Origin of the sequence: Virgibacillus sp. Bac332, assembly GCF_003667785.1 — a bacterium.
GTDB classification, from domain to species: Bacteria; Bacillota; Bacilli; order Bacillales; family Amphibacillaceae; genus Virgibacillus; species Virgibacillus salarius.
Window position 1 is genome coordinate 1,211,104 of the sequence record NZ_CP033046.1, and the last position, 57,671, is coordinate 1,268,774.

A 57,671-nucleotide genomic window follows, 5' to 3' on the forward strand; every position below is an offset into this window, starting at 1 on the left:
GCTTTTTTTCTGGCATTAATTCCAGATAATAATTTTGTGTGGTTTGTATATTTATATGTCCTAATCGTTTTGAGACATATGCAATATCTATGTCTTGAGCAAACAAAAATGATGCGTGCGTATCTCTCAAACCGTGAAACGTTGTTTTATTAATGTCAAGTTTCTCTAATAGGTCAGTCAACTGTTCAGATTGTTTAAATCCTCCAAAACTAAAAATATAACCATTCTCTTTAACAGGAATCCTACGAATCAGCTCATACACTTCTTTATTTATAGAAACATCACGTTTTGCATTTTGTGTCTTTAAGGAAGTATCGTCAGAAGTAGGACTGATTGAATGTCTAACTTCTATTCCGTACTCATACAGACTCTCAGGGCGAATTGCTAGTAGCTCTCCCCGTCGCATACCTGTTTCTAATGCTAGTAATACAAGTACGTTGAATTCATCTTCTGGATGCTGTAAAACGTAATTGCGAAGCTTTCTAAAATCTGTAATAGATAAAGCTTTGTTTCGTTTAGGTGGGTTTTCTCCACGTGTTTTTACTAAACGAGCAAAATCGTTTGTAATATAACCACGAGCGTATGCATCACGTAAAGATGTTTTGATTTTAAGAAGCACTTCATGTGTTGTTTTTCGTGAATGTGTTTTCGCATATTCGTCAATTTTCTTTTGAACAACAATATCGTTTAAATCTTTTAACTGGATATCCTGAAATAAATTTCTAATAATGCCAGAAGTACGAACATAATTTTGAAATGTTGTTTCTTTAACATCATTAACCTTTACAAGGTAAATCCAATTCTCGAAGAAATCTGCAAATGTTGTTGTTCTGTGAGCAAGTTCTTTTCCTTCTCCTTTCGCTAATTCCATTTCTAAAGCCCAAAGATTTGCTTCTTTCTTTGTTGGAAAGGTTTGCGAAATCCTTTTATGTTGACCATGTTTGTATAAAGAAACCTGTGCTCGATATGACTTTCCTCTTTTTACTATACTAGCCATACTATCATCCCTCTCATAAAAATAGCTGATAGATGCTAGTTGAATACAATTATATTGTATTTCTAAACTAGCATCTTATCAACTGTCGGCATTTTTAAACGGAGTGCTTTTCGATAAAGTGTACTAAAGATTTCATTGTGTATCGTTCATGCTTGCCGATCATGAAACGCTCTAGCTCATCGTGTGGTCGGATGTATTTATCAAAGGATTTTGGATCAATACCTAAGAAGTCTGAAGCTTGTTCTCTTGTTAATAGATATGGATAATCCTTTGTAGCCATGTTGGTGCTCATATGGCATCTTCTCCTTTTTATTCATATTCGTTTAATGCATTCAATGCACTTTCGGCACTAACTTTAATATTTGCTAAAATAGATTCGGGTGTATAGTTGTGTTTTTGATAATCCGAATCACTGGTTTTTTTGTTGATTGTGCTTTCACCCTGTAAAAATGAGTCAACAATTTCAATCACATTCTTTATGTTTTCTCTTACTTTTGGCTTATTCATGTAAATATCATCCTTCCCAAGGTTTACCTTCTAACAGATAAAGTGCCTTGTATTTATTCACCCAAGATATATGGTCATCATTGGGTTCGAACTCTTCATAGAAATGTTTATAGAAATAATCTATTAATTCCCGTGCTGTGCCATTGCCCCATATCTGCTCAGCTTTCCACAATGTTGGAAGAAGACCAGACCCCTTAATTAAATGGTCTATCGATTGCTCTAATAAGTTGTTTCGTGGTGAAGGTGACTCAAAGTGGAAGTCTTTCTGATCCAACAAATCGAGCATTAATTTTGTGAGTTTATGTGGTCGATTCGAGTTCGTGTAAAAGAACATGTATCGATCAATGATAGAACTCACTATTAAATTTTTGAGTTGCTCATCCGTACTACATTGCTTTATTGCTTCTGTTAGCTGGTGCGCATAATCACCAGAATACTCTGCTTCAACACGTGTCCAGTCATCTACTTCTTTAGCTACATGGCGCATGTGCTTCATGACAATTGTTCCTCTTTCTTATCATAAATGCGTAAATGCACTTTTGTATTTCTGCTTTTTGCCCCGATATACAATGTTTGAGCTTGAAAGTTTTTGGACACATCGGACACTTTCGAGTTGTTTCTTTTGTATGGTTTTTCTTTATTGTCATCAATAACCTTTTGCAGATAACTTTTACTAGTACTTGCCATAGCGCAATTCAGTCCTTTTCTCTTCAATTGAACGTTTTAATTTAGCGATATCAATGCCTTCATTAAAAAAGTCGCAGCACATATCAATTCGTGAAAGTCTAAAAGAATACTCATCAGCATCAATCAACTTAAAAAAGGTGTGTAAATGAATTGGTTCGTTAAATTCTTCTTCATATCGCTTCCGATATTCATGCCATGCGTAAGCGCTGAATTTGACTATGACACCCATTTTCGTGAATGCTTCATGGTAGGCAATGCAAAAGTAAAATGGTGCATTGATGAATGAATAGCCCACGGTATAACCTTCAGGCAGCTTAACGTCTGCTTCATCAAAGTCGTCGAATAGCTTATGCATTTTTGATTTAACCAAGAATATGCCTATTAAGCTTTTTGCTACCCAGTCACGCCATTCGTCAAAGTCAAATACGCCTGTTGCTTGTAATACTAGTGTGAATTGGTCTATATCTAGTTTAATCATGTGCTATTCACTCCATTTCGTTCGGAAAACTTTAGGGAAAGTTTTTCAAGTGTAAAAGCCTGATCTGACGGTGTTAATTGCTATTTTTGCTTCCTACCGGAGCTGGCGTGATTACCAAAACGCCAGCTCTCCTAAAGGTGTAAAGCACGGAGCGGTACCTTCCCCGCCTAGGCGGCGGGTCCCCTTCCGCTCTCTGTGCCGTCTCTCCTTAAGGAAAAGCTAGGTGCTTTCATTCAAAAAGCTACAGTAAGGAACCGTCAACAAGCGTGGATTGTCTGCACTTGCAAGCCCTGGATAACTGTAAATTCCTTGACCAGCAGTAAACTCGACTGGTGGTATATCCACACCAGATGAAAATAAAGTTCTATAGGTTTGCTCATCGCTATCACCTAAAGCAATCTTTAAGACGAGCTGTTCTCTAATCGCTGTTGGCATTGTTTGAGCATTCATTTGTTGTGTCGCTACCCATAAAATACAGCCTAGTTGACGACCCATGAATGCAATATCAGACAGTATGCTGTCGACTTCATCGCGTTCCTTTTTCGCCAAGGTCTTCCATGACTCTCTTAATGCCCCAAACTCATCTATAAGCAGGATTAAAGCGGGAAAACCTGCATCCTTATACGTCTTGTTGCGGTTTGATCTGAAATAGTCTTGTAATTCCTCTTGCCGTTCTTCCATACGCTCATGAAATTGTTTAATCAATCCAATCGCATTTTTCTTGTCGGCAGTTCGTTCACCACCAACGGAGTGTTTTGCCATTTGGTATACGTCTGTTCGCTTCGGATCAATAATGAATAACTCGTGATTCGTCTTTTTCGATAATACTTGTTCAACTAGCATTTGAATAAAAAACGATTTGCCACTACCTGTTTGGCCAACTAATCCCATATGATGAAACGGTACAGTTGCACGCTCATCTAAGCGTAAGGCATAATTGTCTGCTGTCTCGGTTGACCATTCAATCAAATCATTTGCTGATTTAATCTCAAGTTGCTTTTGAGAATTCACATCATAAATCTCAAAGACATAGCAATTACGATCTCTAGATAAATATTGACGTTCACATACATATCCATTTAACGCTGAATCAATTCTCATGTCTTCTAATCTCTTGTCGAATTTAATGGAGTTTTGAATAAACACTTTTCCTGATTTTCTAGCTCGGTTATCATCAAATACAATTTTGATGTTTGGTAATCTAACTAAACGATTATCAAATTCACGTTCATCTTCAAATCTTGCATCTTTGATATGCCTTCTCAATCGTTTTATCATCGAATAGTAATGCACGGAAAAAAGTGGTCCAAACCATAGTTTATTGCGAAATGACCAACCAACGAATAAGCCAATTACCATCAAACCAATAGGAACCAAGAAGATATGTGACTCAACATGTGGAAGCTGTAATATCGTTATTTGTTCTGCAATCAATGGATACAGTTTGTAAAAGAAAAACCATAAAACAAGAAACAATCCGATGATTAGAAACGAAATAAACCCACGTTGCATTCGGTATGTTTTCTTCATGTAATTCACATCCTAATATTGTGATTCCGCCCCTTTTCAGGGGCGGTCACATGCATTAAAGTGTTTGATGATAGAAAGGGGACTGATTGCCCCCACTCGTCCTTTATTTTGGTTGAGTAATATCTACGTCATCTGCTTTGACCGAAAGTTCGCTCATGTACGTTCCATACACAGCAGCTGTCGGATTCACAAACATAATTTTACTGAACTTTTTATATTCCTTTGGTGGTTGAGGAACTTTCACTACAACCTGTTCCCCTGCATTAAGATCAGGTGCTACATCTGCCCCTGTGTATTCTGTTCGGTCAGTTGCAATAACTGTTTTGTACTTAGTTCCAATGACTTTAGGATTTTTTCCGTCAGCATCGTATTCTTTCCAGTCCTCGTGTGACATCACTCGTACGTCCTTGTCTTTGAAAAAGGCCGCACAGTCAAACCGATTAAACTCTCGTAGTTTCTTCATTTGAAGAACTCATCCTTTCTCTGTTAAAATTATTTGGGGTTAAACAGTGCACTGGTTTGTCCCTTGATTAAACAATAACATGTTTATAACTTGTTTTGTTTGTTTTAATAGGTTTTAGGGGTGGTTTTTGCTGTTTTTTAAATACACAGATTCTCTGTTAAAATTTTCAGTTTGTGTTATAATGAGAAAAACGATGACGAGGTGAGCAAACTTATGAGCAGTCAGGATAAAGTAGAGATTCACGAAATTCTTGATATGTTTAATGAAGCAGTAGGTTACAATGGTTTGGATAATACAGGTAAAATAACCAAAATTAGGGATGATGTTATTACACGGTATGTATTTTATAACTGGGTTGATGAATACAACAAAACACATACAAGACCAATTAAAAGTCAGAAAGTTGATCAACGTACTAACGTATGGTTTAGAAATGACATTGAAAAGCTAATTAAAACTACAAAAGTACAAGAAAAACTAAAAAGGGCATATTTAAAAGAAACTACCGATTTATATGGTGAAATTGGAATGTATGGATTACCTAATAGAAGGGTATCGAAGAAGTATAAAGAAAAAATGGATGAAAGAAACAATGAGGGATTTGTTCAAGCAATTAAGAGCAGAATGGAACAATTGATAGATGAGATTATTGAGAATCATTTCACTTTGTTATGTGATAGCAATCAAATCAATGTAAAGACCTACATAAACAAAAAAGAAGTTATAAAAGAATTTATTGACTTGGAAAAAGTCGAAGAAGAAGCTTTTAAAATGGAAGATAATTATTATGGAATACCTGAATATGATAGTACAGGTGATATAGTCGCTGTGCATCATCTAGATAAAAGACCAAATACCAGTTACTTTTTAAAAGAAGACAATAAAACAATATAAATCTTTTAATTGGTGTTATATGAATTTGTTTCTTTCTTTTCAGCTCCCCTAATTTTAATCTCCTAATGCGTCCATAAAGCAAGAACGCATTATCGATTATATAAAGGGTCTTCGTTCTTCGGATGTTATGAGTCAGCCAAGTAGGATAAGGGTGCGTAAGAAAGCAATTAACGCTTTTAACGCACCCTAATTCATTGGGCCTCCTCAAAACATATACGAATCACTCGATAGCTTTGCTACTTACGCCACTTGACATTAATCGATGCGAAGATTCTCTAAATGGTGACCAAAAAGGTCAAAAAAATAATTGAGGGGTTGATCTAGATGGAAACCATTTTAGAAGTAGTTCGCATTGAACAAATTATCAGAGAGGCTGAAGAAGGTGTTGATTATATCGTTCGTAGCCCAGAAGACGGAGCAAAGATAGCATCTCGCTTTATTGGTCGTGATGATCGTGAAGTGTTTTTTGTTATGTGTTTAAATACAAAAAATAATGTTGTTGCAGTTCACCGTTGTCATGTTGGTTCGTTAAATTCATCGATTGTACATCCGCGCGAGGTGTTTAAATCAGCAATACTTAATAACGCAGCTAGTATCATTGTTGCACATCAGCATCCAAGCGGAGATATAAAGCCATCGATGGAAGACGTTAATGTTACAAAGAGATTAGTAGAAGCTGGAAAGTTACTAGGCATCGAAGTGCTTGATCACTTAGTAGTAAATAGTGATAACAGTTTTACTAGCCTGAAAGAAAGAGGCTATATTTAAAAAGGGAGAAACAATTCCCTTTTTTTCTTCAAGATAGATTTGGGTTATCATTAAATTAATGTGAGTTTTGTCGTATAATTAAATACATAGAGAAGATATTTGATTTGGCAATATACTCATGTACGATATGGCAGAGCAAAACATACATTTTTCTATACCAGTTATTACATATGTGGAAGATTTATGTCAAAGCAAAGGAGAATAACAATGAATTACTTGAATGAAAATAGCTTTATATCATTAGTGAAAGAAATTGATGCTGAATATAGAACACAGAGAGATAGGGGTACTTTATTTGAATTATTGATAAAAAACTATTTAGTGAATGAACCAATGTACGAACGTTTATTTGATGATGTTTGGATGTTGAGTGAAGTACCTTCAGAATATAATATTCCTAAAGCTGACACTGGCGTTGATTTAGTTGCTAAAAAAGCAAAAACAAATGAATTAGTAGCTATACAGTGTAAATATTATTCTAAAGATACAAAAATCCGTAAAGAACATATTGATTCATTTTTAAATGAGGTTGGAAAGAGTTACTATTCTGAAGGATTAATCGTAACAACGACAGATCAATGGACTAAAAATGCAGATGAAGCTTTGAGTAATAGAGATAAGACTATCATGAGAATATCTTTGTCCCAATTAAAAGAAAGTAGAATAGATTGGACAGAATTTAGCTTTACTAAACCTGATGAAATAATTCTTCAAGATAAGAAAGTTCCAAGACCACATCAAATTCCAGCAATAGAATCTGTTATCGAAGGATTTAAAAATTCGGATCGTGGAAAACTGATTATGGCTCCAGGAACTGGAAAAACATTTACATCGATGGCGATTGCAGAAGAAATGGCTAGAAAATCAAATGATACTTTTAAAGTTTTATATCTAGTTCCTAGCATTCAATTACTGTCACAAACTTTAAGAAGTTGGAATGCAGATATTGATTTTAATATGGATTCAATTGCAGTTTGTTCTGATAGGAAGGTAACTAAAGAGCGGATTGGAACTGAAATTGAAGATATCGCAACCGCTGATATTGGTTTTCCAGCCACTACAAACACTGATAAATTACTGGAGTATCAGCAAACAATAGAAACAAGAGGGATTCAGCCAGAGTTTATTTCTGTATTTTCTACATATCAATCGATAGATGTTATTATTGAATCGCAAAAAAAAGGTTTTTATGAATTTGATTTAATTGTTTGTGATGAAGCTCATCGAACAACTGGTGCAACTGAACTAAATCAAGAAGAGTCAGCATTTACGAAAGTGCATAGCAATGACAATATTAAAGCGAAAAAACGTCTTTACCAAACAGCTACACCTAGAGTATATGGAGAAGATGCGAAAAGAAAAGCAGAAGAAAAGTCTATTGTAGTTGCGGATATGAATGACCCAGAAACTTATGGAGAAGAATTATATCGTATTGGTTTTGGTGATGCAATTAGAAAAGGAATCTTAACGGATTATAAAGTAATGGTTTTAGCAGTGGATGAAGATGTAATTGCACGTCGTTTCCAAGATATGTTTTCAAAAACTGAATCAGGTTTACAGTTCGATGATGTTACGAAAATTATCGGTTGCTGGAATGGACTTGTAAAACGAGATGGTAATACGAACAAAACATTAGGTCAACCAATGAAAAGAGCCATAGCATTTACTGGTACAATCAAGGACTCAAAAAAGATAACAGATATGTTCTCAACTGTGGTAGATGAATATTTATATAAGGATGATGACAATTTTAATAATCAGTTTAACATTGAAATTCAGCATGCTGATGGAACAATGAACGCCATAGAGAAAAATGAAAAAATTGATTGGTTAAAGAGTGAAGTTCGTGAAAATACTTGTCGTGTATTATCTAATGCTCGTTTTTTAACAGAGGGTGTAGACGTACCAGATCTTGATGCAGTTATGTTTTTAAAACCCAGAAAGTCTAAAATAGATATTGCACAAGCTGTAGGTAGGGTAATGAGAAAAGTAGAAGGAAAAGATTATGGATATATAATACTTCCTATTGGTGTACCAGCAGGTGCTGAAGCTCATTCTATTTTAGATAATAATGAGAAATATGAAGTAGTTTGGGAAATTTTAAACGCTTTACGTTCGATTGATGAGCGTTTTGATGCAACAATTAATAAACTGGCTTTAAATAAAAATAAACCAGAACAGCTTGAAATAATTGGCGTTGGTAATCCACCAGAGGATTTAGAACATGAATCAGGAAGTGACCAGCTAACAGGAGATGAGATTTTATTTTCTGAAAACCTAACTGATTTAGAACGTGCTATTTATGGAAAGATTGTCCAAAAAGTAGGTAATGTTCGGTATTGGGAGCAATGGTCAGAAGATGTAGCAGAGATAGCTCAAAAACATATAATGCGTATTAATATTATGTTAGAAGATAAAAATAGTGATAGATATCGAGAGTTTAAAAAGTTCATGAAGAGTATTCGTCATAACATTAACAACTCAATAAGTGAACAACAAGCAATTGAAATGTTATCACAGCATTTAATTACAAAACCTGTTTTTGAAGCACTTTTTGAAAAGGATAGTTTTGTAAATAAAAATCCTGTTTCCCAAGCAATGGAATCTATTCTGAATATATTAAATAAACAAGGATTATTAAAAGAACAAGAAAAATTAGAAGACTTTTATGAGAGTGTACGTGTTCGGGCAGAGGGAATAGATAATTTAAAAGCTAAACAGGATATAATCATTCAACTTTATGAAAAGTTTTTTGAAGTTGGTTTTAAATCAACTACAGATAGATTAGGGATTGTATTTACACCAACAAAATTGGTTGATTTCATTATCTATTCGGTTGAAGATGTTTTAAGGAAGCATTTTGGGAAGTCGATTAGTAATGAGGATGTCCATGTTCTTGACCCATTTACAGGTACAGGAACTTTCATCGTTCGGTTGTTACAAAGTGGTCTAATCAAAAAGGAAGATTTATTGAGAAAGTACACTAAAGAACTCCATGCAAATGAGATTATCCTATTAAGTTATTATATTGCTGCAATAAACATAGAAGAGACTTTTCATGCAATATACGAAGGTGACTATATTCCGTTTGAAGGAATTATTTTAACGGATACATTTGAAAGTGTTGAAAAACAAACTTCCTTTGAAGATGAATTTTTCGGGGATAATGATAAAAGATTGAAGCGACAGATTGAGTCGCCCATAAAAGTTATTATTGGTAACCCACCTTATTCAATCGGGCAAACTAGCGCAAATGATAATAATAAAAACGTAGATTATCTACTTTTAAATCAAAAGATTGATGAAACTTATGCGAGGCATACTTCTGGCTTAAATAAAAAATCCTTATTTGATACCTATATAAAAGCATTTAGATGGGCTACTGATAGAATTGGTGATACTGGTGTGATTGCTTTTATTACTCCGAATTCTATTATAGATAAGCCGAGCCATGAAGGATTTAGAAAAGTAATACATGATGAATTTAATCATATATACTCAATAAATTTAAAAGGAGCAGTTCGTGGAAAAATTGGTGAGGAAGCTAAGTTAGAAGGTCAGAGTGTCTTCAATATTTTAACAGGGATTTCAATAACAATCTTAGTAAGGGATTCTTCTGAAAACCATAATATTTTTTATTATGACATTGGAAACTATTTAAATAGGAAAGATAAGTTGAATAAATTAAATGTTTTGAAGTCTATCAGAAATATAGAGTTTGATAAAATAACACCAGATCAAAATAATGATTGGATCAATCAGAGAGATGAACAATATTCTAAATTCCATGAAATGGATGGGGAGGTATTCACTTCAAAAGCAATTGGTGTTACTACTAATAGGGATGCATGGGTATATAATTATTCAAGAGAAAAAGTTGAATATACATCTAAAACAATGATTCATAATTATAATTCAGAAGTAAAACGATTGAGTATTGTTAAAGATTTAAAGAAAAAAGAAGAGATGATTAATACTGCTGATGATTTTGTTAAATGGTCTCGTGGTCTGAAAAAGAAGTTAGTGCAAAATCAATTAATAGAATATAATTCAAAAACAATTGTTAGTAGCTCATACCGACCATTCACCAAAAAATGGTTATATTACGATAAAAATATTGTGGAATATCCTGGTATATATCATTCTATTTTCGGAGAAGAAAACAAAGTTATTTATGTATCTGGAGGAGGGGCTAGACGAGACTTTTCTGTTCTTATGGTAGATTCAATACCAAATCTACACTTAATGGAAAATGGAAGAGGATATGTTTTGTATAACAATGATGGGAACGTTCTATTTTCTGATAATAGCAATATCAATGAAGATTTTTGTGAAAGAATTCAACTGAATTCAGAAGACGTGTTTTATTATGTGTATGGTCTACTGCATTCTAAAGAATTCAGGAGAAAGTATAATAATGATCTTAGAAAAGCGTCGCCACGCATACCTATACTAAAAAAGAAAGAAGATTTTATTAAAGTGGGTCGAGCTTTAGCGAATCTGCATCTTAACTATGAAGAAATACCAGTGTTTGATGATGTTTCTATAACGAAAAATGAAAATCCTTCATATCGTGTGACGAAAATGAAACATCCTAAAAGGAATCAACGTAATATTATAATTTTTAATGAAGATATTACAATTTCTAATATACCAGATAAAGCGTATGAATATATGGTGAATGGGCGCGCTGCCATTGAATGGATAATGGACCAATATCAAGTCAAAATTGATAAAAAATCAGGGATTACCGACGATCCTAACTTATATTCAGATGATGAAAAATATATTTTCAACTTACTATTAAGAGTGATTAATGTATCAATTCAAACAGTAGATTTAGTGCATAGCTTACCACCAATAGAAGTAATTGAATAAATATTATCCCTGTCATATTGTGACAGGGGTTTATTATTAGAATGGATGTGATAAATATGGAAGGCGGGATTGATTTAATCAATATATCAGATTGGCTTCAGATATTATCAATTATAGCTACTACAGTTATATCGGTTGTTTCCGTCATCATTGCAAGTAAATCCTTACGACTTACAAGAAAATCAATTGAAGATGCAAATAAACCCTATATCGGTTGCTATGTGGAAATGATAGAAGTAGGACATTTTCAAAAATATTTTGTCATAAAGAATTTTGGGAAAACACCTGCAACAATAATAGATATTAAATTTGATAAAGAAATTAAAGGATTAGGAAGACATGGAAAGATAGATTCAATTAAAAATGCACTAATTGCACCAAATCAAAAATTTATTACGGCGGTAAAAGTGGAAGAAAAAGATAACTTTACTGTAATTGTCATTTATAAAGACATGAGTAATCAAATAGTTGAACAATCCTTTAATCTAAATTTAGGTTTTTCATCAGATTTATTGTATATAGATTCGAATAATACAGCATTATCAAAAGATACGAATGCACTAAAAAATACGTTACATCAATTTATGAAAAGAGGATTATGATTCTATATTGAAAAAATGGATAAAGGAAAATTAATTGTATTCAGCTAGCATCTACGTAGTGTGGTGCAAATTGGTGCAAGTAATGTCAATTTCAATCCTTTTTCATACACTTTTATCCATATACCATTTCCCAAAACGTTGATATAAAAGGGTTTCCATGGATTAGGTATACTTAGATTTCATCTAGATATTTCTCAAAACGTTAAAATATCAACGTTTCAAAGACTCTTATCCAACTTGGATAAGGGTCTTTTTTATAATCATTTTCAGCTTGTGACTATATTTTGACTATATTTATTCAGATTCCATGAATGGTTCCATTTTTTATTAAGGTAATTACTATTATGATTATAAAATGAATTTAATGGAAAATTTACAAAAAAATGAAGGAAGATGTGAATATTTGTAGAAATAGTTAAATGTAGTTAAAGGAGGTGAGATATGTTGAAAAAGATTCTTGCACTAATAATTTTTCCCGTCATGATTATTTTAGCTTCTCAGACCTTCCCCTCAGAACCAATCGCAGCTGAAACTACTGGAAATGAAAGTCCTAAAAATGAAATTAATGCAGTAAAGTATTTCGGCCCATTTCCTTTTACAACAAGAGATGGTAAATGGGACGGTCAATTTTCTGTTCCTTCGCTAGGCGATGTTACAATTAGACTTTCGGGGGAGGATTTATATTGGGAGACAGGGCGAGTGCGGATATGTAATAGGGACTCTGGTAGATGTACTCTATGGGGTCCCCTTTCAGTAGGTACCCAACCTTCCAGAACATTTACTGACGTTTTACCAGGTGCATATTATGTAGATGTAAATTACGCGATGAGAGCATTATCTGGTACAAGCACAATTGAAGTAAGATATTAGATAAATAGGTGATTTAGAGCTGATATAAGACGTTAGGTAATATTCGGCTCCTATCGTCTTATATGCAGCCCTGAAAATATATTTGTTCGTGATGGATGAATTAGTAAAGTTAGTGATACGTTTGATTCAGGTAATGATGACAATCCAATTTTATTGAGTGAATTAAGTACAGAAAGAAGGCTAATTGTACCTTCTTAACCGTTTTTTATTTAATTTTACTTGTGATAAATCGTTCAATTCTCTTGTAGAGTGATGTTTGTTTCTATGGGTTAAATCCTCTAATTTTCTAACTGCAGCGCTAAATTCATTGTCGGAGATTTGTTTTGTAGCTAAAAGAGTACATAACATTGCATATGCAATTGGAGTTGTATCAACTATAACCTCTACATCCACATCTGAATTACCGCTATATCCAATTGTAGATAGACTTTCATTATTGAAGTCTATTGAGCGACCATTTTTTAATGAATTTTGCAAATTTATTCCCCACTTTCATAGAAAAAGAGTGGGATAAATTATATTACCCCACTAGTACTTATTAATAGTATTTCTTACGTTTCCTGTCATCGTCGTCTTCATCATCGGAAATAACATTAACATAAGAGTTGCCACTTTTAGTGATCTTCGCAATGTTGAAATTGCGGTTTTTGTTTTTTAAGTCATTGTCGTTATCATTATCGTTATCAACATGAATATCACTGTCGAAATCTACATCGGCTTTAGCTTTTGCATCTGCATCTGCTTTTGCGGTAGAGAAAAACTCTTGATTACCATCTTTATCAAATTTTCTCTTTGGCCTCCACATACAATTTCCCTCCTTTATTTTCGATTTAATATAATATATTCAATGTTACCCTTAATTGAGTTGGCAGTTATCTTAAGTCATTTGCTTGTTTTATTTTTAAATAAAAATAACCACTAACAATATCATAAATTGAGCCCTCCATATGAAATGAAGGGCCAGGAAATAACATGTGGAAAGACCCTTTGTGACTGCTAAACTAAAGTAGACAGTTTCCGCTAGATTAGAAGAAACACTTATTTACCCAAATATACCAGTAAAATATATAGCTCTCCCATTGTATGATATTTAAGATTATACACACATCAATGGAGGGCGCAGAAAAGGTGGATAAGTGGGAAATGTATATGGAGATTCAACAGTTAATTAAGCAAGGATTTAGTAAATCGAAGGTGGCGGAAAAGTTGGGGGTATCAAGATCAACGGTGTATCGCAACCTGCAGAAGTCTCCTTCGGAGATGGCTGAATGGGTAGAAAGTATAAAAACGAGAGAGAAAAAGTTAGATCCTTACAAAGCGTTAATTTTATCCTGGCTGAGAGAACATCCTGATATGTCAGCAGCACAAGTGCAAGATTGGTTACAGGAAAGGTATGAATCACTGGAGATTGGCGAGAGCACGGTTCGTGCCTACGTTAGAGAATTACGTACTGAATATAGAATAGAGAAAGAGACTCTACCGCGGAATTATGAAGCTATTCCTGACCAGCCAATGGGAGAACAAATGCAGGTTGATTTTGGTCATACAAAACAAAGAACACCTGACAATCAAGAGGTGAAGCTGAGCTTTATCGCATTTGTTTTGTCTAACTCGAGATACAAATATAAAAAATGGTTAGACAGACCTTTCACTACCCAGGATGTGATGGAAGCACATGAAGATGCATTTCGGTGGTATGGCGGAATCCCAAGAGAAATCGTTTATGATCAGGATAATTTAATCGTGGTCAGTGAAAATGGCGGGGATCTTATCTTAACGAAAGAGTTTCAACATTATAAGGAAACCAGGCGTTTAAACCTTAGGGTTTGTAGAAAAGCTGACCCAGAAAGTAAAGGGAAAATTGAAAATGTGGTTGGCTTTATCAAGCATAACTTTGCGAGACATAGAGTGTTTCACAACATTGATTCCTGGAATGAACAGGGTTGGCAGTGGCTAAACCGAACAGGGAACTATAAAATCCATAACACAACAAAAAAAAGACCGGTCGAAGTGTTCTCCTTGGAAAAGCAACACTTAAGACCAGTCGCAGAAAAATTAACTATCAAAAACAATTATGAAAATAGTATAACAAGAAGCGTCCATAAGGACAATACAATTCGTTATTTGTCGAATCGGTATTCTCTTCCACTAGGAACATTCCATAAATATGATACCGTCGGTATCAAGGAAACGGAAGACAAACAACTATTCATCTATATTACCGATACAGGAGAATTGATTGCAAAACACACTATTCCTGAAGGAAAAGGCCAATTAGTGAAGGATAGAAGCCATTCGCGCGATCGGACAAAAGGCATCCATTCATTTATGGATACGGTTGCGAAACGGTTTGAAGAGGTAGATTCCGCATACGACTATCTCAATATCATCCGGCAAAACTACCCTCGGTATATTAGAGATCAGCTGCAGATTATTTCAAAGCAGACAAAGGAGAACAATGGGGCAATCTTATCAGCAGCACTAAAAGAATGTGTGAAAAGAAATCTTTATAGTGCGACAGATTTTAGCGATATCGTTTCATACATCAAACGACAACGCCAAGCTGATGATACAATAACCGATAACGCCCGGGCTGTATCATCAATAAATAAGATTTCAGGCTGGCTCATGGATACGGAAGCCCAAAAGAGAACAGTAAATGCCTATACTGAAATATTGGAGGGTGAGTCTAATTGAGTCAGCTGAATCAATTACAAGATTTGATGAAAACCCTCCGCCTAACCGAAACAGCTATCCATCTTCCTACACTCATAAGAGAAGCTGAGCAAAAGGACGCATCCTTTACTCAGTTTCTCCTGGATGTGGCAACCTATGAACAAAAGCGCAGAGAAGAAAAGCTATTAGAGAAACGGTTTAAATGGGCGACGTTCCCGTTTTTCAGCACTCTGGAAGAATACGATTTAAAAGAACAGAAATCATTAAGTTCAAAGAAACTAAATCAGTTGAAGGACTTAACGTGGATGGAGCAGCTATATAATATTATTTTCCTTGGGCCGCCAGGCGTCGGCAAAACCCACCTATCGATTGGGCTGGGCATGGAGGCTCTCAACCAAGGATATAAAGTGATTTTTACTACGATGGGTGATCTCATTCATGTATTAAAGACTGAAGAAATCACAAGGAAATCGAAAACGAGAATGAAGAGAATACGAGAAGCAGATCTAGTTATCATTGACGATTTAATGTTTATGGCAATGGACAAACAGGAAGCCAATATGTTTTTTCATTTGATCAATGATCTGTACAATCAAACATCGATTATATTAACGTCCAATAAAGGTCCTAAAGAATGGGGTGAATTATTAGGAGATCAGGCAATTACAACCGCGATTCTAGATCGTATATTGCATCGAGTGGAAATTATTCATTTAAATGAAGACAGTTGGCGAATGAAGCATCGAAAAACCATATTTGGGCAGTAAAGTGTTTCAAATTAATAAGCAGAAATTGTGTCATTTTACTTGACGGTCACACCCTTAACAGGTCTATAATAAAGTATTCAATTAGCCGTAAATTGTGTAGGCTACTTTATTAAATCAATCATGATAGCAATTAATCAAGATATAAATTTAAAGCTACAAATAGAAAGTACTATTTATGTATGGATTGATTAAAAAAGCCCCTCATAAGAGGAGCTTTTTAGGTTGTGTTGGTGTGACACTGTGGGTAACTACATTATATAGTGCGCAATAACTAAGGATCAGCATTTATATAGCTGGTTCCTATTTCAAAAAGTTAGATTTTAAATCTAACTTTTTAGGGGTACCTCACCTTTAATTTACTAGTAAATATCCTCTGAGAATTCTACCTCCATTACAATATATCTTCTCTCTCGGCTTTGTAGATCATCCAGTATGCACCCACAGCTCCAATCACTGCCAGCGTCATTTCGACAGCAGGAGTTACAGTATATGTAGGCCCGTTGTTCATGGAAATGGAGGTAAACTCGATAATGAAAACAGAAACAATTGTCGTCGTTGGTGATTTCCGAAGCATTCCCAAAACAAGTGGAATCCAGCTACTCATCGTCTTTAAAACGGCATGAATAAGAATTTCCATCATTTGATTGGATATGATTGGGGAAGTAAGAGGTTCCTTGACGAAATCATATTTGACGTTTAACCCGATTAAGACAAGATTAATGAACAGATTGGAGATGATAATAATAACAAAGGTAACAAGCGAGATTAATGCCAGCTTGGATATAAGCAGCTTCTGTCTCCTAATTGGATAGGTGAATAGCACTGAAGTTGTCTTATTCACGTACTCACCGACAATTATTCGAGCCATTAGTATTGCAGCAAATATTACGAACGTAAAATTCACCATGGAACGAGTTAAATCAAATGCAACGTTGTAGGTTGGGTGTATGTAGGTGTTTTCCACTGACCACTGTAACATCATCATCCAGACCAAAACCGTCATCACCAAGTTTGACACTATAACACACAAGAAATATCCATTCAGTTTGAATTTTTTTAATTCCAACTTTATTAGCGAAATCATGTATCCCCACTGCCTTGCAGAAGATTTAAAAAATAGTCTTCCAGCGTTTGATTCTTGCGTCTGATTTCTCCAATGTCAACTCCATTCAGAATTAGCGTTCGTACAATTTCAGGTTGAGGTAAACTTAAATCATAGATACGAATTGTCGATTCATTTATCAATTTAAAATTGCACATTTCTAGCTTATTAGACAATATGCTAACTGCTTTCACGACATCCTTTGTCACCAATTCAATATACTCCGTCCAGTCTCTTTGGATGTTCTCCATTGCCACTTCTCGGATAAGCTTGCCTTCACGAATGACACCAATCGTATTTGCGATTAGCTCTAACTCCCGAAGTAAGTGGCTAGTTAGAAACACCGTCATTCCATATTCTTTACTCAATGCGGAAATCAGGTTTCGCATGTTCTTCAATCCAACCGGATCAAGACCATTGATTGGCTCATCCAAAAGTAACAGCTCCGGTCGGGTCGATATTGCCCGGGCTAATCCAAGGCGTTGCTTCATGCCAAGTGAATAGCTTTTTACAGTTTTGGATCCTTCAACGGTTAAGCCGACCAATGCAAGTGCTTCATCGATAGACCGGTGATCGTGATAACCCATGTATGCACAGTGTAGCTCCAGATTTTCCCGAGCAGTTAGCTTTTCATAAAATATTGGATAATCAATCAAGCTACCTATTCGCTTCTTAGATTTGCAGTCACCAGTTATAAGTCTCTCTCCGAAAAGTTCAATCACTCCTTCAGTTGGCTTCCATAAGCCCGTAAGCAGCTTCATGACCGATGTTTTGCCAGCTCCATTCAGACCTAAGAGTCCGTAGATTTCTCCTTTCTTAATGTGAAGGTTCACATCGGACAAGATGTTGTTCCCACTCAGGTTCTTGCTAAGTCTACTCGTGCTAACGACGTATGTCATGGTTAGTCCTCTCCTTTTAACGATTTTAATCGAATTGTAAATGTCGTTCGCACGAATGGATGACTCTTGAGCGTTATTTCGCCATGTAAATGTTCGACAAGACGTTTCGTTATTGTTAAGCCCAGTCCGCTTCCTTGATAGAGTCGGTTCCTGGAATCTTCGAGCGTGTACATGCGCTCAAATACTTTGTCGCTGTGTGATTCACCAATTCCTTTGCCACGATCCCACACATCTATATAGACATGGGAATCATCGCCGCGCAATGTTAGGCCGACGGTTAGACCCTCTTTTCCATACCGAACAGCATTAGAAATGAGGTTTTGCAATATACGATCCAAAGCTTCCTCGTTGCCCAATGCGTACATTGGTTGATCTGGTATATCAATGATGGCTTCCAATCCAGCAGATTCAATATCATTATAATGAAAAAGTAGATTATTTTTGCAAATTTCATTTATATTTACATAGGTTAGTGGCAAAGCTTTGTCCCCGGATTCCAAGCGGGCCAAGTCGAAGAACTTATTAATCAGTTGCAAGATCTCCGAAGTTTTGGTCTGCACTTTCAGAAGAGTCTGTTTCCTTGCTTCCTTCGTCATCTCCTTGTCGCACACGATTGTCTCAATTAAACCAATCACGACTGTGAGTGGCGTTTTTAAATCATGTGAAATATTGGCCAGCATTTTACGGATTCCAGCTTCCTTCTTTGCATGCTTGAGGAACTCCTCGTTTTTCTTCTCAAGCAGTCGGTTCAGTTCGACTAGAAGTTTTTTTAATGCTGGATCATTCGTGAACAGAAGTACTTTTTCGGTTTGATTTTTCTCTATAATTGTCCGAAGCTTGTCACGGATGTAAAAGAGATGGGCGTCTCGCCCCCTAGCTAACCGGTATTGTGAAATGTTGAACATAATTAGAGCTAAGATAATGCCAATTAGAATACCAGTCATTCAAAATTCCCCTAGCTTATATCCGATACCCCACAGCGTCTTAATATATTGAGGTTTCGAGGAACGATCCTCGATTTTGTCTCGTAGACGGCTGATTTGTACGTTAATACTATTCTCGTCGCTGTAGTATTCTTCGTTCCATACTGCACGATAAATATGTTCTTTTGTGAATACTTTATTCGGATTGCTGGCGAGTAAATATAAAATTTGAAATTCTTTGGATGTTAACATAATGTCCTGGCCATTCTTAGTGACAGTGAAGTCGTCTACATTAATTGTTAATTCTCCAACCTTCAATACTCGTGACACAGATTTTTTTTCGACAACAGTGGGTGAATATTTTGTCGTACGACGGATCATCGCCTTTACTCTGGCCGTAAGCTCGATTAACGAGAAAGGTTTAACGATATAATCGTCTGCTCCGAATTCGAGACCTACTACTTTGTCCACATCATCATCTTTGGCCGATATAATTAGAACCGGGGTGGTGTTATATACTCTGACTAGCTTCAAAAACTCCAACCCGTCTAGCTTTGGGAGCATTAGATCGAGCAGAACCAAATCATATTGTTGACTCATGACAGCCTGTATCCCTTGCTCACCATCGTATGTACATACAACATCGAATCCTTCCTTACGTAGATAATTTGCAACCATGTCACTGATAGAGTTATCGTCTTCTACTAACAATATTTGTGTTTTCATACCCGAATTGTATCAAAAGTCAAAAAAATAGTAAATGAAAGGGAATTCTCCGTATCGGTCATTAAATCACTTATTTACTTTGAAAATGAACCTCCGGATATTTAGCCCCTAATTGTTCTAACACATTATCATCCGTTCCTCTCAAATACTGATCGAAGAATGCAAGCGTGAATTCATTAACTAGAAGATGAATTTGCTTAGTATCTTCACCTTTTGCACGCATCAGTGGGCTGTACAAGTTAAGATCAGTAAAGCTAGTATGGTTTGAATTCGGAATGACCAAAGACAATGCACCACTTGCGACAACTTTTTCATACCTTGACATAAGGTCGTAAAAGTCTTTCTCAAGCGCTTCACGATTTCTTCCTGTCTGTTTTAAAATCTCTTCCGGAGTAATTTCATCCAGATCTGCCTCGAATCGATCCACATCTAGTGAGGACGCGGAGTACATCAAGAAAAGTGGCTTTTGAACACTCTTCTCAGGAACTGGTCCTCCAAACAGTGATCCGTCCATATTTATGGCAGCTTTTACGCGATCATCTTGCAATAGCATTCGATACGCCGTGGCACCTCCATAGGAATGCCCGAACATGCCAATTTTCTCGAGATCAAGCCTTCCCTTGAATTGATCGTCCTCTCCGCCCTTATCCAACTCTTCAAGCTGATCAAGTACGAAAGTAACATCTTCTGACCAAATGGACATCCTCTCATCGAACTCAGCAAGAGTGTTCTATTCATCTTTAGTCGAGTATTTCATTGTTCTACCATCTGGAAAAACCGTTGCTCCCGCATTATAAGTATGATCAATGCCAACGACAATATATCCACGACTTGCTAGTTCTTCAATTTGAAATGTATTCTGATTACGGTTGCCGGCATTACCGTGCGAGAAAATTAGCACAGGATAACGTTCCTGCCTATCAGACAAAATACCCTCAGAAAACGAATGCACACGGACAAGACCTAAATGGCTCATCATAAAATCAGGTAGCCCCATTAGTTGCGCCATTCCCTCCTCTTTTTCCGGCACATCTCTCATATATTGATTAGTCCTCTTCTCGCTCTCTTCGTTTGCTGGATACCAAACTTGTACCATCAACTCGCGCTTAGCTTCCGGATCTATCCCAAACGTTTCTTTGCGTTTTTTGTCCGTCCAATGATAGGATACTGTTCCTACCGAGTGATTTCCTGTTGGTTTCTCAAATGAGAATACAGGCATGACAATAGGTGGAATGATTGTGATTGCTAGATAAACAGTGAGTAGTACAGTTTGAATAGTCAATACATACCACTTTCTGGGTTTTATATTCTTTCGTTTGACATACAGATACGCCGTTAACAAAACAGGTGTTAAATAAGCCGGAATCATTCGCCAGCTTACGCCCTCTGCAACCATCTGTACAATTACCATAAAATATCCCACGGCCAAAGGCCAAAGAGATACTATGTTTGTGGAGGCTTTTTTCCTCCTTATAAACACCCAATACAATAATCCAAAATTAACAACGACAAGTATTATCTCTAAAAATCTCATATTATTATTACTCCTTTCTGATTTAAATCTTGCAACTGATTCAATTTCTATTGTAAAAGTAATACATGTCGTTTTTCTTTCTTCATTCTTACATATTTCTTTCATACGATAAATTTACCCCGATAATTTGGTACTCACCAACAACCTCAAATCTTGCTTTCTTTGCGGGGTACCGCCATATATCACCATCTGGGATGGGAGCGTATTAATTTTCTTGGAGAATATAGGTTTGATGCTAATAGATTACTAGCTAATTCTCTTAGACCCTTAAATAAAACTTAAACCAATAACAAGCCAAATTCCTTAACGTACAAGAATTTGGCTTTCATAATGTCGAAATTTGCTAAGCGTATAAAATTTTCGAAATGACGGTACCTTTTTATTGTAATTTTAGACCGATCGGTCTAAAATGAAAGTAAGCTAAATTATATTACTGGAGTGAGATGAAGATGAAACGCGTATTAGTAGCTGGGGCAACAGGTTACCTAGGGCGATATGTTGTAAAGGAACTTAAACAGGCGGGATATTATGTAAAGGTATTGGTCCGATCACCAGCAAAGTTAAAGCAAGAGGGGGCTTTCTCTTCCCCAGTTATCTATGAATTCATTGATGATATTGCTGTGGGGGATGTTTCCAAGGCAGAAACCATTCAAGGTATTTGCGCAGATATTGATTACGTTTTTTCCTCAGTAGGTATTACAAGACAAAAAGGTCATTTAACGTTCATGGATGTAGATTATCAGGGGAATCTGCATTTGCTGAAAGAAGCAGAGCACAGTAAGGTACAACGGTTTATGTATATAAATGCGCACGCGACTGAAAATTGTCCTTCTGCATTAATTAAAGCAAAACAGCTATTTGTAGACAAATTAAACAGAAGCTATGTTCCACATATCATCATCAATCCAACGGGTTATTTTTCTGATATGACGGAGCTTTTCACTATGGCCCAAAAAGGAAGGGTATTCTTGTTTGGCAAAGGAGAAAATAAAATGAATCCCATACATGGGGCTGATCTTGCGGAATATTGTGTAGCATCCTTTTCTAAAGAAGAAATATCACTCGATGTAGGAGGTCCTCATGTTTATACATATCGTCAAATGGCTGAACTATCTATAATGGCCGCTAACCCAAACAGTAAAATTACAAGCGTTCCACTGTGGCTTGTGAAAAGTATCTTCCCATTTCTAAGAATTAGTAATAAAAGACAATATGAATTATTGCAGTTTTTCTTTTATGTAATGACACACGATGTTATTGCTGATACCTATGGAAATACTGATTTACAAACTTATTTTGAAAATATGAACGTATAAGGAGAGCAACAATGTCTCATAAAACAAAACAGAGTCTTATCCAAGCTACCATTGATTTGATTATGGAGAATGGACTGGAAAGGCTTACGATTAACAAAGTAATAAAAAAGGCGGAAAGTAGTAAAGGCTCATTTTATTACTATTTTTCTAACATAGACGATTTAATGAAGGAAACATTTTTATATGCCTTAGAACATAGTTTAATTGATTTTTCTTACAATCCAGATAAACCTTTTAAAGAAAATATCCTTTCGTTTGGGCGCTATTTAATTAAAATGTCTACGGAAAAATCACCTGAACATGCGATTATGTTTTTGTGGATCTCCAAATCCTATCAAGATGAAAGCTATCGAAGACAATTTCAGGAGATGCGCAAACAAATTATCGAAGAAAATTCTGTTTCTAAGGATTTTCAGAAGGTATTTCAAGTGGATGTAGAATGGTTATACTTTATTGATGTTGTTATTATAGGGTTTCTTGTTCATTGCCTCCTTCATGATGATGAAGACATACTACTTTCCATCTGGAAACAGCTAACCAATCCTATCGTCTATGCTTCTAGAGTTTAAGTATGAACAATTGTCATCATCGAACAACGCTTCTCAAAGACCCTTAATCAAGTCTAGGTGGGGTCTTTTTAAAGTCACTTTTGAGAACCATAGCCTTACGTTTATTATACGTCAGCAAGTAGTAGTGAGTTTTGTGTAAGTATAGTAAATTAAAAGCCCTCACATTTGTGGGGCTACATTTTTACGCTCATCCAATTTCCAGCAGATTTTCAACTCAATTTACCTTTTACCACAACCCTTTTATCACCAGATAATGTACATGTCAATAGGGTTATCTCAGCTCCGTTATTCTCCAATACTTCCACTGCATCTTCTTCGACGGTCTTAATTTCTGTTACTTTGTAAGAATAACGATCATTGTCTGTTGTTAAAATGATTTCAGCACCTTTTTTGACATCTGGAAGGTTACGGAAATGTCGGTCTCCGCGATACCCCCGATGGCCAGCTATTGATATATTATCTGTATTTGGATCTTGATCTTCAACAATCTGAGTTAAACTAATTGCTAAGTTCTCTTCCGTGGTTGATGGTAATACAAACTCCTTTAAATGGATCGACGGAATTTCTAATTCATAAATACTTTTTAATTCTTCTTTCGAAAAGTTTATGTCAGGCGCCGTTTCATTATTTAATCCATCTGTTTTCAATAAATCCATTGCTTGTACAAGTTCTGCATTTTGTTTTGAAGTATACCAATCATAAGATAATGGCACGGCAATGAGTATAGCTCCTAAAACAAGTAATCCTAGCCCCATCCATAGTCTGCCTTTTTTCATCATGATTCGCCTCATTTCACTTCAACCTAAAGGAATAATGTTACAAAGAGGCCGAATCATCTAAGAGAAAAATGAACAACTAGAAAGGATGGCTCGTGCAACGAAGCTTCTCCATCCGTCACTTTCCGTTGGCGACTGGTGAGCTTCTTCGTGCTGAGGTACCTAACCGATGCCTTTTCTTTTAGATAGGGAAGGCTTCGGCAGCAATACATCGCACGTAGAAAAAAATCGCTCTTCTTTTTCAAGGAGGAGATAGAGTCGTACATTGTTCCACTCTAGAATGTTCGTGTATCTCAGCCTCTTTGTAATTTACTTATTTACTATTCTATTAAAGTTCCGCTTCTCATTCGTCTGATATGCGTATACAAAAGGAAACTACCTGATCCAAGAAATATCATACCGATTATAGCTAGATATCGTAACCATTCTTCCCCAGTTTGTGGTAGCTTATCTCCGAAATCTTGGCTAGGTGGCGTCGGTGGTGTATCTCCTTTTTCCATAGGGGTGTTTTCTACAATCACTTCTTTGTTTTTATCTCCTAATTCAATGGTGATATGAATTGGCTTATCTAATTGCACATAACCAGTAGGAGCTTTGATTTCCACTAATTGATAGTCTCCTGGTGTTAATCCCTTTACGATCACGATGCCATTTTCATTTGTTGTTATCGTTGTAATTCGTTCACCCTCACCGTCTAACACGTCAAAGACTGCACCTTCTAAAGTTGTGTCTGTGATCGCATCAACTTTGGTGATTTGTATGTCCGTTTTTAATAAATTGTTGCTAAATTCCAAGTATAGAGGCTCTTGTTGGTCAAAGACGATTTCAAATTCAATAGGAGTTTTATCCAACTGATAACCAAAAGGAGCTTTTGTTTCAATAAACGCATAATTTCCTGGCTTCAGATCATCTACAACTAAGACGCCGTTTTTATCCGTAGTAAGTTCCGTTTTTAGCACTTCGCCTTTTGCATCCACCAACGAGAATACAGCTCCTTCGAGCGTATCTCCCGTTTCACCGACTTTCGTAAGTTCGACTGAACCAGTACGTAGGGGATTCTCAAAATTGACTTTTGCTATTCCTTGTCCCAATCCAATATCAAATGGAATCGGTGTGGTATCTAATTCATACCCTGGGAGTGTTTCTGTTTCTACAAGCTGATAAGAGCCTGGAATTAAATTGTCAATGATAAGTTTACCTTTTTCATCTGTAACAAGGTTTTCTTGTAGTGTTGTTCCGTCGGCATCCTGCAATTCAAACACGACACCTTCTAACAGTTTTCCATCTTCTCCTTCTTTGGTTAACTCTAATGTACTTGGAATATAACTGTTTTCCGCCTCTAGTTCCAGCGTTTCTAGTTGATTGAATGCAATTTCAAATTCGATTGGGGTGTCATCTAACTGATAGCCAAATGGAGCTTCTGTTTCAATAAATGCATAATTTCCTGGTTTTAGGTTCTCAACCGTTAAGATACCCTCTTCATTCGTAGTCAATCCTGTTTTAAGCTCTTCGTCCTTTTCATTCACTAACGTGAAGACAGCACCTTCTAGAGTATCGCCCTCTTCACCAATTTTTGTTAACTCTACAGTCCCTGTACTTAATGGGTTTTCAAAGCTTACCTGCTTTGCTTCTGATTGACCAATTTCAATTTCAAATGGAATTGGTGTAGCATCTATGTCGTATCCTGGAATGGTTGCTGTTTCTACTAGCTGATAGTTACCTGGTTTCAAATGGTCAATCACTAATTTGCCATTCTCATCAGTAAGGAGCTTCTCTTGTAAAGTCCTCCCATCGGCATCCTGTAGTTCAAATTCTACGCCTTCTAGTAGTTCGCCATCTTCTCCTTCTTTAGTTAGTTCGACTGAACCGAGAGCATATGCATTTTCTTTACTTACTTCAATTTGGGCTTGCTGTGCTAATTCGATATCAAACGGAATAGGTGTATCATCTAATTGATATCCTTCTGGAGCTAGAGTTTCTACAAATTTATAGCTTCCTGGCAATAAGTCTTCAACAACAATAATTCCATCTTCATTTGTGGTTAAACCTGTTTCAATTTCTTGTCCATCCTCATTGAATAAAGAGAATTCTGCCCCTTGTAAATGTTCTCCTCCTTCTCCAAGCTTTGTTAATTGAACAGAATTATCTAGATCCATGTATACACCAACACGCGCTGGTTCTACCGGCTGACCTTGATCAGTAGCAATTGCGAATGAGTTCCAAGCAGCCCGTTCTGTTGGGTTAATGGTTTTGTCTAATACACCTTGATCTACTTCCGAAGCGTTAGGAGCTTCCATTGAAAAGTTAATAGTGATATTTTCACCCTCAATCCATTCAACCCCATCTTTCAGTTCTAACTTAAAGGAATGAATAGAGGACCAATCGTCAACCTCCGTTGCCAAAGTCCAATTAGGCTCTTCAGCCGAATCTGGGTTCGATAATTTCTCTGTAGATTCTGGGTAGTTCGTATTTCTGATTAAATCATCACGCTCTGGTGTCATAGCAGAACTATAATAAACATCTACTTTATCGACCCACGAAGCAGGAAGTTGAATTGCTTCCGTTAATTCTGGAGTAAATTGGCTCCCGCGATCAATGTTATCAGTTATCCCTAAATCATTAATAGATGGCATAACATCTATGAGTGTCATACTTGAGATGTCTTTTCCTGAAGTATTGGTTAATGTTAATTGGTAATCAATAGAACCACCTGGGACAGTGCTTCCAAAGTGAGTAAAATCTTCATCTAGTTGCCCCTTAACCAATTTCTCTGTTTGGATATTATACTGTCCACTAATATAATATTCATTGCCAGACTTTAAACGAGGTTGATCTGAATTACCATTCTCATTAAGGTCCTCTACATCCGTTTGTAAAACCGTATCCGTTAACCCAGGGCTTTCAACTGACGGTACGGTTAGTTCCTGATCTCCAGAAAAGCCGTAAACACTAAAAGAGAGTGTATTTGGTGCGCTTTCATCTATTTGAACATTAATTTCTGCGTATAACGAACTACCTGGTCGAAGCAGGCGGTCATTCCAATTAAATTTTACAAGTTGTCTACCACTATCATTATAGTTGTTGCTTATTACGGTATAGTCACCACCTGCTGCAGAAGTAGTATCTATGGATGACCTGCCGTCAGCATCTGTAAATTCCACTTCAGGATTATTAGCAATGTTTATTCCTGGTGGCAATAGTACTACAGTTTCTAATGGTTCATTCATAGCTAAAGTTGAACTGTCTTCAGTGTTTAAATTTACCCGCATTCGATTATCTCCAGGAGCCACATATGAGCCTAGCTGATCTATTAGCTTAACCCCAACAGTAGCTATCGGAGGCTGATCGGTTGGTTTTGGAGCAATCTGTGCAGATCTCGGACCTGCTAGAGGATCAGAATTATATTGGTTACTGAATGCATTACCATCTCCATCTACTCCATAAACATCCCATTCGTTGGTTACAGATCCTGTATAGCCAGGTTTGACTTCAAAAAAGTAATTAGGTCTGCCTACATTTAACATACCACTTGGAGCATAAGTAAAATCTAGAATAATATCGCTAACTTCATCATTTTCACTGATTCCTAAGTCCGCTCTATTATAAACAGTATCTAAATCAGCATTTTCAACTAGTAATTCCCGTTCACCGTTTACAACTGCTTCAATATTGAAAATAGGATCATTCTTTAAAGGCACTCCATTTGGATAGTCTGCATTCGGCCTATAAATAAATCCCCTAGGTGTTTCTATTTCTTTAAAAATTAGATTTGAATCTATATGATAACTAGTAGTATATTCTTCAAAATCACCTTGGGCACTTTCTGGTAAAGGAGCAATTCCGTGAGAAAAGCCTAGAAGAGCATCATCATAAACAATTGGATTAGGGTCCCTGTTGCTATTTGGAGCTATGTTTCCTTCACCGTCTAATGGACCAACATGTACCGGAACATACCAATTTCCTTCAATATCGCCATTTGCGGTATCAGAATCAACAATGGTTATACTATCATTCGTATTAACGTTACTCTCGTTATCACCAATAAATAAAGTATTAATAGCTACATTATTAGTAAGCGTTTGATTTACAGTGTTATTTCCTACAGAGAGAACCATCTCCATATTGGCATTAAATAATGAATTTTTAGCAGTTTCCTGGTCATCAAATGAAGGAGCATCGAAAGTCCAAATCAGTTGATTTCCATTTTGCTCAGGTTCAGGGCCGTTGATTGTTGAGTCATAAGATAACCCATCAGGTAATGTATCTATAACCGTTATTTGAGAATTTTCGTCAATATAAAGCTGTCCAGTACTGTTTTTAGGAATGTCTACATTTATTTCCCATACAGTTTGGGAGTTCGGGGTAGGTAAGTTTCTTTCATTACCTTGAACGTCCGTAAATCGCTTCGTGATATTTATAGGATTGGACGCATCTACTACAACTAAGGCATTATCATCAACTTTCTTTTGTTCGTCCGCTTCAAAAGAAGCACTTATCTCCAGTTCAGTCCCATCGGGAGTAAAACCATTGCTAGTTTGTAATTTAATAATCTTTTCATAAGTCTGGCCTGTTTTTAGCGTATCAAATTCGTAGACCAATCGATTGTTTTCAGAATCATAGATTGGTTGGACACCGGCAATTTCTAATTCTGATAGTTCTTGGTTAAATGTAATTGTTTCTAAAGTTGGCAAGTCAATAAAAATAGTAGCATTTGTGTATTCAGTTATTGATCCCGTAGTTTTAAAGACAAGTTTATATGCCGCATCATTTCCCGAAAGTACATTAGCATTTCGTGGAGAAATATCGATATCTACATTTAGATTGCCTGAAAAGGGGGAAATGGCTGGTTGCTCACTATTAACCTTTGATTCTGATTTGCTCTTATCAGAGGAGTCAGTTTTTGCTTCCTTTTGAACTAGATTCTGTTCCTCAGCAGTATTCTCTTTTTCTGCTTTTTCTTTTTCAGTATTCCCGCTTTCAGTATTCTGCGTTTTCTCCTCTTCTATCGGCTCGACCTTTTCTTCATCACTTGGACTTGCATTTTTCTGTTCTTTATCGTTTGAAGGTAATTGGAACGTAAAATCCTTCGTTGCTATTAATTTTTTTTCCTTAAATCCTTCAATTTTAATAAGGTTTTCGCCCTCTGTTAAATCTTTAAGTGCAAACCGTATTTCTTTGGTGTTTTCTAAAGAATTTATGTTTAAGCTATGTGATTCTTTATTGTTGGTGATTGTAGCTTGGTCGTTTCCGACAAAATAATCACTATAATTCGAGTTCTTCGGATACGTAACGTTTAATTCATCTATTTCTTCACTTATTACTACTTTGAAAATGGAGTTTTCGGTTGTCCCCTCTTTTTCAAGAGATACTGCTATATCCTCTCCAGCCCCAACACTACCAGCAGCCATAGCAATTGATTGACTAAATTGTGTGAATATCATAGAAAGAATAACCACTATGGAAAACATTTTTTTCATCCTGAATCCTCCAATCATAAATTTTATTACAAATATTTCACCAAGCGTAACACAGTTTTACAGATATTTGTTTAATATTTCAATCATTTTACAATGTTATAAAAATTAGTGTCGAATTTACTAATACTTTGTAACTATTTGTTATGATAAAGAGTATGAAAAATGTAATCTTATGGCATGAATACGGATGAGTTTTTGAATTTGTGAAATGGTCTCTTTGTTTTGTGTAGTAGCAGTTCATAGATACCAAATGTTGTTCGTTTTCCGTTAGGTATTCTTCAAGATATTTGTCTTTGAGCTCTAGCCGCTTAAGCACTCAGCTTTTCATCGTTGATTTCCATTGATACAATGAACCTACATATTTTATAGATGCCATCCATTAATAGATGGCAGATGCACTAAGTAAATTACGCAATATAATACTGTAGGAGGTTTTTTATATGAAGCAGAAACAGCTTATTTTAAATGAAAGACCAAATGGGCTACCAGATGAACGCACTTTCCAATTTGAAGACGTAGAAGTAGGCAACCCAGAAGCGGGTGAGCTTTTATTAAAAACATTATTTGTTTCTGTTGATCCGTATATGAGGGGGAGAATGTCAGATGGTCCGTCATATATTGAACCATTTGAGGTAGGTAAGCCATTAAATGGTGGCGTCGTTTCTCAAGTAATTGAATCAAAAAGCGATCAGTTTGACAAAGGAGATATTGTAACTGGACATTTGGTATTTCAAGAATACCATGTAGTTAGTGATAACCATGTACGGAAGGTTCAAACGTTTGGTCTGCGTCCAAGTGTTGCTCTAGGGCCACTGGGAATGCCTGGATTAACAGCCTATTTTGGTATGATGCATATTGGTGAGCCAAAAGCAGGTGAGACCGTAGTAGTTTCTGGTGCAGCAGGGGCTGTTGGGCAAATTGCCGGGCAACTTGCTAAAAGAGCGGGTGCTAAAGTCGTCGGTATTGTTGGTTCTAAGGAAAAAGCGAGGTATATTACTGAAATACTTGGCTTTGACGATGTGGTTGAATACAAAGAAGGAAATGTGGCTAAGCAATTAGCAGAAGCTTGCCCCGATGGCATTGATGTGTATTATGAAAATGTTGGAGGAGAGATTTCTGATGCTGTTTGGCCATTACTAAATACATTTGCGCGTGTACCGGTATGTGGTGCAATTTCTTCTTATAACTTGGAAGAAGGAGAGTATGATATAGGTTTACGTGTACAGCAGTACCTTATAAAATCAAGAGCGAAGCTACAAGGGTTTATTGTTGGTGATTTTCAAGCGGATTATAAAGAGGCATATGAGGTACTCGGTAAAGCTATTGCTAATGGTGAATTAAAATTTGAGGAAACAATTGTTGATGGATTTTATGCTATTCCAGATGCTTTTCTAGGCTTGTTTTCTGGAGAAAACATTGGCAAGCAGCTTGTAAAGGTTGCAGATAGTGAGTAGAGAAGCATATAAAAGAGGACTGTTTGTGGTTTTCCTTCTGTTAAATAGACAATCTAAAAATATTAAGCCAATGTGATTAGCTTATTCCCTTGTCTATTAATTGAATTGGCGGTGTACTTTCTTAAGTTCACCGCCATAAATGCAAACCTTAGCTCATTTTCCTAGCTCTCACAGACATACAAGTGAAGCTTAAATTATCGCTAAAAAATTCGAAGGTGGGCCTACATTAAAACCACTTTCATCGTGGATGATAAGCAGAACAACCTGTTTCTCGTAAGCATCAAGTAAACACTTCAACACTTCATTCATCTGGAATACGCTCTAAGCTTTATGAATAGTGAAAGCTGTATTTTCATCTTAATAAAGTTTTTGATTTCTACATATAGTGACAGAATCATTTGGTTCATGTCGATTTTGTTTTGCTGTGGTTACTTTACCTTGTTTAGAAGGTATCCATTTTGCGTACAGAGATAGAGAAGGCACTCACCAGTTGATTGGTGAATGCCTTTTTTATAAGTTAAGAAAGTATAAAATCAGTGCAATGACTGCGTTAAGCCAAGTAGTTATTTTGAAATGTTTGATGTATATTGGCAATGCTCCGACGAATTACTTCGCTTTCCGCGGGCACGGCCTCAACTAACTTTGCAAAGAAGAACACGTTGCAAAGTGGATTTTCGGCTCGCGCTAATCCCGCAGGAGTCTACGTAATTAGTCTCCGCTATGAGAAGGTGCAACAATTCTTGTCATAAGTAATAGGTTGACTTTTTTTACAATGGGTAAAGTGAAAATCGCTATCCGTGAGTATAAAAGCAGCTGTGTTACTTCATGCTAGCGTTGTAGAGCCTGGTAATAGCGAAGGCCGGCCACTTCAACTCCTGTGGGAAATGTTTGACCTGAAGATCCACTTTTTTGAGCGGGTTTTGCTAAAAAAGTTAGCTGAAGGACAAACCCCACGGAAAGGGAAGTGGGCAGCCGGAGTGGTGGTCAAGCAGTAGCTATTATTCCATAATAGCTACTAGAGGAAGCGTAAATCTGAGCATTTAGTGATAAGGACTGAGCGAATTTTGCTCCGTTTTTCTTATCTACTAGGTTCTGTCGCTATTCCATTGCACTTTAAAAGATTAAGGACAATAAAAATGTCCAAATACAAACGAATGCGAGCAATGCAAAGCTGTATTTAAGAGTCATTTTCATGAGTGTGGCCTCGTTTCCTGTTTCACCTACGGCTGCTGCTGCAATCGCAATGGATTGTGGCGAAACGAGTTTAGCCATGACTCCTCCGGCTGTGTTCGCAGCAACCAGTAGAGATGGGTTAGTACCTAGGATATTTCCCGCTGTTGCCTGGATTGGTGCGAATAGGGTGTTGTTGTTTACAACAGAGCCTGTCATAAATACACCGATCCATCCAAGAATTGGTGACAATAACGGAAATACTTGTCCCGTTTTAGCCACTGTTTCACCAAGCGCCGTTGTCATTCCTGCATAGGTCATGAGTTTGGCAATTCCTAGTATGGCACAGATCATGACGATAGGAATACTAAATTCAACCACGGTTTTTCCCAGAAGCTTGCAGCTTTTTTTGAAGTGGATGGCTTTCGTAGTGATCACCGTCGTCAAGGCAGATAATAAGATTGCTGTCCCTGTGGCCCCGAGCAAATCGACAGTTATTGGTATGGTTGAACCTGGTATAAGTCCCTTCACAACTGAAAATTCTAGTATACCCCCCTCTGCAAATAGTCCTTGAAATACAGGGAGGCTCCAAATCATGATAAAAAAGGTCAACAGATAAAAGGGGGACCATGCTTTTACCACTTCTCCAATGGAATAGGTTTCTCTCTTATTTTTATAATCATCAAGCAAAAAGATGTTCTTCGGCTGCCACTTCTTCAAGAACAGTGCTAATACCCCCATCGTTAAGAGAGAAGGAATAATATCCGCAAGTTCTGGACCGATGGTGATCGTGATGACTGCCTGTGACACAGTATAGGTCGCTGCCGTCACTAAAATAGCAGGGAATATTTCCTTGATTCCCTTCCATCCATCCATGAGCCAAATAAGTAAGAATGGAATCGTAAAGTTAATGATTGGTAGGGTAAGGGCTGTCATCACGGAAACCTTCATGGATGTCACATTCTCCAGTGCAAATGTATCAATAATTCCAACAGGAATTCCAATGGCACCGAAAGCACCGGAAGCACCGTTTGCAATTAGACACAGCATGGCTGCCTGCAAAGGTTTAAATCCCAGGGAAACCAAGAGCACAGCACAGATGGCAATTGGTACACCGAAGCCTGCAGCACCTTCCAGGAAGGCATTAAAGCAGAACCCAATTAATAAAAGCTGTAGACGTTGATCATGTGAAATCCCAGCTATACTTCCTCGTAAAACATCAAATTTTCCGGATATAACGGCAATTTTATATAACCATACGGCCATTATAATGATATAGCCAATCGGCCATATTCCGATTATGGTACCTTGTACGACACTGCCCACCGATTCCTCAATAGGAAGCTTAAAGACAAACAGTGCGATTATGAACGTTACACCAAGATTCAATATAGCTGCATGTATGCCCTTCATTTTAAAAATAGTCAAGCTCAAGAGAAATAACAAAACGGGAATGGCTGCAACCATCGCTGTGATTCCTAAATGACCGAACGGATTAACACTTTCAACTAACATACAAATGACTCCCTTTTAGTAAGAATGATTGGATGATGAGCTTGCCCTATTACCCTATCTTCTGTTGAAAGTCTTGCAATAGTTGTACAGAGATCGCAAATTTTTCTTGTTCTCTTTCATCCAGCGAGATTTCAATCACATTTCTAACCCCTTTTCGGTCAACAACCGCTGGAACGCCGATATATACATCATTGACACCATACTCTCCTTCGAGTAGCGTACCAACTGGTAAAACCACCTGCTCATTCCGCAGGATCGCCTTCGTGATCCTCGCTAATGCCATTGCAATTCCGTAATAGGTCGCACCTTTCATTTCAATAATTTGATAAGCAGCATCCTTAACCTGTTGGGTGATCACTTCTTTTCTTTCATGGGATATCTTGGTAGTGATTTGTGTGCCTGAAATATTAGCAGAGCTCCAAACCGGAAGCTGTGAATCACCATGTTCACCGATAATATACCCATGAACACTTATAGGAGCGATCCCAAATTCTCTTCCTAACAGGCTTCGAAATCTTGCTGTATCCAAGACCGTTCCTGAACCTATGACCCTCTCTTTTGAAAGGCCTGAGAATTTCCATGTAGCATAAGCCAGTATATCAACCGGATTCGTTGCTACGATGAAAATACCATCAAAACCGGATTTCATAATCTCATCCACTATTGACTTGAAGATATTTACATTTTTTTGCACCAGCTCTAGTCTTGTCTCTCCGGGATTCTGTGCTGAGCCAGCACAAATAACCACAATCGCCGCATCTTTACAATCTTTAAAAGTCCCATACCGGATCGTCATGGGACTAGGTGCATATACAATCCCATGATCCAAATCCATTACATCTCCCTGAGCCTTTTTCTTATTTATATCCACTAGTATGATATCGTCACTCAATCCCTGATTTATCAATGAATACGCGTAACTGGACCCAACCGCTCCTGTACCTATTAGCACCACTTTACTACTTAAAATTCCACTCATATTCATTACCTCCCGACATTTTCATTTGTGTATTATCCCCAGCATAGATTCATGAATACATTTGTGATTTTTTCACAATATGATGTATGTTAATTCATTGGTGTAATATATAGTGAAGAGTTACATACTGCTTTTTTGTGATTTAGTTAATTCTCATCTCTATCCTTTAATAGCGTCATAAAACAGCTAACTTTTGTTTTTCTCATAAAAAAAGATACAATAGCTCTGAAAGGAGTTTATGTATGCGTACGAACTATGAATTATCAGACAAAATGACAGAACTATTGAATAGCTATAACAGGAATAGCAACGCATTTCAGGAATTAATTGGTGAGGGTGGTTATATGCCGCCGAATCAAGAATTATTAATAGATGCCATCTCAGCGCTCAGCATGGGGAAAAACATTCTGTTAAAGGGTCCAACTGGTGCTGGAAAAACCAAATTTGCTGAAACACTTTCTATGCTATTTCAACAACCGATGTTTAGTGTCAATTGCTCCGTTGATTTAGACGCTGAAAGCCTGTTAGGCTTTAAAACACTTGCAAATAAAGATGATCAGCAGGTTATCGAATTTGTTTCAGGACCTGTCATTAATGCGATGCAGCATGGCACATTTTTATATATTGATGAAATTAACATGGCAAAACCGGAAACATTGCCTTTAATAAACGGAGTCTTGGATTATCGTCGAACGATAACGAATCCATTTACAAATGAACTGGTGTCTGCCAATAAAGGGTTTAATGTAATTGCTGCCATTAATGAAGGGTATGTTGGTACCGTTCCGCTCAATGAGGCATTAAAAAACCGTTTTGTTGTGATTGAAATACCTTATATCGAAGGTGAGCAACTAAAGCAACTGATTCAAGAGAATACGCAACTTAATGATGAGCATACCATTGACTTATTTGTTACGTTGTCAGCTGACCTCATTCAAGCCGTAGTTCAAGGGAAAATAGCTGAAGATGCAGCGTCTATTCGTGCTTTACTAGATGCATGTGACTTAAGTGTCCTTATTCCTGCGGAACGAGCGATTCAACGAGCCATTGTTGATAAACTGGAAGAAGATAGGGAGAGGGAGTTTGTCTTGAATCTGGCGGCAACCTTATTCTAGTTAGGAGATTATACGATGTATCGTTTTCATGATTCTAAAGTAGATACTAATTTATTTCGGCAATTGCAGGATCTGACTACGGTTTTATCCAGTAATCCCGAGCTATTATTCGAGTATAGTTTTGGTTCTTATATTGATTTATTAGATGGGAAGGTAACCGCAAGCAGAACCTGGGATACTACCAGTCCGAATGTAAAAGTGGCTGGCTTGAAATCGGATGTTTTTTTACGAACAATTGGATCGTTTCGTTATTCTGATATACAGGCTATGAAGGAATTTTTACACACCGTAAATGAATCTTCGTTGCCAAAATTCGCTTCTCAACTATTTGCATTATTTGAAGATATTCGATTAGAGGAGAAAATAAAGCAAGAACGCCCGGGGACAAAGCATGTATTTACTGTTCGGAAAAATTACTATAAACATAAATTTGAAAATGAACGTGCTGCACATGTTACAAGGGGCCTAGCATTAGATGAATTATTTTGCTTGATTTATTTAACTTTACAATCGAATAGCCCAGACCCTAATTTTCCGAGAGCTTCACAATCACAGCTTGAGCAATTAAATAAGGTCAAGCCACTTATTTATTCTGTATATGAAGCTAGAAGTACACAAGCTGTTTCAGGGATTGTCGAGCAAATTGTTTCCCGTCTTCATGAAGGATACGTAGATACAATTCATGATTATTTTGTATTTCCCATTCATCATATTGATAAATATACTAAAAACACATTATTTGATGAGTTAACAAGGACGGATGAGCTTGCAAATGAGGATAGCGAAGAATTGGACGAAGAGAAAAATGAATATATGGATGAACAGTTTTCCACCTGGCATCGGGAAAATGAGAATAGTGATCGACAGCAGACCTTTCTGCAATTTGAATTAGAAGTTGGTACTAAAACGAATATAATGGGCAATGGTGCCAGAGAAACAGAAGATGGTGATCAAGCAATGGGAACGATTCAAGGGTCATCAGGACAAACTAAAAATAAGGATTACTCAGATTTAGACACTTTGGATAAACAAGAAATAAAGCCAGGAAGCGGCAGAGATGCAATATATGGGGAAGCAAATAAGAATGCGGTAAAATGTGTCAAACAATCAAGCCCTCCTTCCCAAGCGGATATTAATGTATATCTTGATTTTGTGAAAGATATTGAAAACTATAAGCGCAAGCTATCGACGATTATAACAAAAACACTGGAACATAAGAAGAATGCAGCAAGAAAGGATTTAATGATTGGCAGATTGTCTAAAAAATTATTGCCGATGGTGCTTGATGAGAAGCCACGAATATTCTATAAGAAGAATCAAGAATCGAAGGAATTAGATGCCGCTTTTACATTGCTAGTAGATTGTTCTGCCTCGATGCATGGAAAGATGGAAGAAACAAAGCGAGGAATTGTACTATTTCATGAAGTGCTTAAATCCTTTCAAATCCCACATTCTATCATGGGATTCTGGGAAGATGCTATGGAGGTAACGGATCATTACCAGCCTAATTATCTTCATATCATTCACTCCTTTTCCGATTCCTTATACCAAAATAATGGACCAAAAATTATGCAGCTCGAGCCTCAAGAAGATAATCGTGATGGATTTAGTATTCGAGTAGCAGCAGAGCAATTAGAGGCCCGCCGTGAAAAACATAAATTTTTACTAGTATTCTCTGATGGGGAACCAGCAGCAGCTAATTATAATCAAAATGGCATTGTCGATACAAATCTTGCAGTTCTGGAGGCGCGAAAAAAAGGAATGGAAGTCATTGGTACTTTTCTCGCTGATGGTGAAGTAGATGAGTTGGCAGATAAGCTAATGCAGAATATTTATGGTAAGCATCGTATTCTCGTTCCAAGCGTTTCCGAACTTCCTGATCACTTTGCACCACTTCTGAAAAAATTATTATTAAAAGTAATATAAAAAAACAGATCCATTTTGTTATGAAAGCACCCTTAAATAGAACTTAGTTTTGTAGGCAAGCTTCTAGGTTAACTTATTAATTTATCTCCTGTATAGTATCACAGGGGTATGAGCTAAAGGCTTTTGAACCAATCGGACATGTACTGGCAGTCGATCCCCCAATATTGATAAGTGGGAGGGTTACTACCGGTTATATGTGAGATAAACGTGTATGATGTTTACAAATTGAAGAAAGTGAAGTGGGAACATGGACCTCCATATACGTGAGGTATCGACTGAAAACTGGCAAACGATTGCTTGTCTTTCGGTAAAGAAAAATCAGCAGGACTACATTGAGAGTAATGCGCTCTCCATTGTTCAATCGATGTTTGAATCGGAATGGCAATCTGTAGGATTATATGATGGAGAAATAGCAATTGGCTATGCTATGTATGGTCAAGTAAAACGAGAAGGTGACGTTTGGCTAGATCGTTTTATGATCGATGCGAAGTACCAGGGACTTGGTTATGCATCAAAGATTTTGCCAATCCTTCTCAAGCATATTGAAGAACTATATGATACAGAAATGATTTATCTAAGTGTCACACGAGATAATACAAAGGCGCAGGCCTTATATGAGCGGTTGGGTTTCCGGTTTAATGGAGAAGAGGATCATTCAGGTATTGTCTCTGGATTGGTAATGGTACGAGATACAAGTACCATTTAATAACTATTGATGGAGAAGCGGCTTATCAACGTCGCTTCTTTTATTATAGTCTATAAAGAATGAACCTCTTATTGACATTTGGGTAGAGTTAGCACAAAATAATTGCATACAATTATACAAAATCACAAGTGGTGGATAGGAAGGGTGTGAAGTAAAATGCGTCTTGGAACGAAGGATTATGTATATGAGGAGATAAAAAACAAAATTATTTGTGGGCAAATGGAGCCTAATCAGGACGTTATTGAGGAAAGTCTTGCTAAGGAATTAGAAGTTAGCAGAACACCTCTACGTGCCGCATTACAACAATTGGAATTTGAAGAATTATTGGTAAGAAAACAGAATGGCAGATTAAAGGTTGCGCCACTTTCTATCACAGAGGCAAGGGAAATTTTTGAGATTCGCAGTATATTAGAAGGTAAAATCGCTAGAGATGCGACAAAACATGCTACAGAAAAAGATATTTACCATTTAAAGAATATAACGCTACTGATAAATAAGGCTAAAAAGCAGGGATTGGAAGATGATCATATTCAATACGGTATGGAGTTCCATTCTTACTTATATGAGCTAAGTGGAAATAAAACGGCAAAGAAAATTCTACTTACACTAAATAATCATATAAATCGTTATCGAAGGTTAGGCCTAATACAAACAACAGATTCAACGGAAAATCAGCTAGATGATCATGCTTTAATATTAGACCATATGATAAAAGGCGATGCGCATCAAGCGGAACTTATTTCACAGCAGCATGTTATGAAAAGTCTAGATACTGCTATTAAAAAGATGGAGGAGTTATATTAACTTATGCTTCCATCTAAAAATAATTGTATACAATTATACAAAACGTAAGATAGTGAAAGGAGAGAGAATATGGATTGGAAGCGAGATACGAAACTAATTCATGAGAACTTAAAGCCAGATGCTAAGACAGGGATGATCACACAATGTATTACACCTGCTGTAGCTTATGCTTTTCCAGATGCAGAAACAGCTTCAGATGTAGTTTCAGGAGAACGGGAAGGAATCTATTATGGGCGGTATGGTAATCCAACTGTACAGACCTTGGAAAAGAAAGTAGCGGCTTTAGAAGGTGGGGAAGCCTGTTTAGGCTTAGCTAGTGGAATGGCGGCAATTTCCACAGCATTATTAACCTTTTTAAAAAATGGTGATCATGTAATAGTAACAAAGGATGTTTATGGAGGTACGTTTAGTTTCTTACACTCTCTTGCCCCACGCTTTGGAATTGATGTTAGTTTTGTAGATTGTACGAAGCTATCTTCTATAAAGCGTGCTTTAAGGGATAATACGAAAGCTGTTTATATTGAAACTCCGTCGAATCCGAGACTCACAGTGCTTGATATAAAAGCAATTGCTAATTTATGTAAGCGTTATAATATTCCTTTAATTATTGATAATACATTTATGAGCCCGTATCTACAGAATCCGTTACAATTAGGTGCCGATGTTGTCATTCATAGTGCAACGAAGTATATGAACGGACACGGAGATGTATTAGCTGGTTTGATTATTAGTAATGCATCCACTATTCAATTCATGCGAAAGAGAATTGCAGGTGATCTTGGTCAACAATTAAATGCTTGGGATGGATTCCTGATAATTCGAGGAATAAAAACAATGGCGTTACGTATGAATAAGCACTGTGAAAATGCTCAAAAAATAGCGGAGTATTTAGAAACGCATGAAATGATTGATACAGTTCACTATCCAGGTCTATCTTCGCACCCTCAACATCAATTAGCAATTCAACAAATGCGTGGGATGGGAGGAATTGTATCATTTGAAGTAAAAGGAGGGTGCCCAGCAGGAAAAATGTTTATAAACCATCTTAAATTAGCTATGATATCTTTTAGCTTGGGCGACCCGGAAACATTGGTTCAGCATCCTGCTTCGATGACACATGCGTCAATTCCACCTGAAGAACGTTTGAAGTACGGGATTACAGATGGTCTAATCCGCCTATCAGCAGGTTTAGAAGACAGTGAAGACATTATTCATGATATACGACAAGCATTGAATAGAGTACAATCAAGTATAAAAATAGTAAATTAATGAAGGTATATGCGCTTGCTCCTTATGTAAGGACGAGCGCATTTTTTCGCCAAAGCTTATTTTGCTATCTCTTTTGGCCATTCTATCATTGATTATAAGCGTAGCATTTTGACTTCATATGTTGTAGGATCTTGTCAATTTTTACAAAAACAATAGATTTTTATCCGATTCTACGATAAAATTAAGGCAATATTTGTAATTCTGATAATTGAAATATAGAAGAGGGATGTAGCAGATGACTTATTATAGCAACATGGGTAAATTTCTGTTTTCCATAGAAGATCATTTATTTCGAGTAAAGAAAGCAGAGAAAATAAAAAATCTGTGGAAAATGAATTTCTTACTTCTTTTATGTACTGTCATCTTATACGGTTGGATGGCCTACGTAGGCATAGGAACAAATCTTCTTTCGTCAGGAGCTATGGAGCTAAAGCCATTAATCTATGAGCAACAAAAATTTTGGTTTCTGGTAGGAAGGGTAGCCTTTGCAGTTTTATTTACAGCGTTAGTGTTGTTTATACCTTCATTGATTTTCTATGTTATTACAGGAGTACCTTATCGGAAACTATTAATCATGCAACAGGTTGTCTTATTGGTAGTTTTAATTGAAAGACTAATATGGATTCCGTTAGCAGTTTTTAATGGGCTAGATTGGTATGTATCTCCTTTATCTCTAGGGATTATTGCATCATACCTTTTCGACAATACGCTGTTTATTTATTTTTTCGGAGCCATTTCATTATTTCAGCTCTGGATCATTTATTTTCAAGTCAAATACATAGGTTATTTATCAGATATAAAGAAAAAGTGGCTTTGGCTTATTGTAATAGGGTTACATATGTGTTATTGGATTCTTGCTGCATTGATAGCATATACTGATCGATACATCTTGAATGGGTGGTTTGGATAATGCAAAAGGCTAAAAAACGTTTTCTGCAAGTCGCTATTGTATTATTTATTGGTGTTAATTTTGTATTGGTTTATATCGATGATGAAAAAAAAGTAGATCGAATTGCTTATATCTCTGACTGGTCTCAGGTTAATCAGATGGATATGGAAGAAAAGTTGCATACTTCTGGGGTGTTAGCTGCTACGGAAGCGAACCACGTGTACTTTGATCCTCAAACAGGAAGCTTTAATGAATTCCTGGTAAAAGAGGGGAGCCAAGTTAGTGCGGGAGATGCACTTTTTTCTTATACGGTAGACAATTATTATGAAGCGGAATCGAATCTCATTCAAGAAGCAGATCAGGTAGAGGGTGAAATTGCTGCTATTCAACAGGCGATTACACAAATGAGAGCTTATCAGATTCCGCAAACAAATACAGAAGCATCCCCATCATTAGAAATAACATCGGAGGAAATGCGTGTAGAGTTTCCACAAGATCCGATCCAAGCCAATTTGGTTAAAGAGCAATATATTGTAGAAAAGGAAAAAGAATTGGCACAAAAAAATGCTGCGTTAACAAGTATTAACAATCAATTACAAGAGCTTCAAACGACGGGTGATACGATTACGGTGGAAAGTCCATATGAAGGTAGAGTTGCATCGGTATCTTCCTCATTGCAAGATCCAATTATAACGATTGAAAGTGCATCTCTACATGCTGAGGGGGAGTTGACGGAACAAGAGCGTACGCTTGTACAAGCAGGCTTACCCGTTGAGATTAGCATTTCCGAGAAAGATATAAGTCTGGAAGGTACTATTAATCATGTAAGTGATGCTCCAAAAGGGAATGTGACTGTAAAAGATGATAGTATCTACCCTTTTGCTGCAACGTTTGAATTAGATGAGGAAGAGGCAAATATGGAAGGTGCGAAGGAAGAGAAAGAAGAAACAGTAGAAAACCCGGAAGCTGTCGGTTCGTCTGATACAATGGATCAGACGGAAGAAAAGACAACAGATGGTACGGAAGCATCTACCAAAGATAATGAGAATCAGGAAGCGTCGATTGAACAAGCATTATTACCTGGCTATCATGCAGATGTAACAATTATTACGAAATCATCGGAACAGGCAACAGTCTTATATGAAGATATGATCGCTCAAGGTAATGTATGGAAAATGACAAAAGAGGGAAATTTATTGAAGCAGAAAGTAGATACGGGAATTCTTATGAATTCTATGTTAGAGATAACTTCTGGCGTGACTGTTGGAGATGCAGTTGCAGCGGATCCAGAAAGTCAATTTCGGCAGCAGGCAACATTTATAACGCCAATTAAGTGGGACCATAGTTGGAAGCGTATCATTTCTCCTCGCGATACTGCTTGGTACGAGCCCTTTTTGATAGGCTTCTTATCGCGATAGAGGAGTTGTCCTAAAAGACAACTCTCATCCTAAACCAGCCCCCGGAAGGTGGTTCAACTCCTAGGGAGTAAATACGACTCGGTGCGAGGCTTAATGCAGCCGTTCTTCTCGCTGGAGTTTCTCGCGTAATCCAGTTGCTACATCTGTACGAACCTTTTTGGCTGCTTTTTTACATTGATGATGTGAGAATCTTCTCATCATCTGACTGTTGTTGCTTCTGATGGCATATAACATTAATAATGGCACCACTTATTAGAATCATTCCAGTTAGGAAAAACCAAATTAATAAAATGATGATGCCACCAAGACTACCATATGTAGCAGAATAATTCCCAAAATTACTGACATATACGGAAAAGCCTAACGAGATAACCTGCCAAAGAAAGCTAGCTGTTATGGTTCCGGGAATAATATGTTTAAAAGGGAGTCGTTTATTCGGAGCAACACGATATAGAATAAGAATGAATCCTGATAATATAATGAGACTAACAGTCCATCGAAGCACTTGTAATAACAAAGCAGTGGTAGCAGAAAAGAAGAATAAGGAATCTAAAAATTGGAGAATGACATTTCCAAAAATGGGTACGATAATGGCAACAACCAATGCTATAATCATACTTAAGGTGAGGCCGAGTGCAATGATGCGAACAACGAGGAAGTTCCTTGTTTCATTCATTTCATAAGCTTCGTTAGTTGCTTTAATGAAGGCATTCATCCCGGCTGAAGATGACCATATAGCTCCTATTATTCCAATGGTAAGTAGACCACCACGTGGTGTTTCGATAAGTCGAACAATATTTTCTTCGAAGATAGCTGAAAGTTCATTAGGTAGAGCACCTTCAATAAAAGTAATGGCATCATCAGGATGTATATTAAAATATGGAATTAAGGCAAAGCAAACTAAAAATAATGGTACGATAGATAATAAGAAGTAGTAGGCTAAGGCAGCTGCTAACAAGGGAACATTATCACTTTTGAATTTTGCTGTAAATTGCTTGGCAATTGCTTTTATATTTGACATATACGTTCCTCCATATGTAGTTTAATTACCATATACCCATTATTTCCATGATGTAATCGTCAAAGCACAATACGTTTTATTCGCGTATTCAAGTGGTATAATGCATGTATAGGAAGGGGGATGTTCGAATTGGAAGGAATTATATATATAGCTATTCTAATGATTAGTATTGCATTTGCATTAACGGTCGGGTATATTGCCTTAGTATTACATCGTGTGTCTAAAACACTGAGAACGATGGGAAATACATTAGGGGAAGTTGGGCAAGAAATGCAACAAGTAACCCCACAATTAACACATATGTTACAAGAAACGAATGGAATGATGGACGACATAGAAGAAAAAATGAAGGCAACTGATAGTGTGTTTGCAACTGTAGAGAACATGGGTAACTCGATCAATACGATAAATCATGTATTAATGAAAAATAATTCTAAGCTTACAGATGCCGAAATGGAGCAAAAGACAAAACCATATATTGAAGGTATTCGTTGGGCTGAAACAGCATTTTATTTATTTGATAAATGGAAGCGGCATACACCTACCCAGAATAAGCAAGAGCAAGCAGCTGATGTATCAAACAATCATTCAGGGAGAGAGGGATAATCATGTTAACAGGTATTGGAGTATTATTAATTGGGATTGCATGTTTAATAATTGCTATTTTTATTGCACATGTATTAAATAATTTAGCAGGGGTGCTTCATGGTGTCGAGAAAACGGTGAATCAGCTTCCGGATCAAATGAATTCCATTTTTAAGGAAACCACTAATTTAATAGAAGAAAGTAACCATACCTTATCAGATATAAATGAAAAAATGAAACAGTTAAGTCCGTTATTTTATATTGTCGGTGATGTTGGAAATGTAACTCGGAAATTTTCCTCATCCTTGGTTGATGTAACGGAATCGTTAAAGCAAAAAACGGAAGATACGAAGGAAGTAACTAATAAAAATAAAGCTGGTGGTTTATACGGAACATTTGCTCTTGGATACTACTGGTTGCAAAAACGTAGACAGCATAAGAAAGATCAGCATGAAGGAGCACCATTAAATGACGAACATAACGAGTAAAAGCGTCAGTGTAATTACAGCCGGAGCAGCAATTGGCATAGCTGTAGGTTGGTTTGTGAAAAGCAATATGACAAAGCAGGGGATAGAGGAAAAGCGTTCTATCTGGGAAACAGCTAAGGAAATAGAGAGAAAAGTATATCAAGATGGTCAAGCTCGTGCAATTAAGATTGATGGCTTGAAAAAGGATATCCAACAAAAGCTGAAGCGTTGATATGTAGAGTAGGAACATCCAGTAAAAATTCTTACTACATATGTTCATATACCTGTAGGAAGGTCAGGCCAAGGGGTTGATTTAAGACAACCCCTTTTTTTAATAGTTTAGGAAATTAAAAAATTAGCCCATGTAGATAAATAGGGATGCGTTGAGCCGCTTCCGGCTTCAGCGCCCAGAAACGATACGACTTCACGAATCGCCCTACAGTCATCATCGGCTCGCAAACTCACCGTGATTCCTTTAACTCCGTTGACTTGCACCAGTCGCTACGTTTCTAATCGGACGCTTGCGCTTTTGTTCTTGGTTTTAATCGTAGTTGCCTTGCATATCTTAAAGAAACTTGTTTTTCTTCTGTTTCTGTCATTGTGATTCTTTTTTCTTGAAATGAAAATCCGCTGGCTTCATAAAGGGAGTGCCGTATATGTTTCCCTCTTGTACAGATAGTGGCTATAGCTTTGTATGACCTATCCTTAGTTTTACAATAGATATATTCACGTATGATCCCGCATTTTATAATATATAATATTCACTCCCCCTCATAATTCAAAAAAATAAGTGATGATAGCATTTAAGAGAAATTCTTAATCGAATAGATACAATTAAAAAAGGGATAATTGACCCTAAAGTGGTCTCATTATCCCTATATCAAATATGTGTTCTCATAAGTAATGCCTTTTAAGACTCCATGTCTATTGTATTTCGTCTTTTACTTTGCTGAATAATGTAGTAGGCCAAAGTGGCAAGCCCATAAATACCCTCCAAATGATTCCTTTTAGTAAATTCATTTCCATCTGTGTCCTTCTTCACTTTCATGACAGCATCTACTAGCGAAGAGGATGCGTAATTGGCTGCCCTTGTTGCATCGCCCACTAACTGAAATATGGGAGTTAATTCTTTAACTTGTTGATTTACTTCATGAAGCGTGTCATTCCCTGATCGTAGGGCTTCAGTAGCTTGAGAAGTAAGCTCTTCCATTTGTTGAGGAAGACCACTAGTTGTTTTCTGTAAATTATTTAATATCCCAGCAAGTTTATTAAGTGGTTTAATTAAAATAACTACAAGTACGAAAAGTGCTATTCCAATAATAACAACACCAATACCTAACCAATCCATTTTTTCTACCCCTTTCATGAAAATACATACAGCTTGCACCGATTTAGTTCAGTGCTACAAATTGGGTGTTTTGATATTTTCTTATGTATTTCTTTAATATACCACGAAACCATAAAAAGTAAACGGTGGATCATAGGATGTAATAGCATATTTTACCGGTATGTCCCATAAAATAGAAAAGCATAAAAAAAGGGGACGAGGGTCATGAAACATATTATGAAGATAGTCATATGGGGATTAGGTGCACTATTATTACTATTTCTTATTCAATTTCCGATTCAGAAAAATGAGTCCTCGTGGGTAGGCTCATCATGGTCGTTACCGCTATCTGGAAAAACGATTGTTATTGATCCAGGACATGGCGGACCAGATGGGGGGGCAGTAGGTAAGGATGATACGCTAGAGAAGGATATTTCCTTAGAAGTGTCTAAAAAACTGCAAAAGTACTTGCAACAATCTGGAGCATTGGTTTATCTAACACGTGAAGAAGATAAAGACCTAGCTGCGGAAGATACCAAAGGACTAGCGAGAAGAAAATCAGAGGATATTCGAAAGAGGCTAGCGTTTATAAAGGATAAAGAAGCAGACTTTTTTATTACGATGCACTTAAATGCATTGCCATCCTCTCGCTGGAGCGGAGCGCAAACATTTTATTTTCCGGGCATGGATGAGAATAAGCATTTAGCCAAAATGATTCAGTCTGAGATTATTCGCAATTTAGAAAACACGAACCGTACACCATTACCTATTAACAGCGTATATTTGTTAAAGCATGCCGAAGTTCCCGGGGCTTTGGTAGAAATAGGTTTTCTATCTAATGAGCGAGAGCTGGAATTGTTGAAGGATAGGAACTATCAACTAAAAATGGCAGCAAGTATCTATGAAGGTATTCTAAGGTATGCCACAGAAGATATGAAAGAAGAAGAGGATAACTAGCTAAGAAAACGATTACTATCCCTTTTATTACACAGCATATTACTTAGAATTTCTATGTTTTATGTTATACTAGCCTTGAATGAAATAACAATAAGGGCAGACAGTTTAAAAGGGATGGTGATTTATTGTGTTAACAAAAGATGAAGTTATACAACTGCTTAACCCTGTTAAAGATCCGTTTTTACATATAACGCTTGAGAAAACAGAAGGCGTAAAGGAAGTGACTATTAAGGAAGATAAGAAGCATATCAGTGTTAAAATTGGTATTGCTAAAACGAATACAGCTGAGCAGATGCAGCTTCAACAGGAAATTGTAGGCATTCTAAAGAAAAATGGAGCTGTAACGGTTGGCTTGCGTTTCGAACAGTTACCAGACGATATCATTAAGAAGTATCAGCCAGCAGTTGAAGCAGAGCAAGAGGCTGCTTTAATGGGTGGTCATAAAAATACGAAATTCATTGCTGTTTCAAGTGGTAAAGGTGGCGTTGGTAAGTCTACTGTAACCGTTAACTTAGCAATTTCTTTAATGCGCTTAGGGAAAAAGGTAGGAATTATCGATGCTGATATTTATGGGTTTAGTGTTCCAGATATGATGGGAGTAGAGGAGCGCCCGGCTGTACGTGGTGAGAAGATTATTCCGGTAGAACGATTCGGTGTAAAAGTAATTTCCATGGGCTTCTTTGTTGAGGATAACTCACCAATTATTTGGCGCGGACCAATGCTCGGTAAAATGTTGAACAGTTTCTTTAAAGAGGTAGAATGGGGCGATTTAGATTATTTACTACTTGATTTACCACCGGGGACTGGTGACATTGCTATGGATGTTCATGAATTGCTTCCAACCTGTAAAGAAGTAATTGTTACTACACCTCATCCAACAGCGGCCTTTGTTGCTGCCCGTGCAGGACAAATGGCGTTGAAGACAGATCATGAAATTCTTGGTGTCGTTGAGAATATGGCCTATTTTGAAAGTAAGGCTACTGGTGAAAAAGAATATGTATTCGGTCAAGGTGGAGGTAAAAAGCTTGCTGAAGTGCTTAAAACAAAAGTACTTGGTCAATTGCCATTACAGCAGCCTTATGAGGAAGAAGATGAATTTGCTCCTTCCATTTACCAGCAGGATCATCCGAATGGACAAGCATATCACAAAATAGCTTCAAAAATTGTTGCGATGCTGGAAGAATAGTACGGTATAACCAGAAATCAATAGTAATTCAAGGCATGGTTATAATAATAATGAAAAAGCGGTCGCTTTGGCGTCCGCTTTTTAATATCTGCAATGCCGCTTGTTTAATCTAAATAAAGAAAGTGTTACAATGTGTGGCTATTGTCCCCCGCCAGATCCGCCACCGCTTTCGCTTCCTTGTTCTTCTTGGTTGCCTTCTTCACTTCCGCCTCCGCCTTTTTGTTGCTGGCCTTTGCTTTGTTTTTCAGCAGCCTTCAACAATGTTTCCTGCATTTTTTCTTGGAATAGTGGAGTTTCTAATGTTTGTTGAATGGTTTCTTCTAAGTGAGCGCGGAATTGTTGACTTTTTACTACTTCTAGCATCTGTTCTGTCATCTCTGGGTTTTGTAACAGCTCGAGCATTTGTTTCTGATAGTCTGCATCATTCATTAAGCTTTTAATCAGCTTTATATGTTCATCTTTCATCGATTTTGTATATTCTTTTACAAAATCCGTATCCTGAAAAAGCTTTGTCCACATTTCTTTCCCTTTTTCAGAAACAAGGGCCTCATTAATGGATTTTTTCACTACATCAGATTCCATGACTAGCTCTTGTTTCATGGTATCATCTGTCATAATTTCTCGTAGTGCTTTTTTACCATCTTCAGTCTGTAATATATCAACAACCATTTTTTTGGTTGTGTCATACTGTCCTTCCTTTTCAGAGGCATTTCCGCCGTTACAGCCACTAATCAAGATGACAGATATCATGATAACGGCTAAATAAATGGATCGAATCATTAGGAAATCCTCCTTCCTCTTCTTACTTAATATGAGTGACAGAAATGAAAAATATTCGCTTTAGGAAGGAAAAAAGTGTCCCTTCATGATAAAATACCTTTAAACAGCTTAAAATAGAGACAGTTAATTATTGGTCATTTTACATAGTGGTAGGAGGAAGCAGTTTTGAATAGTCGAAAATTGGTGCATTTCTTTTTTAAAACATTGTTCATAGGTGGGTTAGCTGGATTGTTAACCAGTTTTTTTGTAAAAGCTGAAGATTATGCAGCAAACCTTCAACCGTTTAACGTAATGGAATTATTTGGCTTAGTTATTTTCTTTATAGGTATTGGTTTAGTGTTTAGTGTTATAAGTCAAACTGGTTTTTTCGCATATTTATTTATTAATCGATTTGGGTTAGGAATGTTTCGGTCTTTCTGGTCAACCGTTCAAGTTCTGCTTATAGCATTTGTTATATTTGATTTAGTTTACTTTCCTTATCAAGCTACAGATGGTGAGGTAGCTATTTATTGGTTTATCTTGATGGCTGTTGCCATTTTGGCATACGGTTGGATTGTCGCGAAGATTAAAGCAAAAGAAACGAATCGACAGGCTTTTATTCCAGCTCTATTTTTAATGGTCGTTATTACAACAGTTGAATGGGTACCTGGGCTTCGAACAGAAGGTACAGATTATGCTTGGCTTATGATTATTCCTTTACTTGCATGTAATACATATCAGCTATTAGCACTACATCGAATAAATAATAGTGACTCTGTAAAGGCTTCAACGGAAGCAAACAGATCAAGTCAGAAGAAGCATGTGAACCCAAAGAAAGCATAAATCAAAAGCGCCGGTATATGATGCATACCGGCGTTTTAAAGCGTTACATATAGAAGTGAAAAGATTTTCAGCCAATGGCTTAATCCACTAATTTTGGTTCAGCATGTGCCTGATTAATTAATTCAGTAATTGAAACAAAGGTGAAGCCCTTGTTTTTTAGCCCTGGGAGAATCGTCTTCAACGCACTTGCCGTTTGTTTTGCAGAATCTGATGCATGGAATAGCAAGATATCTCCGTTAGTAGTTTTCTTCATTACGGTATCAACAATAGAATCAGTCCCAGGATTTTTCCAGTCATTAGGATTGACATTCCAATGAATAACTTTATAATCCATGTTTTCAGCTACTTCAATGATCTCTTTATTAAAATGGCCACTCGGTGGGCGTAATAAATTTACATCATCGTAACCTAATTTATCAAAGGCTTCTCTCGCCTTTTTTAAATCTCTCTGTACTTCCTCTATATCTTGATCAAGATAACTTTTGTAACGATAACCTAATATTCCTAGGTCGTGCTTGCCTTCTGTTATCTTTTTTAAAATATCTGGATGTCTTTCAGCCCACTCACCGCTTACAAAAAAGGTAGCTTGTACATTCTTTTCTTCAAGGGTTTTTAATATATCATATACTCTTTCCTCTCCCCAGCTAATATTAAATGTCAAAGCAATATCACTTTCGTTTGCATTGCCTTTCGTTAGTGCAGTTGGTTCTTTATTAGAGAATACAGAAAAACTTCCATCTCTTTCAAACCAAATAAACGTAGCAGTAAATAAGGCAAATAAAATCACAACAAGCCAGCGTTTCCATCTATTAAATCGCCATACATAGAAATGTTCCATTCTACCGCTCCTTATAACTTGTCCTTTATAAAAAGCTATGCTGAGAAGAATGAAATAAGAACAAGTAATGAAAAAAACTTAGTAAAATTGTTCTGTTTTACGGATGTAAATCTGATTTTTTTGGGAATAGTATGCAGTAGAAGGAATTTTCTCGTAAGAAAAGGGAACAACCGACAAAATTCAACCATTTCTGCGAATAAATCTGATATAACTGTTTTTTTAAAAGGTAAAGATAACCTGAATTGAAATATGAGGTGAACGCATTGTTAGGATTGTTAATCAATGAGATAGAACAAAAAGAAGTAGAATACTTATTAAGAAGAGAATTGGAAGAGTTGCTAATGGATCTAGAAGATCATCGAATTGATCATATGGTTAAACGAGCAATGAAGGAAAGATACAATATCCTATTTCAATTATTTCGGAGAGTAGCTAACGAAAATGAGTGCTTGAAATATATGCCGAAACGCAGTGAGAATCAATAAAAAATTAAAAGAATCTCCATAGGTATTTCAAGTATTGGGGGTTCTTTTACTTTCTAACAGAAGAAGGACTCTTTAAATTTATTGAACTTAAATAAACTTTTTTTAAATAAACTATTGAAGTCCAGACGTTTATATGCTATATTATTTTTTGTTGTCAACAAATGACGCAACACATTATAAAATAGTTTTCATCAAAAAATATTTTAAAAAACATGTTGACAATCACTTGGAATCATGATAAATTATATCTTGTCGCAAAAAACGACAAAACATTAAAATTGATCTTTGAAAACTGAACAAAACAACCAGTATGTCAAGAGAAAAACATGCAACTGTTTTTTCTTAAAAATAACCAGAAGGAAACTTCTGGAGTAAGCTAAGACATCATAATTAACGGTGTTAATTATGAACAAACTTTTTTGGAGAGTTTGATCTTGGCTCAGGACGAACGCTGGCGGCGTGCCTAATACATGCAAGTCGAGCGCGGGAAGCAGGCAGATCTCTTCGGAGGTGACGCCTGTGGAACGAGCGGCGGACGGGTGAGTAACACGTGGGCAACCTGCCTGTAAGACTGGGATAACCCCGGGAAACCGGGGCTAATACCGGATAATACTTTTCGTTGCATAACGAGAAGTTGAAAGGCGGCTTTTAGCTGTCACTTACAGATGGGCCCGCGGCGCATTAGCTAGTTGGTAAGGTAACGGCTTACCAAGGCGACGATGCGTAGCCGACCTGAGAGGGTGATCGGCCACACTGGGACTGAGACACGGCCCAGACTCCTACGGGAGGCAGCAGTAGGGGATCTTCCGCAATGGACGAAAGTCTGACGGAGCAACGCCGCGTGAGTGATGAAGGTTTTCGGATCGTAAAACTCTGTTGTCAGGGAAGAACAAGTGCCGTTCAAATAGGGCGGCACCTTGACGGTACCTGACCAGAAAGCCCCGGCTAACTACGTGCCAGCAGCCGCGGTAATACGTAGGGGGCAAGCGTTGTCCGGAATTATTGGGCGTAAAGCGCGCGCAGGCGGTCCTTTAAGTCTGATGTGAAAGCCCACGGCTTAACCGTGGAGGGCCATTGGAAACTGGAGGACTTGAGTACAGAAGAGGAGAGTGGAATTCCACGTGTAGCGGTGAAATGCGTAGAGATGTGGAGGAACACCAGTGGCGAAGGCGACTCTCTGGTCTGTAACTGACGCTGAGGTGCGAAAGCGTGGGGAGCGAACAGGATTAGATACCCTGGTAGTCCACGCCGTAAACGATGAGTGCTAGGTGTTAGGGGGTTTCCGCCCCTTAGTGCTGAAGTTAACGCATTAAGCACTCCGCCTGGGGAGTACGGCCGCAAGGCTGAAACTCAAAAGAATTGACGGGGGCCCGCACAAGCGGTGGAGCATGTGGTTTAATTCGAAGCAACGCGAAGAACCTTACCAGGTCTTGACATCCTCTGCCAATCCTAGAGATAGGATGTTCCCTTCGGGGACAGAGTGACAGGTGGTGCATGGTTGTCGTCAGCTCGTGTCGTGAGATGTTGGGTTAAGTCCCGCAACGAGCGCAACCCTTGATCTTAGTTGCCAGCATTTAGTTGGGCACTCTAAGGTGACTGCCGGTGACAAACCGGAGGAAGGTGGGGATGACGTCAAATCATCATGCCCCTTATGACCTGGGCTACACACGTGCTACAATGGATGGAACAAAGGGCAGCGAAGCCGCGAGGTCAAGCAAATCCCATAAAACCATTCTCAGTTCGGATTGCAGGCTGCAACTCGCCTGCATGAAGCCGGAATCGCTAGTAATCGCGGATCAGCATGCCGCGGTGAATACGTTCCCGGGCCTTGTACACACCGCCCGTCACACCACGAGAGTTGGTAACACCCGAAGTCGGTGAGGTAACCTTTTGGAGCCAGCCGCCGAAGGTGGGACCAATGATTGGGGTGAAGTCGTAACAAGGTAGCCGTATCGGAAGGTGCGGCTGGATCACCTCCTTTCTAAGGATAATTACGGAACGCGAACCATTCTTTACGAATGGTTTGTAAGGACATACTTGGTTGTTTGGTTCAGTTTTGAGAGATCAATTCTCTACTACATAGTTAGATGGGCCTGTAGCTCAGCTGGTTAGAGCGCACGCCTGATAAGCGTGAGGTCGGTGGTTCGAGTCCACTCAGGCCCACCATCTATTATATATAAACACACGGGGCCTTAGCTCAGCTGGGAGAGCGCCTGCCTTGCACGCAGGAGGTCAGCGGTTCGATCCCGCTAGGCTCCATTTTTGTACCTTGAAAACTAAATAAGAGTAACAACGACATCAAACTAAAAGCGGAAGCGAATGTTTAGCGATGTACAGACTGGACTGACTCACAGGAGATAAAGAAAACACGATGAACGTAAGTGAATCGATGTTGACTTATCGTACGAAGAGGAAGGAAGTCATGCTAATCGCTATGAGCGGAAGCTAGAAAACCAAAAGTTAAGGCGATAAATAAGTACGCTTATTCATAGAAAGCTAGTTAAGTGAATAAGGGCGCACGGTGGATGCCTTGGCACTAGGAGCCGATGAAGGGCGGGACTAACACCGATATGTCCCGGGGAGTCGTAAGTAGACGTTGATCCGGGAATTTCCGAATGGGGGAACCCACTGTTCGTAATGGAACAGTACTTCTATCTGAATACATAGGGTAGAGGAGGCATACCCGGGGAACTGAAACATCTCAGTACCCGGAGGAAGAGAAAGCAAACGCGATTTCCTGAGTAGCGGCGAGCGAAACGGAATTAGCCCAAACCAGAAGGCTTGCCTTCTGGGGTTGTAGGACACTCCATTGGAGTTACCAAGAAATTCTTTAGATGAAGCGATCTGGAAAGATCCGCCATAGGAGGTAAGAGCCCTGTAATCGAAAGAGAATTTCCTCCGGAGTGGATCCTGAGTACGGCGGAACACGTGGAATTCCGTCGGAATCCGGGAGGACCATCTCCCAAGGCTAAATACTCCCTAGTGACCGATAGTGAACCAGTACCGTGAGGGAAAGGTGAAAAGCACCCCGGGAGGGGAGTGAAAGAGAACCTGAAACCGTGTGCCTACAAGTAGTCGAAGCCCGTTAATGGGTGACGGCGTACCTTTTGTAGAATGGACCGGCGAGTTACGATCGTATGCAAGGTTAAGTGGAAGACACGGAGCCGTAGCGAAAGCGAGTCTGAATAGGGCGACATAGTATGCGGTCGTAGACCCGAAACCGTGTGATCTACCCATGTCCAGGGTGAAGGTCAGGTAACACTGACTGGAGGCCCGAACCCACGTATGTTGAAAAATGCGGGGATGAGGTGTGGGTAGGGGTGAAATGCCAATCGAACACGGAGATAGCTGGTTCTCTCCGAAATAGCTTTAGGGCTAGCCTCAAGGAACGAGTACTGGAGGTAGAGCACTGATTGGACTAGGGGCCCTCACCGGGTTACCGAATTCAGTCAAACTCCGAATGCCAGCTACTTTGCCTTGGGAGTCAGACTATGGGTGATAAGGTTCATAGTCGAAAGGGAAACAGCCCAGACCGCCAGCTAAGGTCCCAAAGTATACGTTAAGTGGAAAAGGATGTGGAGTTGCTTAGACAACCAGGATGTTGGCTTAGAAGCAGCCACCATTTAAAGAGTGCGTAATAGCTCACTGGTCGAGTGACTCTGCGCCGAAAATGTACCGGGGCTAAACGTATCACCGAAGCTGCGGATTGTTCTTACGAACAATGGTAGGAGAGCGTTCTAAGTGCTGTGAAGTCAGACCGTGAGGACTGGTGGAGCGCTTAGAAGTGAGAATGCCGGTATGAGTAGCGAAAAAAGAGTGAGAATCTCTTTCACCGAATGCCTAAGGTTTCCTGAGGAAGGCTCGTCCTCTCAGGGTTAGTCGGGACCTAAGCCGAGGCCGAAAGGCGTAGGCGATGGACAACAGGTAGATATTCCTGTACCACCTCATGAGCGTTTGAACGATGGGGGGACGCAGAAGGATAAGGAAAGCGCACCGATGGATGTGTGCGCCCAAGCAGTGAGGAAGTCGAATAGGCAAATCCGTTCGACGATTTCAAGCTGTAACGGGGAGGGAAATAGAGTACCGAAGTTCCTGATTTCACACTGCCAAGAAAAGCCTCTAGTGAGTTCATAGGTGCCCGTACCGCAAACCGACACAGGTAGGCGAGGAGAGAATCCTAAGGTGAGCGGGAGAACTCTCGTTAAGGAACTCGGCAAAATGACCCCGTAACTTCGGGAGAAGGGGTGCTCCTCTGCCGAGGAGCCGCAGTGAATAGGCCCAAGCGACTGTTTAGCAAAAACACAGGTCTCTGCGAAGCCGAAAGGCGAAGTATAGGGGCTGACACCTGCCCGGTGCTGGAAGGTTAAGGGGAAGCGTTAGCACTTTTGTGCGAAGCGTAGAACCGAAGCCCCAGTAAACGGCGGCCGTAACTATAACGGTCCTAAGGTAGCGAAATTCCTTGTCGGGTAAGTTCCGACCCGCACGAAAGGTGCAACGACTTGGGCACTGTCTCAACGAGAGACCCGGTGAAATTATACTATGTGTGAAGATGCACATTACCCGCGACAGGACGGAAAGACCCCGTGGAGCTTTACTGTAGCCTGATATTGAATGTTGGTACAGCTTGTACAGGATAGGTGGGAGCCATCGAAGCGTGAGCGCTAGCTTACGTGGAGGCATCCGTGGGATACCACCCTGGCTGTACGAACCTTCTAACCCAGGACCGTGATCCGGTTCGGAGACAGTGTCAGGCGGGCAGTTTGACTGGGGCGGTCGCCTCCCAAAAGGTAACGGAGGCGCCCAAAGGTTCCCTCAGAATGGTTGGAAATCATTCGCAGAGTGTAAAGGCAGAAGGGAGCTTGACTGCGAGACCTACAAGTCGAGCAGGGACGAAAGTCGGGCTTAGTGATCCGGTGGTTCCGCATGGAAGGGCCATCGCTCAACGGATAAAAGCTACCCCGGGGATAACAGGCTTATCTCCCCCAAGAGTTCACATCGACGGGGAGGTTTGGCACCTCGATGTCGGCTCATCGCATCCTGGGGCTGTAGTCGGTCCCAAGGGTTGGGCTGTTCGCCCATTAAAGCGGTACGCGAGCTGGGTTCAGAACGTCGTGAGACAGTTCGGTCCCTATCCGTCGTGGGCGTTGGAAGTTTGAGAGGAGCTGTCCTTAGTACGAGAGGACCGGGATGGACACACCGCTGGTGTGCCAGTTGTTCCGCCAGGAGCATAGCTGGGTAGCTACGTGTGGCAGGGATAAGTGCTGAAAGCATCTAAGCATGAAGCCCCCCTCAAGATGAGACTTCCCATCACTTCAAGTGAGTAAGATCCCTCAGAGATGATGAGGTTGATAGGTTCGAGGTGGAAGCGTGGTGACACGTGGAGCTGACGGATACTAATCGATCGAGGACTTAACTAACTTCTTTTGGTTGTCGTTGAATGATCTCTTATTTAGTTTTTAGGGTACAAATGAATAAGTAATGTATCCGCCTATAGATATGAGAAAGCATCAAGCAAGGAATGGTTCCGAGCAGATGTTGATTTATCGAATTAAGAAATGTCTGGTAGCAATGGCGGAGAGGTCACACCTGTTCCCATGCCGAACACAGAAGTTAAGCTCTCCAGCGCCGATGGTAGTTGGGGCTTTGCCCCTGCAAGAGTAGGACGCCGCCAGGCATTTTTTTATACTTATTTATAAGTAATACTATTACTATATTTACATGTATATTTTTTATGGTATGATAAAAGGTAATACTGTGTACCTAGCTTAATTATTGATCTATCCTATTCCACAGTAGCTCAGTGGTAGAGCTATCGGCTGTTAACCGATCGGTCGTAGGTTCGAATCCTACCTGTGGAGCCATTTTATGCTTCCATAGCTCAGTCGGTAGAGCACCACCATGGTAAGGTGGGGGTCAGCGGTTCAAGTCCGCTTGGAAGCTTTCCTATAAACCTTGAGATGCAAGGGTTTAAATAAAAGAACACCACTTTTTTATTAGTGGTGTTCTTATTTTTGATACGAATTTGATACGAATGATATTTATTTTTGATAGGGATTGTACCAACGAAAAGCACAAAAAATACGCTTCGGAACTATTTTGGGTTATTCTTGTATCATTCTAAATAATTTACCATTTTAATCTGATTATATAGAATTTTAAGCTATATCTTTGTTTTTAGAGAATATAACAAAGCAAATAGCCATTATATTTAAAAGTAACATTATTCCATAATATATATTTGAAGTGTCATCGAGGTATTCGAAAAAGTACCGAATGATATTCAAAGACAGTATAATAATTAAAATAATTATTTTACGACTCATGTAGACATCCTTTCTTTAAAGAAAATATTTTCTTTCACTTTGAGTTGGTAAAGTACATTTAATTTGTTTACTTATTCTCTTCCTATATTTAGCAACTAATTTATAGAAAAAGTTTCTTATCGGTTTTGGTACTATTTTTAATATAAGTATCGGAAAAAATAATTTATTTGCTTGAGCTATTACGTGGAGAATTGCA

50 protein-coding genes, 4 tRNA genes and 3 rRNA genes (2 of these 57 only partly in view) are annotated in these 57,671 nt (G+C 38.0%); 32 read left to right on the forward strand and 25 right to left on the reverse strand.

What is annotated here, in order from left to right:
* From D9782_RS05810 to D9782_RS05845, 8 genes are all read right to left on the reverse strand, one after another.
* Positions 1–997, reverse strand: partial view of a tyrosine-type recombinase/integrase gene (locus D9782_RS05810; protein WP_121604293.1) — the 5' portion only. Its footprint begins 44 nt before the window's first position; the window shows 997 of its 1,041 coding nt (coding positions 1–997); its start codon is at positions 995–997; the stop codon falls past the left edge of the window.
* Between the two features lie 94 nt (positions 998–1,091).
* On the reverse strand, positions 1,092–1,289 hold the full coding sequence (locus tag D9782_RS05815; protein WP_071665170.1) for a MerR family transcriptional regulator: 198 nt from the start codon (positions 1,287–1,289) through the stop codon (positions 1,092–1,094).
* 17 nt (positions 1,290–1,306) lie between these two features.
* Positions 1,307–1,504, reverse strand: a complete 198-nt coding sequence (locus D9782_RS05820; RefSeq protein ID WP_121604294.1) for a hypothetical protein — start codon at positions 1,502–1,504, stop codon at positions 1,307–1,309.
* Between the two features lie 7 nt (positions 1,505–1,511).
* Complete coding sequence (locus tag D9782_RS05825; RefSeq protein WP_121604295.1) at positions 1,512–2,000, reverse strand: hypothetical protein; 489 nt, start codon at positions 1,998–2,000, stop codon at positions 1,512–1,514.
* The gene (locus D9782_RS05830) at positions 1,997–2,191 is read right to left on the reverse strand and encodes a hypothetical protein (protein WP_121604296.1); all 195 of its coding nucleotides are present in this window, start codon (positions 2,189–2,191) and stop codon (positions 1,997–1,999) included. The genes D9782_RS05825 and D9782_RS05830 overlap by 4 nt, the downstream gene beginning before the upstream one ends.
* Entirely contained in the window at positions 2,178–2,669 is a 492-nt protein-coding gene (locus tag D9782_RS05835; RefSeq protein WP_121604297.1) for a hypothetical protein, read from the reverse strand. The genes D9782_RS05830 and D9782_RS05835 overlap by 14 nt, the downstream gene beginning before the upstream one ends.
* 219 nt (positions 2,670–2,888) lie before the next feature.
* Positions 2,889–4,199: an FtsK/SpoIIIE domain-containing protein gene (locus tag D9782_RS05840; protein WP_121604298.1), complete on the reverse strand. Its 1,311-nt coding sequence runs from the start codon at positions 4,197–4,199 to the stop codon at positions 2,889–2,891.
* Positions 4,200–4,302: 103 nt separating this feature from the next.
* Positions 4,303–4,662, reverse strand: coding sequence for a hypothetical protein (locus D9782_RS05845; protein ID WP_205601748.1), 360 nt, complete (start codon positions 4,660–4,662; stop codon positions 4,303–4,305).
* A gap of 213 nt (positions 4,663–4,875) precedes the next feature.
* Between D9782_RS05845 and D9782_RS05850 the strand changes: the two genes are divergently transcribed.
* The 5 genes from D9782_RS05850 (at position 4,876) to D9782_RS05870 (ending at position 12,674) form a co-directional block, all read left to right on the forward strand.
* Positions 4,876–5,556: a hypothetical protein gene (locus tag D9782_RS05850; RefSeq protein ID WP_121604299.1), complete on the forward strand. Its 681-nt coding sequence runs from the start codon at positions 4,876–4,878 to the stop codon at positions 5,554–5,556.
* A 324-nt stretch (positions 5,557–5,880) separates the two neighbouring features.
* Entirely contained in the window at positions 5,881–6,324 is a 444-nt protein-coding gene (gene radC, locus D9782_RS05855) for a RadC family protein (RefSeq protein ID WP_121604300.1), read from the forward strand.
* Positions 6,325–6,531: 207 nt separating this feature from the next.
* On the forward strand, positions 6,532–11,202 hold the full coding sequence (locus D9782_RS05860; protein ID WP_205601749.1) for a DEAD/DEAH box helicase: 4,671 nt from the start codon (positions 6,532–6,534) through the stop codon (positions 11,200–11,202).
* Between the two features lie 41 nt (positions 11,203–11,243).
* Positions 11,244–11,804, forward strand: a complete 561-nt coding sequence (locus tag D9782_RS05865) for a hypothetical protein (RefSeq protein ID WP_121604302.1) — start codon at positions 11,244–11,246, stop codon at positions 11,802–11,804.
* 441 nt (positions 11,805–12,245) lie between these two features.
* Positions 12,246–12,674 carry a hypothetical protein gene (locus tag D9782_RS05870; protein ID WP_121604303.1) on the forward strand — a complete coding sequence of 143 codons (429 nt, stop codon included), beginning with the start codon at positions 12,246–12,248 and terminating at the stop codon, positions 12,672–12,674.
* 180 nt (positions 12,675–12,854) lie between these two features.
* Here D9782_RS05870 and D9782_RS05875 read toward each other — a convergent pair whose 3' ends face one another.
* Positions 12,855–13,151: a hypothetical protein gene (locus tag D9782_RS05875; RefSeq protein ID WP_051388262.1), complete on the reverse strand. Its 297-nt coding sequence runs from the start codon at positions 13,149–13,151 to the stop codon at positions 12,855–12,857.
* Between the two features lie 61 nt (positions 13,152–13,212).
* Complete coding sequence (locus D9782_RS05880; protein ID WP_205601750.1) at positions 13,213–13,479, reverse strand: hypothetical protein; 267 nt, start codon at positions 13,477–13,479, stop codon at positions 13,213–13,215.
* 278 nt (positions 13,480–13,757) lie between these two features.
* On the opposite strand from D9782_RS05880, the gene istA reads away from it, so the two are divergent.
* Entirely contained in the window at positions 13,758–15,371 is a 1,614-nt protein-coding gene (gene istA, locus D9782_RS05885; RefSeq protein WP_240455811.1) for an IS21 family transposase, read from the forward strand.
* Positions 15,368–16,117: an IS21-like element helper ATPase IstB gene (gene istB, locus D9782_RS05890; RefSeq protein ID WP_121604305.1), complete on the forward strand. Its 750-nt coding sequence runs from the start codon at positions 15,368–15,370 to the stop codon at positions 16,115–16,117. Before istA ends, istB begins: the two co-directional genes overlap by 4 nt.
* 391 nt (positions 16,118–16,508) lie before the next feature.
* Here istB and D9782_RS05895 read toward each other — a convergent pair whose 3' ends face one another.
* From D9782_RS05895 to D9782_RS23520, 6 genes are all read right to left on the reverse strand, one after another.
* Positions 16,509–17,201 (reverse strand): ABC transporter permease, encoded by a 693-nt coding sequence (locus tag D9782_RS05895; protein WP_121604306.1) that lies wholly within the window; start codon positions 17,199–17,201, stop codon positions 16,509–16,511.
* Positions 17,198–18,118 (reverse strand): ATP-binding cassette domain-containing protein, encoded by a 921-nt coding sequence (locus D9782_RS05900; protein ID WP_121604307.1) that lies wholly within the window; start codon positions 18,116–18,118, stop codon positions 17,198–17,200. Before D9782_RS05900 ends, D9782_RS05895 begins: the two co-directional genes overlap by 4 nt.
* A 2-nt stretch (positions 18,119–18,120) precedes the next feature.
* Entirely contained in the window at positions 18,121–19,062 is a 942-nt protein-coding gene (locus D9782_RS05905; RefSeq protein WP_026680290.1) for a sensor histidine kinase, read from the reverse strand.
* Entirely contained in the window at positions 19,063–19,767 is a 705-nt protein-coding gene (locus D9782_RS05910) for a response regulator transcription factor (RefSeq protein ID WP_121604308.1), read from the reverse strand.
* Positions 19,768–19,837: 70 nt separating this feature from the next.
* On the reverse strand, positions 19,838–20,470 hold the full coding sequence (locus D9782_RS23515) for an alpha/beta hydrolase family protein (RefSeq protein ID WP_240455812.1): 633 nt from the start codon (positions 20,468–20,470) through the stop codon (positions 19,838–19,840).
* Between the two features lie 27 nt (positions 20,471–20,497).
* Positions 20,498–21,178 (reverse strand): alpha/beta hydrolase, encoded by a 681-nt coding sequence (locus tag D9782_RS23520; RefSeq protein WP_240455813.1) that lies wholly within the window; start codon positions 21,176–21,178, stop codon positions 20,498–20,500.
* Between the two features lie 572 nt (positions 21,179–21,750).
* Between D9782_RS23520 and D9782_RS05920 the strand changes: the two genes are divergently transcribed.
* Together D9782_RS05920 and D9782_RS05925 are read left to right on the forward strand one after the other, a co-directional pair.
* Positions 21,751–22,617: an SDR family oxidoreductase gene (locus D9782_RS05920; protein ID WP_162986335.1), complete on the forward strand. Its 867-nt coding sequence runs from the start codon at positions 21,751–21,753 to the stop codon at positions 22,615–22,617.
* A gap of 11 nt (positions 22,618–22,628) precedes the next feature.
* Entirely contained in the window at positions 22,629–23,186 is a 558-nt protein-coding gene (locus tag D9782_RS05925) for a TetR/AcrR family transcriptional regulator (protein WP_026680294.1), read from the forward strand.
* 209 nt (positions 23,187–23,395) lie between these two features.
* Here D9782_RS05925 and D9782_RS05930 read toward each other — a convergent pair whose 3' ends face one another.
* Positions 23,396–23,977, reverse strand: a complete 582-nt coding sequence (locus D9782_RS05930) for a class D sortase (RefSeq protein WP_121604310.1) — start codon at positions 23,975–23,977, stop codon at positions 23,396–23,398.
* 305 nt (positions 23,978–24,282) lie between these two features.
* Complete coding sequence (locus D9782_RS05935) at positions 24,283–29,439, reverse strand: SpaA isopeptide-forming pilin-related protein (protein WP_162986336.1); 5,157 nt, start codon at positions 29,437–29,439, stop codon at positions 24,283–24,285.
* Between the two features lie 440 nt (positions 29,440–29,879).
* Here D9782_RS05935 and D9782_RS05940 point away from each other — a divergent pair, with 440 nt between their 5' ends.
* Positions 29,880–30,893, forward strand: coding sequence for an NADP-dependent oxidoreductase (locus D9782_RS05940; RefSeq protein WP_121604312.1), 1,014 nt, complete (start codon positions 29,880–29,882; stop codon positions 30,891–30,893).
* A 797-nt stretch (positions 30,894–31,690) separates the two neighbouring features.
* Positions 31,691–31,888, forward strand: a complete 198-nt coding sequence (locus tag D9782_RS05945; RefSeq protein WP_121604313.1) for a hypothetical protein — start codon at positions 31,691–31,693, stop codon at positions 31,886–31,888.
* A 118-nt stretch (positions 31,889–32,006) separates the two neighbouring features.
* On the opposite strand, the gene D9782_RS05950 is transcribed toward D9782_RS05945, so the two are convergent.
* A complete protein-coding gene (locus D9782_RS05950) occupies positions 32,007–33,578 on the reverse strand; it encodes an L-lactate permease (protein WP_026682788.1) in 1,572 nt (523 codons plus the stop codon).
* A gap of 49 nt (positions 33,579–33,627) precedes the next feature.
* On the reverse strand, positions 33,628–34,557 hold the full coding sequence (locus D9782_RS05955; protein ID WP_371413989.1) for an L-lactate dehydrogenase: 930 nt from the start codon (positions 34,555–34,557) through the stop codon (positions 33,628–33,630).
* 242 nt (positions 34,558–34,799) lie between these two features.
* Here D9782_RS05955 and D9782_RS05960 point away from each other — a divergent pair, with 242 nt between their 5' ends.
* From D9782_RS05960 to D9782_RS05990, 7 genes are all read left to right on the forward strand, one after another.
* On the forward strand, positions 34,800–35,672 hold the full coding sequence (locus D9782_RS05960; RefSeq protein ID WP_026682790.1) for an ATP-binding protein: 873 nt from the start codon (positions 34,800–34,802) through the stop codon (positions 35,670–35,672).
* 15 nt (positions 35,673–35,687) lie between these two features.
* Positions 35,688–37,598: a vWA domain-containing protein gene (locus D9782_RS05965; RefSeq protein WP_121604315.1), complete on the forward strand. Its 1,911-nt coding sequence runs from the start codon at positions 35,688–35,690 to the stop codon at positions 37,596–37,598.
* 247 nt (positions 37,599–37,845) lie between these two features.
* Positions 37,846–38,304 carry a GNAT family N-acetyltransferase gene (locus D9782_RS05970; protein WP_026682791.1) on the forward strand — a complete coding sequence of 153 codons (459 nt, stop codon included), beginning with the start codon at positions 37,846–37,848 and terminating at the stop codon, positions 38,302–38,304.
* A 156-nt stretch (positions 38,305–38,460) separates the two neighbouring features.
* Entirely contained in the window at positions 38,461–39,108 is a 648-nt protein-coding gene (locus D9782_RS05975) for a GntR family transcriptional regulator (protein ID WP_026682792.1), read from the forward strand.
* A gap of 69 nt (positions 39,109–39,177) precedes the next feature.
* Positions 39,178–40,377: a trans-sulfuration enzyme family protein gene (locus D9782_RS05980; protein ID WP_121604316.1), complete on the forward strand. Its 1,200-nt coding sequence runs from the start codon at positions 39,178–39,180 to the stop codon at positions 40,375–40,377.
* A gap of 253 nt (positions 40,378–40,630) precedes the next feature.
* The gene (locus D9782_RS05985; protein WP_226983597.1) at positions 40,631–41,287 is read left to right on the forward strand and encodes a hypothetical protein; all 657 of its coding nucleotides are present in this window, start codon (positions 40,631–40,633) and stop codon (positions 41,285–41,287) included.
* A complete protein-coding gene (locus tag D9782_RS05990; RefSeq protein ID WP_051388450.1) occupies positions 41,287–42,684 on the forward strand; it encodes an efflux RND transporter periplasmic adaptor subunit in 1,398 nt (465 codons plus the stop codon). The genes D9782_RS05985 and D9782_RS05990 overlap by 1 nt, the downstream gene beginning before the upstream one ends.
* Before the next feature lie 169 nt (positions 42,685–42,853).
* Here the strand turns inward: D9782_RS05990 and D9782_RS05995 are convergent, their stop codons facing one another.
* On the reverse strand, positions 42,854–43,705 hold the full coding sequence (locus D9782_RS05995) for a YihY/virulence factor BrkB family protein (RefSeq protein ID WP_121604317.1): 852 nt from the start codon (positions 43,703–43,705) through the stop codon (positions 42,854–42,856).
* Between the two features lie 129 nt (positions 43,706–43,834).
* Between D9782_RS05995 and D9782_RS06000 the strand changes: the two genes are divergently transcribed.
* From D9782_RS06000 to D9782_RS06010, 3 genes are read left to right on the forward strand one after another with little or no spacing between them, the layout of a single operon-like run.
* On the forward strand, positions 43,835–44,311 hold the full coding sequence (locus tag D9782_RS06000; RefSeq protein WP_162986337.1) for a DUF948 domain-containing protein: 477 nt from the start codon (positions 43,835–43,837) through the stop codon (positions 44,309–44,311).
* Positions 44,312–44,313: 2 nt separating this feature from the next.
* Positions 44,314–44,778, forward strand: coding sequence for a DUF948 domain-containing protein (locus tag D9782_RS06005; protein WP_246484927.1), 465 nt, complete (start codon positions 44,314–44,316; stop codon positions 44,776–44,778).
* The gene (locus D9782_RS06010) at positions 44,759–44,989 is read left to right on the forward strand and encodes a hypothetical protein (RefSeq protein WP_026682796.1); all 231 of its coding nucleotides are present in this window, start codon (positions 44,759–44,761) and stop codon (positions 44,987–44,989) included. The genes D9782_RS06005 and D9782_RS06010 overlap by 20 nt, the downstream gene beginning before the upstream one ends.
* A 678-nt stretch (positions 44,990–45,667) precedes the next feature.
* On the opposite strand, the gene D9782_RS06015 is transcribed toward D9782_RS06010, so the two are convergent.
* Positions 45,668–46,105: a DUF948 domain-containing protein gene (locus D9782_RS06015; protein WP_121604319.1), complete on the reverse strand. Its 438-nt coding sequence runs from the start codon at positions 46,103–46,105 to the stop codon at positions 45,668–45,670.
* Positions 46,106–46,309: 204 nt separating this feature from the next.
* Here D9782_RS06015 and cwlD point away from each other — a divergent pair, with 204 nt between their 5' ends.
* Together cwlD and D9782_RS06025 are read left to right on the forward strand one after the other, a co-directional pair.
* The gene (gene cwlD / locus D9782_RS06020) at positions 46,310–47,041 is read left to right on the forward strand and encodes an N-acetylmuramoyl-L-alanine amidase CwlD (RefSeq protein WP_026682798.1); all 732 of its coding nucleotides are present in this window, start codon (positions 46,310–46,312) and stop codon (positions 47,039–47,041) included.
* Positions 47,042–47,168: 127 nt separating this feature from the next.
* Entirely contained in the window at positions 47,169–48,227 is a 1,059-nt protein-coding gene (locus D9782_RS06025) for an Mrp/NBP35 family ATP-binding protein (protein WP_121604320.1), read from the forward strand.
* Between the two features lie 138 nt (positions 48,228–48,365).
* Here the strand turns inward: D9782_RS06025 and gerD are convergent, their stop codons facing one another.
* The gene (gerD, locus tag D9782_RS06030) at positions 48,366–49,007 is read right to left on the reverse strand and encodes a spore germination lipoprotein GerD (protein ID WP_026682800.1); all 642 of its coding nucleotides are present in this window, start codon (positions 49,005–49,007) and stop codon (positions 48,366–48,368) included.
* 165 nt (positions 49,008–49,172) lie between these two features.
* Between gerD and D9782_RS06035 the strand changes: the two genes are divergently transcribed.
* A complete protein-coding gene (locus D9782_RS06035) occupies positions 49,173–49,829 on the forward strand; it encodes a KinB-signaling pathway activation protein (protein ID WP_026682801.1) in 657 nt (218 codons plus the stop codon).
* A 79-nt stretch (positions 49,830–49,908) separates the two neighbouring features.
* Here the strand turns inward: D9782_RS06035 and pdaB are convergent, their stop codons facing one another.
* Positions 49,909–50,667 (reverse strand): polysaccharide deacetylase family sporulation protein PdaB, encoded by a 759-nt coding sequence (pdaB, locus tag D9782_RS06040; protein WP_026682802.1) that lies wholly within the window; start codon positions 50,665–50,667, stop codon positions 49,909–49,911.
* A gap of 263 nt (positions 50,668–50,930) precedes the next feature.
* Here pdaB and D9782_RS06045 point away from each other — a divergent pair, with 263 nt between their 5' ends.
* The 8 genes from D9782_RS06045 (at position 50,931) to D9782_RS06080 (ending at position 57,092) form a co-directional block, all read left to right on the forward strand.
* Positions 50,931–51,152, forward strand: a complete 222-nt coding sequence (locus tag D9782_RS06045; RefSeq protein WP_026682803.1) for a hypothetical protein — start codon at positions 50,931–50,933, stop codon at positions 51,150–51,152.
* 416 nt (positions 51,153–51,568) lie between these two features.
* A 16S ribosomal RNA gene (locus tag D9782_RS06050) occupies positions 51,569–53,133 on the forward strand.
* Positions 53,134–53,241: 108 nt separating this feature from the next.
* Positions 53,242–53,318, forward strand: a tRNA-Ile gene (locus tag D9782_RS06055).
* A 20-nt stretch (positions 53,319–53,338) separates the two neighbouring features.
* Positions 53,339–53,411, forward strand: a tRNA-Ala gene (locus tag D9782_RS06060).
* Positions 53,412–53,650: 239 nt separating this feature from the next.
* A 23S ribosomal RNA gene (locus tag D9782_RS06065) occupies positions 53,651–56,569 on the forward strand.
* A gap of 141 nt (positions 56,570–56,710) precedes the next feature.
* A 5S ribosomal RNA gene (gene rrf, locus D9782_RS06070) occupies positions 56,711–56,826 on the forward strand.
* Together the 16S, 23S and 5S rRNA genes with 4 tRNA genes alongside form the textbook arrangement of a ribosomal RNA operon.
* A gap of 112 nt (positions 56,827–56,938) precedes the next feature.
* Positions 56,939–57,013, forward strand: a tRNA-Asn gene (locus D9782_RS06075).
* Positions 57,014–57,019: 6 nt separating this feature from the next.
* A tRNA-Thr gene (locus tag D9782_RS06080) sits at positions 57,020–57,092 on the forward strand.
* A gap of 398 nt (positions 57,093–57,490) precedes the next feature.
* Here D9782_RS06080 and D9782_RS23940 read toward each other — a convergent pair.
* A protein-coding gene (locus D9782_RS23940; RefSeq protein WP_026682884.1) for a thiol-disulfide oxidoreductase DCC family protein crosses the window boundary here: on the reverse strand, positions 57,491–57,671 show its final stretch. It continues 203 nt past the right edge of the window; 181 of the gene's 384 nt are visible here — the last part of the coding sequence; its start codon lies beyond the right edge, outside the window; the stop codon is at positions 57,491–57,493.

Coding starts and splice junctions, on each gene's coding strand:
- D9782_RS05815 (WP_071665170.1), bottom strand. CDS start 1,289: ATGAGCACCAACATGGCTACAAAGGATTATCCATATCTATTAACAAGA.
- D9782_RS05820 (WP_121604294.1), bottom strand. CDS start 1,504: ATGAATAAGCCAAAAGTAAGAGAAAACATAAAGAATGTGATTGAAATT.
- D9782_RS05825 (WP_121604295.1), bottom strand. CDS start 2,000: ATGAAGCACATGCGCCATGTAGCTAAAGAAGTAGATGACTGGACACGT.
- D9782_RS05830 (WP_121604296.1), bottom strand. CDS start 2,191: ATGGCAAGTACTAGTAAAAGTTATCTGCAAAAGGTTATTGATGACAAT.
- D9782_RS05835 (WP_121604297.1), bottom strand. CDS start 2,669: ATGATTAAACTAGATATAGACCAATTCACACTAGTATTACAAGCAACA.
- D9782_RS05840 (WP_121604298.1), bottom strand. CDS start 4,199: ATGAAGAAAACATACCGAATGCAACGTGGGTTTATTTCGTTTCTAATC.
- D9782_RS05845 (WP_205601748.1), bottom strand. CDS start 4,662: ATGAAGAAACTACGAGAGTTTAATCGGTTTGACTGTGCGGCCTTTTTC.
- D9782_RS05850 (WP_121604299.1), top strand. CDS start 4,876: ATGAGCAGTCAGGATAAAGTAGAGATTCACGAAATTCTTGATATGTTT.
- radC (WP_121604300.1), top strand. CDS start 5,881: ATGGAAACCATTTTAGAAGTAGTTCGCATTGAACAAATTATCAGAGAG.
- D9782_RS05860 (WP_205601749.1), top strand. CDS start 6,532: ATGAATTACTTGAATGAAAATAGCTTTATATCATTAGTGAAAGAAATT.
- D9782_RS05865 (WP_121604302.1), top strand. CDS start 11,244: ATGGATGTGATAAATATGGAAGGCGGGATTGATTTAATCAATATATCA.
- D9782_RS05870 (WP_121604303.1), top strand. CDS start 12,246: ATGTTGAAAAAGATTCTTGCACTAATAATTTTTCCCGTCATGATTATT.
- D9782_RS05880 (WP_205601750.1), bottom strand. CDS start 13,479: ATGTGGAGGCCAAAGAGAAAATTTGATAAAGATGGTAATCAAGAGTTT.
- istA (WP_240455811.1), top strand. CDS start 13,758: ATGATATTTAAGATTATACACACATCAATGGAGGGCGCAGAAAAGGTG.
- D9782_RS05895 (WP_121604306.1), bottom strand. CDS start 17,201: ATGATTTCGCTAATAAAGTTGGAATTAAAAAAATTCAAACTGAATGGA.
- D9782_RS05900 (WP_121604307.1), bottom strand. CDS start 18,118: ATGACATACGTCGTTAGCACGAGTAGACTTAGCAAGAACCTGAGTGGG.
- D9782_RS05905 (WP_026680290.1), bottom strand. CDS start 19,062: ATGACTGGTATTCTAATTGGCATTATCTTAGCTCTAATTATGTTCAAC.
- D9782_RS05910 (WP_121604308.1), bottom strand. CDS start 19,767: ATGAAAACACAAATATTGTTAGTAGAAGACGATAACTCTATCAGTGAC.
- D9782_RS23515 (WP_240455812.1), bottom strand. CDS start 20,470: ATGTCCATTTGGTCAGAAGATGTTACTTTCGTACTTGATCAGCTTGAA.
- D9782_RS23520 (WP_240455813.1), bottom strand. CDS start 21,178: ATGGTAATTGTACAGATGGTTGCAGAGGGCGTAAGCTGGCGAATGATT.
- D9782_RS05920 (WP_162986335.1), top strand. CDS start 21,751: ATGAAACGCGTATTAGTAGCTGGGGCAACAGGTTACCTAGGGCGATAT.
- D9782_RS05925 (WP_026680294.1), top strand. CDS start 22,629: ATGTCTCATAAAACAAAACAGAGTCTTATCCAAGCTACCATTGATTTG.
- D9782_RS05930 (WP_121604310.1), bottom strand. CDS start 23,977: ATGAGGCGAATCATGATGAAAAAAGGCAGACTATGGATGGGGCTAGGA.
- D9782_RS05935 (WP_162986336.1), bottom strand. CDS start 29,439: ATGAAAAAAATGTTTTCCATAGTGGTTATTCTTTCTATGATATTCACA.
- D9782_RS05940 (WP_121604312.1), top strand. CDS start 29,880: ATGAAGCAGAAACAGCTTATTTTAAATGAAAGACCAAATGGGCTACCA.
- D9782_RS05950 (WP_026682788.1), bottom strand. CDS start 33,578: ATGTTAGTTGAAAGTGTTAATCCGTTCGGTCATTTAGGAATCACAGCG.
- D9782_RS05955 (WP_371413989.1), bottom strand. CDS start 34,557: ATGAGTGGAATTTTAAGTAGTAAAGTGGTGCTAATAGGTACAGGAGCG.
- D9782_RS05960 (WP_026682790.1), top strand. CDS start 34,800: ATGCGTACGAACTATGAATTATCAGACAAAATGACAGAACTATTGAAT.
- D9782_RS05965 (WP_121604315.1), top strand. CDS start 35,688: ATGTATCGTTTTCATGATTCTAAAGTAGATACTAATTTATTTCGGCAA.
- D9782_RS05970 (WP_026682791.1), top strand. CDS start 37,846: ATGGACCTCCATATACGTGAGGTATCGACTGAAAACTGGCAAACGATT.
- D9782_RS05975 (WP_026682792.1), top strand. CDS start 38,461: ATGCGTCTTGGAACGAAGGATTATGTATATGAGGAGATAAAAAACAAA.
- D9782_RS05980 (WP_121604316.1), top strand. CDS start 39,178: ATGGATTGGAAGCGAGATACGAAACTAATTCATGAGAACTTAAAGCCA.
- D9782_RS05985 (WP_226983597.1), top strand. CDS start 40,631: ATGGGTAAATTTCTGTTTTCCATAGAAGATCATTTATTTCGAGTAAAG.
- D9782_RS05990 (WP_051388450.1), top strand. CDS start 41,287: ATGCAAAAGGCTAAAAAACGTTTTCTGCAAGTCGCTATTGTATTATTT.
- D9782_RS05995 (WP_121604317.1), bottom strand. CDS start 43,705: ATGTCAAATATAAAAGCAATTGCCAAGCAATTTACAGCAAAATTCAAA.
- D9782_RS06005 (WP_246484927.1), top strand. CDS start 44,314: ATGTTAACAGGTATTGGAGTATTATTAATTGGGATTGCATGTTTAATA.
- D9782_RS06010 (WP_026682796.1), top strand. CDS start 44,759: ATGACGAACATAACGAGTAAAAGCGTCAGTGTAATTACAGCCGGAGCA.
- D9782_RS06015 (WP_121604319.1), bottom strand. CDS start 46,105: ATGGATTGGTTAGGTATTGGTGTTGTTATTATTGGAATAGCACTTTTC.
- cwlD (WP_026682798.1), top strand. CDS start 46,310: ATGAAACATATTATGAAGATAGTCATATGGGGATTAGGTGCACTATTA.
- gerD (WP_026682800.1), bottom strand. CDS start 49,007: ATGATTCGATCCATTTATTTAGCCGTTATCATGATATCTGTCATCTTG.
- pdaB (WP_026682802.1), bottom strand. CDS start 50,667: ATGGAACATTTCTATGTATGGCGATTTAATAGATGGAAACGCTGGCTT.